The sequence below is a fragment of the Burkholderia puraquae genome, assembly GCF_002099195.1.
In the GTDB taxonomy this organism is placed as follows: Bacteria; Pseudomonadota; Gammaproteobacteria; order Burkholderiales; family Burkholderiaceae; genus Burkholderia; species Burkholderia puraquae.
Window position 1 is genome coordinate 1 of the sequence record NZ_NBYX01000006.1, and the last position, 56351, is coordinate 56351.

Annotated in this window: 51 protein-coding genes; 31 read left to right on the plus strand and 20 right to left on the minus strand. The window is 67.6% G+C overall.

Features of this window, described 5'->3' with window-relative positions; genetic code table 11:
- From B7G54_RS13650 to B7G54_RS13680, 7 genes are all read left to right on the plus strand, one after another.
- The coding region (locus B7G54_RS13650; protein ID WP_133059165.1) for a serine hydroxymethyltransferase at positions 1-674 on the plus strand (674 nt) is incomplete at its 5' end.
- Between the two features lie 6 nt (positions 675-680).
- Positions 681-1160: a transcriptional regulator NrdR gene (gene nrdR, locus B7G54_RS13655; protein WP_006476792.1), complete on the plus strand. Its 480-nt coding sequence runs from the start codon at positions 681-683 to the stop codon at positions 1158-1160.
- Between the two features lie 152 nt (positions 1161-1312).
- Positions 1313-1876, plus strand: a complete 564-nt coding sequence (locus tag B7G54_RS13660) for a GspH/FimT family pseudopilin (protein WP_085039556.1) — start codon at positions 1313-1315, stop codon at positions 1874-1876.
- A 5-nt stretch (positions 1877-1881) separates the two neighbouring features.
- Positions 1882-2283, plus strand: coding sequence for a type IV pilus modification PilV family protein (locus tag B7G54_RS13665; RefSeq protein ID WP_244289332.1), 402 nt, complete (start codon positions 1882-1884; stop codon positions 2281-2283).
- The gene (locus B7G54_RS13670; RefSeq protein ID WP_085039558.1) at positions 2273-3106 is read left to right on the plus strand and encodes a PilW family protein; all 834 of its coding nucleotides are present in this window, start codon (positions 2273-2275) and stop codon (positions 3104-3106) included. Before B7G54_RS13665 ends, B7G54_RS13670 begins: the two co-directional genes overlap by 11 nt.
- A 140-nt stretch (positions 3107-3246) precedes the next feature.
- Entirely contained in the window at positions 3247-3771 is a 525-nt protein-coding gene (locus B7G54_RS13675) for a hypothetical protein (RefSeq protein ID WP_175130513.1), read from the plus strand.
- Positions 3768-4214 carry a type IV pilin protein gene (locus B7G54_RS13680; RefSeq protein ID WP_175130512.1) on the plus strand — a complete coding sequence of 149 codons (447 nt, stop codon included), beginning with the start codon at positions 3768-3770 and terminating at the stop codon, positions 4212-4214. Before B7G54_RS13675 ends, B7G54_RS13680 begins: the two co-directional genes overlap by 4 nt.
- Before the next feature lie 54 nt (positions 4215-4268).
- Here the strand turns inward: B7G54_RS13680 and B7G54_RS13685 are convergent, their stop codons facing one another.
- The 3 genes from B7G54_RS13685 to B7G54_RS13695 form a co-directional block, all read right to left on the minus strand.
- Positions 4269-4712, minus strand: a complete 444-nt coding sequence (locus tag B7G54_RS13685; RefSeq protein WP_085039559.1) for a DUF3318 domain-containing protein — start codon at positions 4710-4712, stop codon at positions 4269-4271.
- A gap of 43 nt (positions 4713-4755) precedes the next feature.
- Complete coding sequence (locus B7G54_RS13690) at positions 4756-5145, minus strand: phage holin family protein (RefSeq protein WP_021157159.1); 390 nt, start codon at positions 5143-5145, stop codon at positions 4756-4758.
- 123 nt (positions 5146-5268) lie between these two features.
- Positions 5269-5571: an ElaB/YgaM/YqjD family protein gene (locus tag B7G54_RS13695; protein WP_085039826.1), complete on the minus strand. Its 303-nt coding sequence runs from the start codon at positions 5569-5571 to the stop codon at positions 5269-5271.
- Between the two features lie 317 nt (positions 5572-5888).
- On the opposite strand from B7G54_RS13695, the gene B7G54_RS13700 reads away from it, so the two are divergent.
- Complete coding sequence (locus tag B7G54_RS13700; protein WP_085039560.1) at positions 5889-6527, plus strand: peroxiredoxin; 639 nt, start codon at positions 5889-5891, stop codon at positions 6525-6527.
- A gap of 151 nt (positions 6528-6678) precedes the next feature.
- Here the strand turns inward: B7G54_RS13700 and B7G54_RS13705 are convergent, their stop codons facing one another.
- Positions 6679-7866: an acyl-CoA dehydrogenase gene (locus B7G54_RS13705; RefSeq protein WP_085039561.1), complete on the minus strand. Its 1188-nt coding sequence runs from the start codon at positions 7864-7866 to the stop codon at positions 6679-6681.
- A 262-nt stretch (positions 7867-8128) separates the two neighbouring features.
- Here B7G54_RS13705 and B7G54_RS13710 point away from each other — a divergent pair, with 262 nt between their 5' ends.
- The gene (locus tag B7G54_RS13710) at positions 8129-8920 is read left to right on the plus strand and encodes an IclR family transcriptional regulator (protein ID WP_085039562.1); all 792 of its coding nucleotides are present in this window, start codon (positions 8129-8131) and stop codon (positions 8918-8920) included.
- Positions 8921-9056: 136 nt separating this feature from the next.
- On the plus strand, positions 9057-9467 hold the full coding sequence (locus tag B7G54_RS13715; protein ID WP_085039563.1) for a GFA family protein: 411 nt from the start codon (positions 9057-9059) through the stop codon (positions 9465-9467).
- A 199-nt stretch (positions 9468-9666) separates the two neighbouring features.
- On the opposite strand, the gene B7G54_RS13720 is transcribed toward B7G54_RS13715, so the two are convergent.
- Positions 9667-10470: an EAL domain-containing protein gene (locus B7G54_RS13720; RefSeq protein WP_085039564.1), complete on the minus strand. Its 804-nt coding sequence runs from the start codon at positions 10468-10470 to the stop codon at positions 9667-9669.
- Positions 10471-10834: 364 nt separating this feature from the next.
- Between B7G54_RS13720 and B7G54_RS13730 the strand changes: the two genes are divergently transcribed.
- From B7G54_RS13730 to fahA, 5 genes are read left to right on the plus strand one after another with little or no spacing between them, the layout of a single operon-like run.
- On the plus strand, positions 10835-12496 hold the full coding sequence (locus B7G54_RS13730) for an FAD-dependent oxidoreductase (RefSeq protein WP_085039565.1): 1662 nt from the start codon (positions 10835-10837) through the stop codon (positions 12494-12496).
- A 30-nt stretch (positions 12497-12526) separates the two neighbouring features.
- The gene (locus B7G54_RS13735) at positions 12527-12757 is read left to right on the plus strand and encodes a DUF2783 domain-containing protein (protein WP_085039566.1); all 231 of its coding nucleotides are present in this window, start codon (positions 12527-12529) and stop codon (positions 12755-12757) included.
- The gene (locus tag B7G54_RS13740; RefSeq protein WP_085039567.1) at positions 12754-14115 is read left to right on the plus strand and encodes an MFS transporter; all 1362 of its coding nucleotides are present in this window, start codon (positions 12754-12756) and stop codon (positions 14113-14115) included. The genes B7G54_RS13735 and B7G54_RS13740 overlap by 4 nt, the downstream gene beginning before the upstream one ends.
- 15 nt (positions 14116-14130) lie before the next feature.
- Entirely contained in the window at positions 14131-15465 is a 1335-nt protein-coding gene (gene hmgA, locus B7G54_RS13745) for a homogentisate 1,2-dioxygenase (RefSeq protein ID WP_085039568.1), read from the plus strand.
- Positions 15462-16766, plus strand: a complete 1305-nt coding sequence (gene fahA, locus B7G54_RS13750; RefSeq protein WP_085039569.1) for a fumarylacetoacetase — start codon at positions 15462-15464, stop codon at positions 16764-16766. The genes hmgA and fahA overlap by 4 nt, the downstream gene beginning before the upstream one ends.
- 157 nt (positions 16767-16923) lie before the next feature.
- Here fahA and B7G54_RS13755 read toward each other — a convergent pair whose 3' ends face one another.
- Positions 16924-18084 carry an MFS transporter gene (locus tag B7G54_RS13755; protein ID WP_085039570.1) on the minus strand — a complete coding sequence of 387 codons (1161 nt, stop codon included), beginning with the start codon at positions 18082-18084 and terminating at the stop codon, positions 16924-16926.
- Between the two features lie 100 nt (positions 18085-18184).
- Here B7G54_RS13755 and B7G54_RS13760 point away from each other — a divergent pair, with 100 nt between their 5' ends.
- Both B7G54_RS13760 and B7G54_RS39655 read left to right on the plus strand, forming a co-directional pair.
- Positions 18185-19075: an RNA-guided endonuclease InsQ/TnpB family protein gene (locus B7G54_RS13760; protein WP_244289333.1), complete on the plus strand. Its 891-nt coding sequence runs from the start codon at positions 18185-18187 to the stop codon at positions 19073-19075.
- The gene (locus tag B7G54_RS39655) at positions 19076-19318 is read left to right on the plus strand and encodes a transposase (protein ID WP_244289334.1); all 243 of its coding nucleotides are present in this window, start codon (positions 19076-19078) and stop codon (positions 19316-19318) included.
- Positions 19319-19486: 168 nt separating this feature from the next.
- On the opposite strand, the gene B7G54_RS13765 is transcribed toward B7G54_RS39655, so the two are convergent.
- The 4 genes from B7G54_RS13765 to B7G54_RS13780 form a co-directional block, all read right to left on the minus strand.
- Positions 19487-20656, minus strand: coding sequence for an MFS transporter (locus B7G54_RS13765; protein WP_085039571.1), 1170 nt, complete (start codon positions 20654-20656; stop codon positions 19487-19489).
- A gap of 239 nt (positions 20657-20895) precedes the next feature.
- Entirely contained in the window at positions 20896-21657 is a 762-nt protein-coding gene (gene bluB / locus B7G54_RS13770) for a 5,6-dimethylbenzimidazole synthase (protein ID WP_085039572.1), read from the minus strand.
- Positions 21658-21837: 180 nt separating this feature from the next.
- Positions 21838-22836 carry a 2-hydroxyacid dehydrogenase gene (locus B7G54_RS13775; RefSeq protein WP_085039573.1) on the minus strand — a complete coding sequence of 333 codons (999 nt, stop codon included), beginning with the start codon at positions 22834-22836 and terminating at the stop codon, positions 21838-21840.
- Positions 22837-22866: 30 nt separating this feature from the next.
- Positions 22867-23850, minus strand: coding sequence for a LysR family transcriptional regulator (locus B7G54_RS13780; protein WP_085039574.1), 984 nt, complete (start codon positions 23848-23850; stop codon positions 22867-22869).
- Positions 23851-24606: 756 nt separating this feature from the next.
- Between B7G54_RS13780 and B7G54_RS13785 the strand changes: the two genes are divergently transcribed.
- Positions 24607-25818 carry a pyridoxal-phosphate-dependent aminotransferase family protein gene (locus B7G54_RS13785; protein WP_085039575.1) on the plus strand — a complete coding sequence of 404 codons (1212 nt, stop codon included), beginning with the start codon at positions 24607-24609 and terminating at the stop codon, positions 25816-25818.
- A 27-nt stretch (positions 25819-25845) separates the two neighbouring features.
- Here B7G54_RS13785 and B7G54_RS13790 read toward each other — a convergent pair whose 3' ends face one another.
- Positions 25846-26781: a helix-turn-helix domain-containing protein gene (locus B7G54_RS13790; protein ID WP_069247267.1), complete on the minus strand. Its 936-nt coding sequence runs from the start codon at positions 26779-26781 to the stop codon at positions 25846-25848.
- Positions 26782-26917: 136 nt separating this feature from the next.
- Here B7G54_RS13790 and B7G54_RS13795 point away from each other — a divergent pair, with 136 nt between their 5' ends.
- From B7G54_RS13795 to B7G54_RS13805, 3 genes are all read left to right on the plus strand, one after another.
- Entirely contained in the window at positions 26918-27808 is an 891-nt protein-coding gene (locus B7G54_RS13795) for a DMT family transporter (protein ID WP_085039576.1), read from the plus strand.
- A gap of 270 nt (positions 27809-28078) precedes the next feature.
- Positions 28079-28969 carry a PAAR domain-containing protein gene (locus tag B7G54_RS13800; RefSeq protein WP_085039577.1) on the plus strand — a complete coding sequence of 297 codons (891 nt, stop codon included), beginning with the start codon at positions 28079-28081 and terminating at the stop codon, positions 28967-28969.
- A complete protein-coding gene (locus B7G54_RS13805; RefSeq protein WP_085039578.1) occupies positions 28966-29457 on the plus strand; it encodes a hypothetical protein in 492 nt (163 codons plus the stop codon). Before B7G54_RS13800 ends, B7G54_RS13805 begins: the two co-directional genes overlap by 4 nt.
- Positions 29458-29557: 100 nt before the next feature.
- On the opposite strand, the gene B7G54_RS13810 is transcribed toward B7G54_RS13805, so the two are convergent.
- Positions 29558-30772 (minus strand): MFS transporter, encoded by a 1215-nt coding sequence (locus tag B7G54_RS13810; protein ID WP_085039579.1) that lies wholly within the window; start codon positions 30770-30772, stop codon positions 29558-29560.
- A gap of 337 nt (positions 30773-31109) precedes the next feature.
- Between B7G54_RS13810 and xdhA the strand changes: the two genes are divergently transcribed.
- The 4 genes from xdhA to B7G54_RS13830 all read left to right on the plus strand — a co-directional run bounded on the left by xdhA (position 31110) and on the right by B7G54_RS13830 (position 36276).
- Positions 31110-32654 carry a xanthine dehydrogenase small subunit gene (gene xdhA / locus B7G54_RS13815; protein WP_085039580.1) on the plus strand — a complete coding sequence of 515 codons (1545 nt, stop codon included), beginning with the start codon at positions 31110-31112 and terminating at the stop codon, positions 32652-32654.
- An 18-nt stretch (positions 32655-32672) separates the two neighbouring features.
- The gene (gene xdhB, locus B7G54_RS13820) at positions 32673-35036 is read left to right on the plus strand and encodes a xanthine dehydrogenase molybdopterin binding subunit (RefSeq protein ID WP_085039581.1); all 2364 of its coding nucleotides are present in this window, start codon (positions 32673-32675) and stop codon (positions 35034-35036) included.
- Between the two features lie 132 nt (positions 35037-35168).
- Positions 35169-35786, plus strand: a complete 618-nt coding sequence (gene xdhC, locus B7G54_RS13825; protein WP_085039582.1) for a xanthine dehydrogenase accessory protein XdhC — start codon at positions 35169-35171, stop codon at positions 35784-35786.
- An 88-nt stretch (positions 35787-35874) separates the two neighbouring features.
- Complete coding sequence (locus B7G54_RS13830) at positions 35875-36276, plus strand: polyketide cyclase (protein WP_085039583.1); 402 nt, start codon at positions 35875-35877, stop codon at positions 36274-36276.
- Positions 36277-36304: 28 nt separating this feature from the next.
- On the opposite strand, the gene B7G54_RS13835 is transcribed toward B7G54_RS13830, so the two are convergent.
- The 3 genes from B7G54_RS13835 to B7G54_RS13845 form a co-directional block, all read right to left on the minus strand.
- The gene (locus B7G54_RS13835; RefSeq protein WP_085039584.1) at positions 36305-37252 is read right to left on the minus strand and encodes a LysR family transcriptional regulator; all 948 of its coding nucleotides are present in this window, start codon (positions 37250-37252) and stop codon (positions 36305-36307) included.
- A 68-nt stretch (positions 37253-37320) separates the two neighbouring features.
- A complete protein-coding gene (locus B7G54_RS13840; protein ID WP_085039585.1) occupies positions 37321-37959 on the minus strand; it encodes a 2-hydroxychromene-2-carboxylate isomerase in 639 nt (212 codons plus the stop codon).
- A gap of 94 nt (positions 37960-38053) precedes the next feature.
- Complete coding sequence (locus B7G54_RS13845) at positions 38054-39496, minus strand: TAXI family TRAP transporter solute-binding subunit (protein ID WP_085039586.1); 1443 nt, start codon at positions 39494-39496, stop codon at positions 38054-38056.
- A gap of 439 nt (positions 39497-39935) precedes the next feature.
- On the opposite strand from B7G54_RS13845, the gene B7G54_RS13850 reads away from it, so the two are divergent.
- The 3 genes from B7G54_RS13850 to B7G54_RS13865 all read left to right on the plus strand — a co-directional run bounded on the left by B7G54_RS13850 (position 39936) and on the right by B7G54_RS13865 (position 44977).
- Entirely contained in the window at positions 39936-40301 is a 366-nt protein-coding gene (locus B7G54_RS13850; protein WP_085039587.1) for a BON domain-containing protein, read from the plus strand.
- A gap of 136 nt (positions 40302-40437) precedes the next feature.
- Entirely contained in the window at positions 40438-42528 is a 2091-nt protein-coding gene (locus tag B7G54_RS13855; RefSeq protein WP_085039588.1) for a D-(-)-3-hydroxybutyrate oligomer hydrolase, read from the plus strand.
- Positions 42529-43141: 613 nt separating this feature from the next.
- Positions 43142-44977: a S10 family peptidase gene (locus B7G54_RS13865; RefSeq protein WP_085039589.1), complete on the plus strand. Its 1836-nt coding sequence runs from the start codon at positions 43142-43144 to the stop codon at positions 44975-44977.
- 151 nt (positions 44978-45128) lie between these two features.
- On the opposite strand, the gene B7G54_RS13870 is transcribed toward B7G54_RS13865, so the two are convergent.
- The 5 genes from B7G54_RS13870 to B7G54_RS13890 all read right to left on the minus strand — a co-directional run bounded on the left by B7G54_RS13870 (position 45129) and on the right by B7G54_RS13890 (position 50547).
- Positions 45129-45917, minus strand: a complete 789-nt coding sequence (locus B7G54_RS13870; protein WP_085039590.1) for a sulfite exporter TauE/SafE family protein — start codon at positions 45915-45917, stop codon at positions 45129-45131.
- Between the two features lie 317 nt (positions 45918-46234).
- Positions 46235-47674, minus strand: a complete 1440-nt coding sequence (locus tag B7G54_RS13875) for a DHA2 family efflux MFS transporter permease subunit (RefSeq protein WP_085039591.1) — start codon at positions 47672-47674, stop codon at positions 46235-46237.
- Positions 47675-47810: 136 nt separating this feature from the next.
- Positions 47811-48542, minus strand: a complete 732-nt coding sequence (locus tag B7G54_RS13880; RefSeq protein WP_085039592.1) for a DsbA family oxidoreductase — start codon at positions 48540-48542, stop codon at positions 47811-47813.
- 251 nt (positions 48543-48793) lie between these two features.
- Positions 48794-49588 carry a helix-turn-helix transcriptional regulator gene (locus B7G54_RS13885; protein ID WP_085039593.1) on the minus strand — a complete coding sequence of 265 codons (795 nt, stop codon included), beginning with the start codon at positions 49586-49588 and terminating at the stop codon, positions 48794-48796.
- Positions 49585-50547: an ornithine cyclodeaminase family protein gene (locus B7G54_RS13890; RefSeq protein WP_085039594.1), complete on the minus strand. Its 963-nt coding sequence runs from the start codon at positions 50545-50547 to the stop codon at positions 49585-49587. Before B7G54_RS13890 ends, B7G54_RS13885 begins: the two co-directional genes overlap by 4 nt.
- Positions 50548-50927: 380 nt before the next feature.
- Between B7G54_RS13890 and B7G54_RS13895 the strand changes: the two genes are divergently transcribed.
- From B7G54_RS13895 to B7G54_RS13910, 3 genes are all read left to right on the plus strand, one after another.
- The gene (locus B7G54_RS13895) at positions 50928-51707 is read left to right on the plus strand and encodes an ABC transporter substrate-binding protein (protein ID WP_085039595.1); all 780 of its coding nucleotides are present in this window, start codon (positions 50928-50930) and stop codon (positions 51705-51707) included.
- A 67-nt stretch (positions 51708-51774) separates the two neighbouring features.
- Positions 51775-53019, plus strand: a complete 1245-nt coding sequence (locus B7G54_RS13900; protein ID WP_085039596.1) for an NAD(P)/FAD-dependent oxidoreductase — start codon at positions 51775-51777, stop codon at positions 53017-53019.
- Positions 53020-53520: 501 nt separating this feature from the next.
- A complete protein-coding gene (locus B7G54_RS13910; RefSeq protein WP_085039597.1) occupies positions 53521-56154 on the plus strand; it encodes a beta strand repeat-containing protein in 2634 nt (877 codons plus the stop codon).
- Positions 56155-56351: the final 197 nt, after the last annotated feature.

Sequence of the window (56351 nt, forward strand, 5' to 3'; positions counted from 1 at the left end):
AGTCGGTGGGTGCGTACCTGATGGTGGACATGGCGCACTACGCGGGCCTGATCGCGGCAGGTGTGTACCCGAACCCGGTGCCGCACGCGGACTTCGTGACGACGACGACGCACAAGAGCCTGCGCGGCCCGCGCGGCGGCGTGATCCTGATGAAGTCGGAGTACGAGAAGCCGATCAATTCGGCGATCTTCCCGGGGATCCAGGGTGGCCCGCTGATGCACGTGATCGCGGCGAAGGCAGTGGCGTTCAAGGAAGCGCTGTCGCCGGAGTTCAAGGCGTACCAGGAGAAGGTGGTCGAGAACGCACGCGTGCTGGCTGAAACGCTGGTGAAGCGCGGGCTGCGGATCGTGTCGGGCCGCACGGAGAGCCACGTGATGCTGGTGGACCTGCGTGCCAAGCACATCACGGGCAAGGCAGCGGAAGCGGCGCTGGGCGCGGCACACATCACGGTGAACAAGAACGCGATCCCGAACGATCCGGAAAAGCCGTTCGTGACGAGCGGCGTGCGCCTGGGTTCGCCGGCGATGACGACGCGCGGCTTCGGTCCGGCGGAAGCGGAACAGGTGGGCAACCTGATCGCGGACGTGCTGGACAACCCGGAAGATGCCGCGACGATCGAGCGCGTGCGCGCACAGGTCGCCGAGCTGACCAAGCGCTTCCCGGTCTATCGCTGATCGACGATGCGCTGCCCGTTCTGCCGGCATGACGACACGCAGGTCGTGGACTCGCGCGTGTCCGAAGATGGCGCCGCGATCCGGCGGCGCCGTCGCTGCTCGGCTTGCGACAAGCGCTTCACGACGTACGAGCGGGTCGAGCTGTCCCTGCCGTTCGTCGTGAAGAAGGACGGCAGCCGCACGGAATTCGACCGTCGCAAGATCGTCGCCAGCATGCAACTCGCGCTGCGCAAGCGGCCGGTTGCTGCCGACGCGATCGACGCGGCGGTCGCCCGCATCGAGTATCAACTGCTCGCGACAGGCGAGCGCGAAGTGCGTAGCGAGAAACTCGGCGAACTCGTGATGAACGAGTTGCGCGGCCTCGATACGATCGCTTATGTCCGCTTCGCATCGGTGTATCGCCGGTTCGAGGACGTTTCCGAATTTGCCGACGTGATCGAAGAGTTCCGTCGCGCCTCTCCCGCCAAGACACCGCGTAAGCGCTGACGCGCTGCGTCCGTTCATCGTCTTCTCCGTTGGTCAGTTCGCGCCGATTGTGTCGGCCGCGATCGCATGTCGCCAGTCGGCCATTCGGCAAATGGCGTGCGCCCGCACGCGTCGCTACAGTCGTCGCATCACCTTGGCGAAGGACGACTGCGATGGCACTGCACGCTCACCCCCTGAAAAATGTGTTGCGACGCTCGGGCGGGTTCACGCTCGTCGAGCTGATGATTGCCATCTCGCTGGCGGCCGGGCTCGCGCTCTATGCGGCGCCCGCGTTCGACCAGTGGTGCATGCGCGAACGCGTGGAGGCACGCTCGCGCGCGTTGCTCGGGGCGCTGTCGTTTGCACGGACCGAGGCGACGCGTCTCGGCGTGCGTGTCACGCTGTGCCGGGCCGCGAGCGGCAGCACCTGTCTGCGTGCCGGTGAGCGGTGCGATCCGGCGGAATGGTCGTGCGACTGGATCGTCAGCGGGCAGGTCGACGGGCAGTCACGCGTGCTGCGGCGCTATCCGCGCGATGCCGAAGTGGCTGTCTCGGGGGCCGCGCACGATCTCGCATTTGTACCGCCGGCCGGCCAGGCAATCGGTGGCATCCGGCGTTTCGAATTGCGTCCGCGACGCGACATGCCAGGGAGGGACGACGCGCGCGCATCACGTTGCGTGCGGATTGCGGCAGGCGGCCGGGCGCGGGTGGTCGCCGGTCGCTGCGACGCGGCGTGAGCGCCATGCGCAACGCAATGCGAGGCACGTCGCTGATCGAAGCGATGCTGGCCATCGCGCTGCTCGCGACCGTGATGCTGGCTGTGGCGGGCAGCCAGCTTGCGATGGCGCGTGCGCAGCGCGCGACGATCTGGCGTGAACGCGCGCTGTGGCTGGCCGATGCGCGTATCGAGCGCTTGCACGTAGCCGCGGGGGCCGACGATGGTCTCGCGGCGCGGGCCGCGGCGTCGCTGCCCGGCGGCGCGATGACGCGCGGTGACGGGCCGGGTGGCGTCCGCTACGCGGTTGTCGGCTGGCGCGGCGGCAATGCGGTGACCGGGCCGCGATGCGAAGCGGCGGGCAGGTCGGCGCAGCCGCCGTCGTGCGTCCGGATTCCGTACCGGGAGGCTGACGCCGATGAACGCTGATCGCCGCATGCGTGCGCATACGCTGCTTGAAGTATTGATTGCGATGACCGTCGGACTGCTCGTGCTCGCGGCAGCCGGTGCGCTGTACCACGCGCAGCGCGTCGCACAGCGGCGCGCGGACGACGGGTTCCGGATGCGCGATGCGGCCGGCACCGCACTGATGCTGATCGGCCAGCAGATCCAGATGGCAGGATTCCGGCCGCTCGATGCGGAGCGTGTGCCGTCGTTGCCGCCTGTGTTCGGCTGTTCGATGGCGCGTGTGAGGGGGAATGGCGCGCAGGTACGGTGCGAGCCCGTGCGCGCTGCGTCGGACGCGTTGCTGATCCGGTATGTCGGCGATGGCGTGTCGACGTGGGCCACTGTTAGCGGCCAGGTGTCGGATTGCCTCGGGCAGGGTGTCGGCGTGTCCGGCGAACCTGCGCCGGTGGAGAACCGCTTCGATGTGCACACCAGTCCGTCGACGGGCGAGCCCGAACTGTATTGCGAAGGAAACGGCCGTCCGGGCACGCCGCAGCCTGTCGTGTCGGGAATCGATCAGTTGCGGGTGCGCTATCTTCGTCACGGCGGCACGCAGTTCGCCGATGCCGATGGAATACGGGGCGACGACTGGCGCGATGTCGTGGCCGTGCATGTCTGCGTGCGGGCGCGCGGCGAACCGGTGGGCGAGCCGGCGCGGCACGTCGACTGCGATGGCCGCACTGTCGTTGCGCGAGACGGCCGCGCGCGTCTGACGCTCGATCGCATCGTTGCGTTGAGGAATTCCGTGCGTGCATTCGGCGATACGTCGCGCGATGCAACGGATGAACGCGAGGCGCGGCGATGAACGGGGCGGGGCAGTACACGCGGGAGCAGTCGCGATGTGTCGCGGTGGGCAACACGCATGAGCGTATCGCGACACACGGCGACGAGCCGCGGCCGGCTGCAGGTGCGGAAGCCCGGCCACCGCGCCGGCGAGCGCCACACATGCGCTTGCGGTCGGCCAGCCGCGATTGGCGTCGCGACGCGGGCCTCGCATTGCCTGCGGTGATCGCGGTTGGCGCGGCGGTCGCGGCGCTGACCGGCACGTGGTTCGAAGCGGCACTGACGGAATCGCGCCGCACGCGGGCGTTGTCCGATCGGCTGGTCGCATTCCACGCGGCCGATGCCGCGCTTGCTGCGTGCACCGCGCGACTGCGCCGAGGCTCGGCGCCCTACGTGGGCGAAGTCGAGTCGCACGCGGAGCCCGACGCGTGGCGGCGCATGCCGGCGCTGGCGGCCGCCGAAGCGTTCGCGCCGTTCGCCGGATGGCCGATGGCTGCGCAACCGCCGCGATGCCTGATCGAAGCCTGGCGCGGGGCAGGGCCGGCCGGCGCCCGCGCTTACGTCGTCACCGCGCGCGGCGTCGGTGCGCATGCATCGAGCGCCGTCTGGTTGCAGCATCAGGTCGCGATCCGCGACGGACACATCATCGCCTTGCACTGGCGTCGCGTCGCGACGGTGCTTCGATGAACGGTCGCACGTCCGTGTACCGCTCGGCGGGATTCACGCTGATCGAGCTGATGATCGTGCTCGCGATCGTCGCGGTGCTGGCCGGATGGGGCATCCCGTCGTATCGCGAGCATGTCGTGCGCGTTCATCGCGCGTCGGCGGTCGCCGCGCTGTACCGGGCGGCCCACTATCTCGAAACACTGGACGGTGTACCGCCTTCGGCATTGCCGACGGCGCTTACGCAAGCGCCGCCGGACGGGCGCGCGGTCTATCGATTGGCGCTCAGGCGGCCGGACGGCGACGGTTCGCCGGTGAACTATGAACTGGATGCAACGCCGCTCGACACGGGCCCGATGCACGACGATGCATGCGGCACGTTCACGCTGCGCTCGGACGGGACGAAGGGCAATGTGCGCAGTGACGGCGCCGACGCTCAGGTCGCGGCGTGCTGGGGCGTGCGTTGAGTTCGGCGGGAAGGCGCGCCACGGCGCATGGCCGTGCGCGCAGGATGCCGGCGATCAGTCGTCGTGCGTGTCGAGCCCGCGCTCGTCGCGGGACTGCTTCCAGATCCGGTAGACCTCCCATGCAGCGAAACCGAGGGTGCCCCACTTCAGCGCGGGCCCCGCGCTCGCGCGCAGCAGCGAGCGAACGGGTTTTGCGAGCACGAGCGATGCGAGCGAACTCAGCATCGGATACTGGTTGACGAGCTGGCCGAGGCTCGCGTTCAAGTTCTTGGCAGACTGGCTGAACTTGTTGCTGGACAGGCCGGGGATGAACACCTTGAGCCAGCTGAAGCGCGTGACGGCTTGGCGCATTTCGCCGGCGGCTTCCGCGAGTTCGAGCCGCTCGACTTCGGATCGCAGGATCAGCAGTTCCTTGCGGAGCGCGCGATGCTGCGACGCGCTCCAGTTCGATCGCGACGAATGGGAGCGGGGTGAATTGCCCGTGATGTTCTGGCTCATGGCGCGTCGGCGAAGTAGGTGGGAGGGGTGAGCGCGACTGCGTTCACGGCTTGCCGCGGAACAGTTCGCGGTCTTTCTCGAGTTCGGCGAGCGTCGCTTCGAATACGGTTGGCGCATCGCGCAGGCCCGAGCGGGCCTTCAATGCGCATGCGATCCCGCCTGCGGCATACAGCGCGGTGATCGCCGCGAGCGACTGCCAGCGGTAGGTATCCCAGAACGCGATCGCGACGAGCACGGTCAGGCTGATGAGTGCCATCGTCGCGAGCATCATTGCGGCGAGCCCGAGGAACAGCACGCCCATCAGGCGCTCCTTCTCCTCGGCGAGCTCGATGCCGACCAGTTCGAGGCGCGTTTGCAGAAGTCCGATCGCGGAGCCGACGAGGCGGCGCAGCGGTCCTTGGCCGGACGGCTGCGAGGTGGTGTCTGTCGTCATGGGTGAGGTGCGTGCGCGTGCAGTGTACAGCTAGGACAAAGCCGGCCGGCGGAAACCGCCGGCAGGCTTCGACGCCCGCAGGCCGCGTGACGCGGCCAACGGGACGAAACGGCGCAGATCGCGTTACTTGCGGTTGATCAGCAGGCCGATCAGCACACCGACGCCGGCGGCGACGCCGATCGACGTCCACGGATGCTCGTGCACGTAATCGTCGGTCGCACGTGCGGCCTTCTTGCCTTTCTCGACCACCACGACCTGGACGTCGGCTGCCTTTTCCTTGGCCTGCTTCAGGTGCGACATGGCTTTCTCGCGCAGCTCGGCCGCACGGTCGCCCGTGCTGCTCGCGGCTTGCTTGAGCAGGTCTTCGGCGTCCGAGAGAACGGTTTTGATATCCGACATCAGTTTCTCCTTGTTGATTTCCGACATTGCAACTCCCTTCATGCTGTCATGCTGCAGGTTCACATCGTAGCGAAACGCCTGCCTGCTGGCGAGCCGGGAAGACACACGACGGTGGGCAAGACCGCATGGTAAACGACTTGTAATCATCAACAGAGCGGCAAATGGGGTGAAAAGTTTCCCGTTTGGCCACCTGTCCGGCACCGACACCGGGCAAAAATGACAAAAAAGAATGAATATCAAACGGAATAATCGTTCGCACGCTCCATTGCTTCCCGTAAGCTGACAGACTTTCCCGCGCCGACCCGGGCGCGGTTTCAACCAGCACCGTTCGAGGAGGGAACATCATGAGTCTGCGTCTTGGCGACATCGCACCGGATTTCGAGCAGGAATCGAGCCTGGGCCCGATCAAGTTTCACGAGTGGCTGGGTGACGGCTGGGGTGTCCTGTTCTCGCACCCGGCCGACTACACGCCGGTGTGCACGACCGAGCTGGGGTTGACCTCGAAGCTGAAGGGCGAATTCGAGAAGCGCAACGTGAAGGTGATCGCGCTGTCGGTCGACGGTGTCGAATCGCACAAGGGCTGGATCAACGACATCAACGACACGCAGTCGACGGTCGTCGGTTTTCCGATCATCGCCGACGCCGACCGCAAGGTGTCGCAGCTGTACGACATGATCCACCCGAACGCGAACGAAACGCTGACGGTGCGTTCGCTGTTCGTGATCGACCCGAACAAGAAGGTGCGGCTCACCATCACGTATCCGGCCAGCACGGGGCGCAACTTCGACGAAGTGCTGCGCGTGATCGACTCGCTGCAGCTGACCGACAACTACAAGGTTGCGACGCCCGGCAACTGGAAGGATGGCGACGACGTCGTGATCGTGCCGTCGCTGCAGGATCCGGAAGAGCTGAAGAAGCGTTTCCCGAAGGGCTTCAACGCAGTGCGTCCGTATCTGCGCCTCACGCCGCAGCCGAACAAGTAAGCATCGGCTGAGCGTGAACGCGATACCGGGCTGGCGGCCCGGCGCGCAGATCCGGTGAAAAACGGCCCGCCCGGCAGTCACGCCGGTCGGGCCATTTTTTTTGCGCGTGCGCGGGCGCGGCCTGGCGGCCGAGCGCGCCGCATCCGGGCGATCAGAAGAACGCCTGGATGCCCGTTTGCGCGCGGCCGAGGATCAGCGCGTGGATGTCGTGCGTGCCTTCGTACGTGTTGACCACTTCGAGATTCACGAGGTGCCGAGCGACGCCGAATTCGTCGGAGATCCCGTTGCCGCCGAGCATGTCGCGCGCGAGCCGTGCGATGTCGAGCGCCTTGCCGCACGAGTTGCGCTTCATGATCGACGTGATCTCGACGGCCGCCGTGCCTTCGTCCTTCATCCGGCCGAGGCGCAGCACGCCTTGCAGGCCGAGCGTGATTTCGGTCTGCATGTCGGCGAGCTTCTTCTGGATCAGCTGGTTTGCGGCGAGCGGCCGGCCGAACTGCTGGCGGTCGAGTACGTACTGGCGGGCGGTGTGCCAGCAGGACTCGGCGGCGCCGAGCGCGCCCCACGCGATCCCGTAGCGGGCCGAATTCAGGCACGTGAACGGGCCGCGCAGGCCGCTCACGTTCGGCATCAGGTTCTCTTCGGGGACGAACACCTCGTCGAGGACGATCTCGCCGGTGATCGAGGCGCGCAGCCCGACCTTGCCGTGAATCGCGGGTGCCGACAGGCCTTTCCAGCCTTTCTCGAGGATGAAGCCGCGGATCGCGTCCTTGCCGTTTTCTTCCAGCTTCGCCCACACGACGAACACGTCGGCGATCGGCGAGTTCGTGATCCACATCTTCGCGCCGGACAGCGAGTAGCCGCCGGGCACCTTCTTCGCGCGGGTGACCATGCTGCCTGGGTCGGAGCCGTGGTTCGGCTCGGTCAGCCCGAAGCAGCCGATCCATTCGCCGGTTGCGAGCTTCGGCAGGTATTTCTGCTTCTGCGCGTCGGAGCCGAATTCGTAGATCGGGACCATCACGAGCGACGACTGCACGGACATCATGGACCGGTAGCCCGAGTCGACGCGCTCGACTTCGCGCGCGATCAGCCCGTAGCTCACGTAATTGAGACCGGGGCCGCCGTATTCTTCGGGAATCGTCGGGCCGAGCAGGCCGACTTCGCCCATTTCGCGGAAGATTTCGGCGTCGGTGCGCTCGTGGCGGAATGCCTCGGTCACGCGCGGCGCGAGCTTGTCCTGCGCGTAAGCTTGCGCGGCGTCGCGCACCATCCGCTCTTCTTCGGTCAGTTGCTGGTTGAGCAGCAGCGGATCGTCCCAATGAAAAGTTGCAGCACTCATCGTCTCATCTCCTGTCGACCCGAGTTAGCGCTTCAGCGCTTACTCGGGTCCCATGCTTCGCGGTCGACCCGAGTTGGTACTTCAGCGCTTACTCGGGTCCCATGCTTTGCGGTCGACCCGAGTTGGCGCTTCGGCGCTTACCCGGGCCCCATGCTTCGCGGTCGGTCCCTGATTCAGCCGGGTTTCATGCCTGAGAGTTTGCTTGACTGAAGTTCCGCTGTGCGGAACAATGTTTTGCAAATCGAACCCAGTGTAGCACCAGATGACACTTTCAACCATCGACGAAACCACGATCGACGAACGCAAGTTCGTCGTCGCGCTCGCGCGCGGGCTCGACCTGCTGCGCGCGTTCCGGCCCGGCGAGACGATGCTCGGCAACCGCGACTTCGCCGAGCGCACGGGGCTGCCTAAGGCAACCGTGAACCGGCTCGCCTACACGCTGACCGTGCTCGGCTACCTGCGCTATGACGAGACGCTCGGAAAGTATGCACTCGACGCCGGCGTGCTGTCGCTCGGCTACGCGCTGCTGTCGGGCTCGGGGACGATCGACCTCGCGCGGCCGCACATGCAGGCGCTCGCGCGCGACATCGGCGCGGCCGTGTCGCTCGGCTGCCGCGACGGGCTCGACATGATCTATCTGGAGACGATCCGCAGCGAGACCGCGCTGACGCTCGGGCTTGCGCCTGGCTCGCGGCTGTCGATGCTGACGAGTTCGATGGGACGCGCGTACCTGGCCGTGCAGCCGGAGGACGTGCGCCGCGCGCTCCTTGCGGAGCTACATCGAGCGGCCGGCGGCGCGGCCGACGCCGATGCGCTCGTCGCCGCTGCGCAGCACGCGGTGGCCGAGTTCTCGTCAGGTGGCTGTTGCTATTCGTTTCGGGCGTGGCACATGGACGTCAACGCGGCGGCCGTCCCGTTTCGCGAGCCGCGCGAGGGGCGCTGGCTGATCCTGAGCTGCAGCGGCCCCGCATCGTCGATGGACGAGGACGTGTTCCGTACGCAAGTCGGGCCGAAGCTGAAGGCGCTCGCGCAGCGGCTCGGACAGACGGCCTGAGCAGGGCGGCGCGCGGCACGGGTTCGGTCGCCGGAACGGGCGGTACCGGACGAGGGCGGCACCGCCGCCCTTGGTTGTGCCGCGGGCGAACCGGGCGCATGATCGTTCGCCAGCTTGTCGACGGAGAGGGTTTGCCATGTCTCACGCAGAACCGATGGAAGGCGGATGCGCATGTGGCGCGATCCGGTACCGGATCGCCCATGTTCCGGCCGACGCCGGTTTTTGCCACTGCCGGCTCTGCCAGCGCACGACCGGCGCCGCGGTCGTCGCATCGGCATCGGTGCCGATCGACGCGTTCGAATACCTGCAAGGTGAGCCGACGATCTATGCGTCGAGCACGTGGGGCGAGCGGCGCTTCTGCGGCCGGTGTGGCGCGCAGCTCGAATACCGGCTCAGCGACGCACCCGGGACGGTCGAGATCAATTACGCGACGCTCGACGAGCCGTCGCGGCTGCGCCCGGCCTGGCATGTCTGGTACGGGGATCGCTTCCCGGGCATCGAGATCGACGACGATTTGCCCAAGTACGACGATGGCGGACGAACGTAGGCGATAGGCAAGCTTCGGCACCGAAGCACCGAAGACGGGCGACGCATGATCCAGCGAAGTCGGTTCATCCACGCGGGCGGCAACACGCTGGTGGACGCCGGGCGGCGGGTCAAGCCGGGCGGCCCGATCCCCTGTCAATCACCCGATGTCCCGCATCCGGCGCGCCACTCCTCGCGCGTGCTGTGTCCACCTCATCCACTCAGGCCGTCACGACCTTCGCAAACACGGGCCCCTGCATGAACCGCACGTCGTGCTGGCGCAGCAGCTCGCACTGCGTCTCGTCGACGACGCCGTCGAAGATCAGCGGAATCCGCACGCGCTGCGCATACGCGACGAGCGCCTTGACCATCCCGTCGCGCAACGCGATGCCCGCATCCATCTTGATGTAGTCGGGGCGCGCCATCTCCGATTCGACCGCGAGGATACGGCCCGGGTCGGGCAGCTTGTCCGCGACCTTGAAGCCGTGATGCTGGTAGCTGCGCGTCAGGTAGCCGAGAAAGGTCTTGTGTGCGACCGCGACCGCCGGCAGCTCGATCACGATCCGCTCGGCCGGCAGCCCGAAGCGCTGCAGCACCGACGAGAAATGCTTGCCGTGGTCGTACTTCACGCTCTTCAGCAGCCGTTCGTGCACGCGCAGGAACAGCAGCCCGTGGCGCTGCGCGCCGAAGAAGTTGATCGCGTGCAGCGCGCGCGACAGGCGGTCGATCGCGACGAGCGTCTGGTCGTCGACGGCCGAGTCGACCGGGTCGTGCGGCGCACCCGTGACGACGGTGACGGCCTGGAAGCCGAGCTCGTCGCCATAGCGCTCGATTGTGTCGGCGAACGACGTCGACTGCGGTGCGCCCGGCATCGTCACGTCGTAGATCGGTTCGTAGGCGCTGCCGAGCGAGCGCTCGGGCAGGTTCGCGCTTGCGGTGCCGCCATCGGCGAGCGCGAGGTGATCCCGCAGATACGGCAGTTGCCCGGCACGGGCGACCAGCTCGGGAATGGTGGGCGGAATCATCGGCGTAAGAAGGAAAAACGGCGGCCGAACGGGCCGCCTCGTATCTTGATATTAGCAGCGCCGGCCAAGCTCGGCTTGGCGTTTCGCTCATATGGTTATCCCGTCCTGGAGACTTCGCCTAGGGTTTACGTTGATTTCACTATTCGTAATTGGTTTTACTATTCGTAAATCCAAGATTTGTCGCCGATCAAGAAATGCGGCATGCGGGCGCCGCGAAACGGCGCCGTTCACGAATCAACAGGAAGCAAGGAGCGAGACGTGGCGGTTGACAGGAATTGCACGCGGGACGGCGGTGCGGTGCGCCGGCAGGCGTCGGGCGGGATGGCGGGCGTGCCGGCGAGCGCCCGGCAGGGTTGAGGAGCGGATGGCGACCATGAGCATCGATTACCAGACGCTGAAGTTCGAATACCGGCCGCGCGCGCATGACGCGGCCGTTCACCCGGTGATCGTCGTCGGCGCGGGCCCGGTGGGCCTGTCGGCCGCGATCGACCTCGCGCAGCAGGGCGTGCCCGTTGTGCTGCTCGACGATGACGACACGCTGTCGACCGGCTCGCGCGCGATCTGCTTCGCGAAACGCACGCTCGAGATCTTCGACCGGCTCGGCTGCGGCGAGCGCTTCGTCGACAAGGGCGTGAGCTGGCACGTCGGCAAGGTGTTCCTGCAGGACGAGCAGCTCTACGCGTTCGACCTGTTGCCCGAGGAAGGGCATGCGCGCCCGGCGTTCATCAACCTGCAGCAATACTACGTCGAAGGCTATCTGGCCGACCGCGCGTTCGAACTGCCGAACATCGACATCCGCTGGAAGCACAAGGTGACGGGCATCGACCAGTCGGCCGAACACGCGGTGGTGACGATCGAGACGCCGGAAGGCATCGCGACGCTGCGCGCGCAGTACGTGATCGCGGCCGATGGCTCGCGCAGCCCGATGCGCGCGATGATGGGCCTCGAAAGCCACGGCCGCACGTTCAAGGATCGCTTCCTGATCGCCGACGTGAAGATGAAGGCGGAGTTTCCGACCGAGCGCTGGTTCTGGTTCGACCCGCCGTTCCACCCCAATCAGTCGGTGCTGCTGCATCGCCAGCCCGACAACGTGTGGCGCATCGACTTCCAGCTCGGCTGGGATGCCGACCCGGTCGCCGAGAAGCAGCCGGAGCGCGTGATCCCGCGCGTGCGCGCGCTGCTCGGGCCGGACGTCGAGTTCGAGCTCGAGTGGGTGAGCGTCTATACGTTCCGCTGCCAGCGGATGGATACCTTCCGTCACGGCCGCGTGCTGTTCGCGGGCGATTCCGCGCACGGCGTGTCGCCGTTCGGCGCGCGCGGCGCGAACAGCGGCGTGCAGGACGCCGACAACCTCGCATGGAAGCTGAAGCTCGTGCTCGACGGCCGTTCGGCCGACAGCCTGCTCGATACGTATGCGAGCGAGCGCGAGTTCGCGGCCGACGAGAACATCCGCAACTCGACGCGCTCGACTGACTTCATCACGCCGAAGAGCCCGGTGTCGCGCGTGTTTCGCGACGCGACGCTGAAGCTTGCGCGCGACTGCGAGTTCGCGCGCAAGCTCGTGAACAGCGGCCGTCTGTCGGTGCCGGCGGTGCTGGCCGATTCGCCGCTGAACACGCCGGACCGCAACGGCGATGCCTTCGCCGGCGCGATGCGGCCGGGCGCGGCGGCGGCCGATGCGCCGGTGCGTGCGCAAGGCGCGTCGGGCTGGCTGCTGCAGCATCTGGGCGGCGGCTTCACCGGCGTGCTGTTCGGGCTGCCGGGCGATGCGGCCGCGCTTGCGCAGGCGCTCGACGGCCTCGCGCTGCCGGTGCGGCCCGTGCTTGTCGTGCCGGCCGGCCATGCGCAGCCGGTCACGGGTGTCGACGTCGTGGAGGATGTCGACGGTTTCGCCGCGCAACGCTACGACGCGAAGCCCGGCACGTTCTACCTGCTACGCCCCGACCAGCATGTCTGCGCCCGCACGCGCACGCTCGACCGTCAGGCGCTTGCCGACGCACTGGCGCGCGCGACCTGCGCACGCTGAGCACACGATAACGATACCGGAGACTCCGTCATGCCCTCACTCGACACCCGCCCGCGCCTGGCTGACCCGGACGCGTTCTACGAAGCGCTGATCGACATGCATCGCGACCTGTCCGACGCCGACAGCCAGCTCGTCAACGCGAAGCTGATCCTGCTGCTCGCGAACCAGATCGGCGACGCCGACGTGCTGCGCGAAGCGATGGCACTCGCGCGGCAGGGCGTGACGCCGCCCGTGCATCCGGCCGCCGAGGTGACGCAATGAGCGCGGCGCCGGCCGACGCACGCGTGCTCGAAGTCGAGCGCGTGATCGACGAGACCCATTGCCCGGGCTTTCACTGGATGCTGCTGGTGCTGTGCGGGCTGTGCCTCGTGATCGACGGTTTCGATGCGCAGGCGATGGGCTACGTCGCACCGAGCGTGATCGCCGAATGGGGCGTGCCGAAGCAGGCACTCGGCCCGGTGTTCAGCGCGAGCCTGTTCGGGATGTTGCTCGGCGCGCTCGGGCTGTCGGTGCTGGCCGACCGGATCGGGCGGCGCCCGGTGCTGATCGGCTCGACGCTGTTCTTCGCGGTGACGATGCTCGCGACGCCGTTCGCGGGATCGATCCCGGTGTTGATGGCGCTGCGCTTCGTCACGGGCCTCGGCCTCGGCTGCATCATGCCGAACGCGATGGCCCTGGTCGGCGAGTTCAGCCCGGCCGCGCATCGCGTGAAGCGGATGATGATCGTGTCGTGCGGCTTCACGCTCGGCGCGGCGCTTGGCGGCTTCATCAGCGCCGCGCTGATTCCGGCGCTCGGCTGGCGGTCGGTGTTCTTCGTCGGCGGCGCGGTGCCGCTCGTGCTGACGATCGCGATGGTCGCGCGGCTGCCCGAATCGCTGCAGTTCCTCGTGCTGAAAGGGCGCATCGCGCAGGCGCGCGACTGGCTTGCGCGCTTCGCGCCGCAGGCCGGCATCGATGCGAACACGCGGCTCGTCGTGCGCGAGCGCGCTGCAACCGGCGCGCCGGTTGCCGAGCTGTTCAGCCACGGCCGCCTGCCGGTCACGCTGCTGCTGTGGGCGATCAGCTTCATGAACCTGATCGATCTGTACTTCCTGTCGAACTGGCTGCCGACCGTGATGCGCGACGCGGGCTATTCGCCGGGCACGGCCGTGATCGTCGGCACGGTGCTGCAGACGGGCGGCGTGATCGGCACGCTGTCACTCGGCTGGTTCATCGAACGCTACGGCTTCGTGCGCGTGCTGTTCGCGTGCTTCGCGTGCGCGGCCGTGTCGGTGGGGCTGATCGGCTCGGTCGCGCATGCGCTGCCGTGGCTGCTGGTGGTGGTGTTCGCGGGCGGGTTCTGCGTGGTCGGCGGGCAGCCGGCCGTGAACGCGCTCGCGGGCCAGTATTACCCGACGTCGCTGCGCTCCACGGGCATCGGCTGGAGCCTCGGCATCGGCCGGATCGGCTCGGTGCTCGGGCCGCTCGTCGGCGGACAACTGATTGCGCTCAACTGGTCGAACGGCGCGCTGTTCCACGCGGCCGCGGTGCCCGTGCTGTGCTCGGCGCTGTTCGTTCTCGGCCTGGCGGGCGTGACGCGGCGCAACGGCGTGCAGGCGCCGAACGCCGCCATGAATTGAGGGAGAAAGGAAACGATGACGCTTGACCTGTCGAAACCGGCGAGAGCCGGCTACCTGAGCGGTTTCGCGAACGAATTCGCGACCGAGGCACTGCCCGGCGCACTGCCGCACGGTCGCAACTCGCCGCAGCGCGCGCCGTACGGGCTGTATGCGGAGCAGCTGTCGGGCACGGCGTTTACCGCGCCGCGCGGCCACAACCGCCGCTCGTGGCTGTACCGCATTCGTCCGGCGGCCGTGCACCGGCCGTTCGAGCCGTACGCGGGCCCGCAGCGCCTCGTGTCGGAATTCGGCGATTCGGCCGACGTGCCGCCGACGCCGCCGAACCAGCTGCGCTGGGATCCGCTGCCGATGCCGGCCGATCCGACCGATTTCGTCGACGGGCTGGTGACGATGGCCGGCAACGGCTCGGCCGCCGCGATGAACGGCTGCGCGATCCACCTGTACGCGGCGAACCGTTCGATGCAGGACCGCTTCTTCTACAGCGCGGACGGCGAACTGCTGATCGTGCCGCAGCAGGGGCGGCTGTTCATCGCGACCGAATTCGGGCGGGTCGACGTCGCGCCGTTCGAGATCGCGGTGATCCCGCGCGGCGTGCGCTTTACCGTCACGCTTCCGGATGGCGACGCGCGTGGCTACATCTGCGAAAACTTCGGCGCGCAACTGCGCCTGCCGGATCTCGGCCCGATCGGCTCGAACGGCCTCGCGAACCCGCGCGACTTCCTGACCCCGCAGGCAGAGTATGAAGACCGCGAAGGCGCGTTCGAACTGATCGCGAAGCTGAACGGCCGCCTGTGGCGTGCGGACATCGGTCATTCGCCGCTCGACGTCGTCGCATGGCACGGCAACTACGCGCCGTACAAGTACGACCTGCGCCTGTTCAACACGATCGGCTCGATCAGCTACGACCATCCCGATCCGTCGATCTTCCTGGTGTTGCAGTCGCAGAGCGACACGCCGGGCGTCGACACGATCGACTTCGTGATCTTCCCGCCGCGCTGGCTCGCGGCCGAGGACACGTTCCGCCCGCCCTGGTTCCACCGCAACGTCGCGAGCGAGTTCATGGGGCTCGTGCACGGCGCATACGACGCGAAGGCCGAAGGCTTCGTGCCGGGCGGTGCGAGCCTGCACAACTGCATGTCGGGGCACGGGCCCGACGCGGATACGTTCGAGAAGGCGTCCGCGAGCGACACGACGAAGCCGCACAAGGTCGACGCGACGATGGCGTTCATGTTCGAAACCCGCACGCTGATCCGGCCGACGCGCTACGCGCTCGACACCGCACAGCTGCAGGCGGACTACTTCGAATGCTGGCAAGGCATCAAGAAACATTTCAATCCGGAGCAACGATGAGCGATACCCAAGACTGGCGCGCGACGCTCGACCCGGCCCGCAAGAGCTGGGTCGAGACGGCGAACGATCCCGCCTGCGATTTCCCGATCCAGAACCTGCCGTTCGGGATCTTCAGCGATGCGAAGCAAGCGTCGCGCCGTGCGGGCGTGGCGCTCGGCGACCAGATCGTCGACCTCGCGGCGCTCGCGCGCGCGGGCCTCGTGACGCTGCCGGCCGGCGCCGACGTGTTCGCCGCACCGACGCTCAACGCGTTCATCGCGCTCGGCCGCGACGCATGGCGCAGCGTGCGCGTACAGCTGTCGGACCTGTTCTCGCGTGATCACGCGCGGCTGCGCGACGATGCTCCGCTGCGCGCGCAGGTGCTCGTCGCGCAGCGCGACGCGACGCTGCATCTGCCGGTCGGGATTCCCGGCTACACCGATTTCTATTCGTCGAAGGAACACGCGACCAACGTCGGTTCGATGTTCCGTGATCCGAAGAATGCACTGCTGCCGAACTGGTCGGAGATGCCGATCGGCTACAACGGCCGTGCGTCGTCGGTGGTCGTGAGCGGCACGCCGGTGCGGCGCCCGAACGGCCAGCTGAAGCTGCCGGACCAGGAGCGCCCGGTGTTCGGCGCATGCCGCAAGCTCGACATCGAACTGGAGACGGGCTTTATCGTCGGCAAGGGCAACGCACTCGGCGAGCCGATCGCGTGCGAGGACGCGGAAGCGCATATCTTCGGGATGGTGCTGCTGAACGACTGGAGCGCGCGCGACATCCAGCAGTGGGAATACGTGCCGCTCGGCCCGTTCAACGCAAAGACCTTCGCGACGACGGTCTCGCCGTGGATCGTCACGCTCGACGCGCTCGAACCGTTCCGCACCGCGCAGCCGGAGCAGTCGCCGCAGCCGCTCGCGTATCTGCAGCACGCGGGCAAGCATGCGTTCGACATCGCGCTCGAAGTGACGCTGCGCGCGGAAGGCGCGGCCGAAGCAACGTCGATCAGCCGCACGAACTTCAGGCACATGTACTGGACGATGGCGCAGCAGCTCGCGCATCACACGGTCGCGGGCTGCAACACGCGGGTCGGCGACCTGATGGGTTCGGGCACGATCAGCGGGCCGACGAAGGATTCGTTCGGCAGCCTGCTCGAACTGACGTGGAACGGCAAGGAGCCGGTTGCGTTGAACGGTGGTGGCAGCCGCGCGTTCATCGAGGACGGCGACGAGCTGACGCTCGCCGGATGGTGCCAGGGCGACGGCTATCGCGTCGGCTTCGGCGCGTGTGTCGGCAAGATCCTGCCGGCGTTGAAGGCGTAACGCGCGATGTAGCGTGGCCATGAGCACGACGGCTCGCATGGCGCGGGCCGTCGTCGTTTTCGCCGTATGACCGGCGTATCCGTGGCCGGGCGGCGCATGTTCGCGCCGTCGTCGTTGGGGCGGCGCGCTGCGGGTTGCTCGCGCGCCGGGGCCAGGGTCAGACTGCGCGTTGCAACGCGGTGCGGCGCTCCCACAGCGCGGCCGCGACGAACGCCGCGACGCAGGCGACCAGCACGCCGACCAGCGCGTTGCTGCCCAGTTGCTCCATCAACGCACCGGCGACCAGCGGGCCGCCGAAGCTCGCGGCGCTCCACGACGCCGATACGAGCGAGCTCGCGGTGACGAGCGCCGCACCGCGGAAGCGTTCGCCGCATGCGACGAGCGACAGCGTGTAGATGCTGCCGGCCGCCGCGCCGAGCACGAACAGCAGCGGCCAGCACAGCCACGGATTCGCGATGACGAACGGCAGCAGCGGCAGGCCGGCGAGCACGATCCAGCCTGCGCTGAGATGCACGCGCTCGCGGCCGAGCTTGTCCGCGAGCCAGCCGATCGGGAACTGCATCGCGGTATCGCCGAACAGCATGATCGACGCGAGCAGCACGGCCGTCGCGCTCGCGACGCCGTGATCCATCGCGTAGAGCGGCAGCAGCGACAGCGCGAGCGTATCGAACAGCGCGAAGAACCCGGTGCCGATGATCAGCGCGGGCATGCGCGGCAGCACGTCGAGCCAGCGGCCGTGCGCTTCGTGATGCGCGTCGTCGCCGGCGAGGGGGGCGCGCCGGATCGTCGCGAGCGTCGGCAGCGCGAGCAGGAACAGCGCGCCGCACAGCGCGAAGCGGATGCTCGTCGCACCGGCGATCTGGCTCACGAGCACGGGGCCGGCCATCTGGAACAGCGTGAAATTGGTCGCGTAGATCGCGACGACGCGGCCGCGCGTCGAATCGTCGGCGAGCTGGTTGACCCACGCCTCGCCGATCGTGAACAGCAGCATCAGCGCGGCGCCGCACAGCACGCGCAGCACGCCCCACAGGATCAGGTTCGACGTGAACTGCATCAGCGCGGTGGCTGCCGCGAGCAGCACGACCGACACGACGATCGCGCGGCGCGAGCCGATATGCCGCGCGAGCGCGGTGACGAACGGGACGATCGCGAGGCCGCCGAGCGCCTGCGCGGCCGTCAGCATGCCGACGACGTTGGTGCCGTGTCCGGCTTCGGTCAGCGCGAGCGCGGTGAGCGGCAACGTGGCGCCGGTCCCGAGGCCGACGACCGCGACGCTCAGGATCAGCGCGAGGAAATCGCGATTGAGAATGGCTTTCATCGCATTTGCTCTAAAAACAAGTCCTTTTGGGGGAAAGTGAAAGGAAGGCAGCCGAATGGCTGAGTTGAGGCATGCCCGAGCATGTGACAGGGTGTAAGGCATGGACATCAAACGTGCCTACCGATTCCGGTTCTACCCGACACCCGAGCAAGCCGCGATGCTTGCCCGGACGTTCGGATGTACTCGCTTTACGTATAACTGCATGTTGCGAATGCGAACCGATTCGTGGCATCAGGATCAGGTGCATGTCGGCTATCACGAAACCTCCGCTGCGCTCACGGAGCTGAAGAAAACTCCGGAACATGCGTGGCTGAACGAGGTGAGTTCAGTTCCGCTCCGGCAAGCGCTGCGCCATTTGCAGACGGCATTTGCGAACTTCTTCGCCAAGCGGGCGAAGTATCCGAACGTCCGGCGGAAAGACGACACACAATCGGCCGAGTACACGGCGAGCGCGTTCAAGTGGGACGGCAGCTCGCTGAAGCTCGCGAAGATGAAAGCACCGCTCGCGATCCGCTGGTCGCGCACAATCCCAAAAGGGGTGAGGGTAACAACCGTCACGGTGTCGAAAGACACAGCAGGTCGATACCACATCTCAATGCTTTGCGATGACGCAGTTTCCGGAAAATCGGCGTCGACTGGCAAGGTCGGTGTCGACTTTGGGTTGACAGATTTTGTCGTTCTTTCGACGGGCGAGAAGATCACTGCTCCGAACGTATTTCGCAAAAACGAAGCCAAACTCGCCAAGCTGCAGCGGCGGTTGGCGAGAAAGCAAAAGGGCTCCGCCAATCGCCGAAAGGCAAGGCTCAAAGTCGCACGCATGCACGCCCGGATAGCAGATTGCCGCAGGGATTTTCTGCACAAGCTTTCGACCCGGCTGATCAACGAAAACCAAGTGATCGCCATCGAAAGTCTTGCTATCCGCCACATGCAGAAGAGCCGAAGGCGCGCGAAATCGATTGCCGACGCAGGCTGGTCGGAATTCGTGCGGTAGTTGACGTACAAAGCCGAGTGGTATGGCCGCAAGCTGATTGGCATTGATCGCTGGTATCCCTCCAGTAAACGGTGTTCCGCTTGTGGATATATCGTCAGCAGCATGCCGTTGACGGTGCGCGCGTGGACGTGTCCGAAATGCGAGTCGCGCCACGACCGCGATATCAATGCAGCACGTAACGTTCTGGCCGCCGGACTGGTGGTGTCAGCCCATAGAGAAAGCGTAAAACCCATGTCTCTGTGAGGCGATGTCGGGTGGCATTCGATGAAGTGGGAATGTCCTGCCTTTGGGGAGGATGAACAGTCAACGGCCGGGATGCTACACCGCGGCCCCTGAAAGGTCCATGAAGGCCATCAGGATCGAGTGGGGTTGTGTCCGCAACGATTGCAGCAGGGTTGCAGCAGGGTTGCGTCACACATACTCGGTCGGCACGGCCACCGGGCGGCGTTCGAGCGACGCCGACCACAGCGTGAGCGCGAGCGCCGCGACGGCCATCGCGACGCCGACCCACGGCAGGTTCACGAGCGACACGCCGGAGCCGATCGCCATCCCGCCGAGCCATGCACCGGTCGCGTTGCCGAGGTTGAATGCGCCCTGGTTCAGCGTCGACGCGAGGTTCGGCGCGTCGCTTGCGCGGTCGACGATCAGGATCTGCAGCGGCGGCACGATCGCGAACGCGAGGATGCCCCACACGAAGATCGTCGCAAGCGCGGCGAACGGCAGGTGCATCGTGCCGGCGAACAGCGCGAGGATCACGCCGATCAGCGCGAGCGTCGCGATCAGCGACGGCATCCGGCGCCAGTCGGCGAGCTTGCCGCCAAGCGTGCCGCCGACCGTCAGCCCGAGGCCGAACAGCAGCAGCACGTAGGTGACCTGGCGCGGCGAGAAGCCCGTCACATCCTCGAGGATCGGCGTGATGTACGTGAACACGCTGAACAGGCTTGCCGATGCGAGCACGCTGATGCCGAGCACCATCAGCACCTGCGGGTGCTTCAGCACGCTGAATTCGCGCGTGATGCTGGTGTCGGGCATCGCGAGGTTCTTCGGCAGGCAGACGGCGAGCGCGGCGGCCGCGGCGATGCCGATGCCAGTGACGGCCCAGAACGTCGCGCGCCAGCCGAACGCCTGGCCGAGCGCGGTGCCGAGCGGCACGCCGAGCACGTTCGCGAGGGTGAGGCCGGTGAACATCAGCGCGATCGCCTGCGCGCGGCGGTTCGGCGCGACGAGGTTGCTCGCGACCACCGAGCCGATCCCGAAGAACGCGCCGTGGCAGAACGCGGTGACGACGCGCGCGGCCATCAGCACCGCATAGCCCGGCGCGATCGCGCAGAACAGGTTGCCCGCGATGAACAGCCCGATCAGGCCCATCAGTGCGCGCTTGCGCGGCATCTTCGCGGTCACGATCGCGAGGATCGGCGCGCCGATCGTCACGCCGAGCGCATAGCCCGACACGAGCATGCCGGCGGCCGGGATCGACACGCCGAGGTCGCGTGCGACATTGGGCAGCAGCCCCATGATCACGAACTCGGTGGTACCGATTCCAAATGCGGCGACGGCGAGGGCGAAAAGAGGTAAGGGCATCGCGGTTGGCTCGGGAAAAGCCGCCGCTCAGGCTGGCGCAGGATGCGCGAAACGGGCGGACGGTAAGGCGAACGACAGCCGCGATTCTACTTCAGTGAAAACCCCTATGTTTGGGGCCAAAATGGTTGTTGCCGGCGTGCGACGGGGTAGTGCGCGTGAAGCTCACAGTGTGGGATTCGAACGGGGTTCGCAGCGATGAATGTGCCGGGGCCGGAACGAGGGAGGCGGCGGGGTGCTCGTCAGGCGATGCGCTGGGGCGACCCGTCACCGCTTGTGGGCGATGCGCTTGCCGTATCGGTGCCGGTGTTCGTTGCCGCGTTAGCGTCCGCGGGCGACGAAGGCGAGCCTGCGGCATCGAGCGCGGCCGGCTCGTCCCAGCCATTGTCGAACAGGCACGCTTCGATCGGCATCCGCGCAGCCCAGCGCGCCTGCTCGAGCATCGGCTTCGCATAGAACGCGTCGACATGCCCGATGCACAGCACGGCGATCGGCTTCGCGCCGTCGGGCATCCGCAGCAGCGCGCGCAGCGCATCGACGTCGAACAGCGATACCCAGCCCATCCCGAGCCCTTCGGCGCGGGCCGCGAGCCACATGTTCTGGATCGCGCACGCGGCGGACGCGAGATCCATTTCCGGCAGCGTGCGGCGGCCGAACACGTGGCGCTCGCGGCCGTCGGCGAGCGCCACGACCAGCAGCTCGCCGCACTCGCGCACGCCTTCGACCTTCAGCCGCATGAATTCGTCCTGGCGTTCGCCGAGTGCGTCGGCGGTCGCGCAGCGCTCGGCCTCGACCAGCGCGTGGATCGCGGTGCGCAACTCGGGATCGGTGATGCGGATGAAGCGCCACGGCTGCATGAATCCGACGCTCGGCGCGTGATGCGCCGCGCGCAGCAGGCGCGCGAGCACGGCCGGATCGACAGGCGCCGGCGTGAAGTGGCGCATGTCGCGCCGTTCGAAAATGGCGCGGTAGACGGCGGCGATGTCGGAGTCGTCGAAACGCATGAGCAGGAGGGGGCGGGGTAACGTCGGCGCAACGATAGCAGACGGCGCGCCGGAATCGTTACATCGATCGAAACAAAGCGCGAAATTGTTGAATAAAAAGATCGCGTTTGCAGCGATGGACAAAAGCAAACGATTGCGGCGGCACCTGCAACCGTGAAACGAGCCGATTTCGTCGATTTCTCAGCGATTCGCCGTCACGACGTTCTGCGGCGTGCCTGCATGCCACGCCTCGATGTTCAGCAGTGTGGTGTGCGCGATCTCGGCGAGCGCCTCGCGCGTGAAGAATGCCTGGTGCGACGTGACGATTACGTTCGGGAACGTCAGCAGGCGCGCGAGCACGTCGTCCTGCAGCGGCAGGTCGGAGTGATCCTCGAAGAAGAGCCCGCTTTCCTCTTCGTACACGTCGAGCCCGAGATGGCCGAGCTGGCCGCTCTTGAGCGCATCGACCAGCGCCTGCGCATCGACGAGGCCGCCGCGCCCGGTATTGATCAGCATCGCGCCGTGCTTCATCCGCGCGAGCGTCCGTTCGTTGATCAGGTGGTGCGTCGACGGCAGCAGCGGGCAGTGCAGGCTGACGATGTCGGCGTGGTGCAGCAGCTCGTCGAGCTCGACATAGCGTGCGCCGTACGCGATCAGTTCGTCGTTGTACGGCGGCACGGAGTGCGCGAGCACATGCATCCCGAAGCCCATCATGATCTTCGCGAACACGCTGCCGATGATGCCGGTGCCGATCACGCCGACGGTCTTGCCGTGCAGGTCGAAGCCGAGCAGGCCGTTCAGCGAGAAGTCGCCTTCGCGGGTGCGCGCGACGGCACGCGGCAGGCGGCGGTTGAGCGCGAGGATCAGCGCGACCGCGTGCTCGGCAACCGCGTGCGGCGAATAGGCGGGCACGCGCACGACCGTGATGCCGAGCCGCTCGGCCGCCGCCAGGTCGACATGGTTGAAGCCCGCCGAGCGCAGGGCGACCAGACGCGTGCCGCCGTCCGCCAGCCGCTCGAGCACGGCCGCGTCGACGGTGTCGTTGACGAACGGGCAGACGACGTCATAGCCGTGCGCGAGGATCGCGGTTTCCGCGTCGAGGTGCGACGGCTGGAAGTGCAGCCGATAGCCGAACTGCCGGTTCGCGGCAGCAAACGAATCGTCGTCGTACTGCCGGCTGCTGAACAGGATCACGCGCACGCTGCACCTCCAAAGGCTGACGCGCGCAGTTTACTGCAGGCCCGTGACGATGTCGGAGCGGTCGGGCCCGCGCGACGGCCGCAGGAAGCCGTAGTCGGTCCGTTCGCGGGCCGGCTGCGCACTGAAGTGGTCGAGCGCGTGCTCGACGAAGCTGCGCGTCCGGGCCGGCACGTACTGGCGGTTCGGGTAGACGAGCGACAACTGCGTGTCGGGATCGTCGATCCGGTAGCCGGCCATCAGCCGCACGAGCGTGCCGCTGGCGAGCGCGTTGGCGACGCACGGCTCGGGCAGCACCGCGATCCCGGCGCCGGCCACGGCGGCCGCATGGACCAGCGCGAGCTGGTTGACCGTGCAGGCCGGGCGCACCGTGACGGAATGCGCGACGCCGTCGTGGCCGACCAGTTGCCACGCGGGCGCATGCTGGTGCGGCGCGAGCGTGACCCAGTCGTGGCCAGGCAGGTCGTCGGGCACGCGCGGCTCGCCGCGTCGCTCGAGATAGGCCGGCGCCGCGCACGCGACGAACGGGTTCGGTGCGAGCGCGTGGCCGATCAGCGTCGGGTTGCCGTCGAGCCGGTTGCCCGTGACGATGCCGACGTCGTACCCCGAATCGAGCACGTCGAGCGGCCCCTCGGCGACGGTCAGCTGCACGCGCAACTCGGGGTAGCGGTGCCGGAAGCTGCTGACGAGCGGCGTCAGCGCGAGCGGCGACAGCAGGCCCGACACGACGACGCGCAGCGTGCCGGCCGGTTCGCGCACGGCATGCGCGACGGACGATTCGAGGTGGTCGAATTCCTCGAGCAGCGCACGGCACCCGTCGAGGTAGCGCACGCCGGCCTCGGTGAGCGACAGGTTGCGCGTGGTGCGGTGGATCAGCCGTGTGTTCAGGTGGCCCTCGAGCATCGCGATCGAACGCGTGACGAGTGCATTGGACACGCCGAGATGGTGCGCCGCGCGCCGGAAGCTCTGCTGCTCGGCGACGCAGACGAATACACGCATGGTCTGAATCTGGTTCATGGCTTGCGTATTTCTGGCCCGGTTGATTGATTATGGTTGTGGTTTTTCGCCGCGCAACCCCAAAAGCGCATCGCGCGGCACCCAGTTCTTACTCGTATCGAAAAATCGTTTTTTTCGATTCCGCAGACGATTGTTCAATACAGAAGCGATATCCGTCAACCTGAGAAAAGGGGCGGGTTGCGGAAAATCTAAATCGGGAGTAACGCGTTAAACGGTACGCTGTCTCGCATGCCCGCCGTTCAAAGGCGGCAGGGTATTCGAATAAGTATGCCGAGCATGAATATTTGTCATGTTAATCAATAAGTTGCAAACTGTTCTGGCGGTTTTTTACCGGTATTGAGCGGAAGCGTTCCCCAATACATGCTGAAATAATAGATGTTTTTCGCCGGTGCGATAGTTTTGCATATCGGATTCCGTGCGGAGATTTTCATGGCGGATCCGGTCTATTTCGTTCGATACAGAAGTCGCGCTGAACCGGCGTCGTTGGCGAATCGCGGTGTTATTGGCGGAGAAAATCGTGCGCTTGACGCACCAATGGAACCGTTTCACAACCTGGCTGGCAATCCTTTTTCAATCCGGATGACCGGCCTGCAGCCGGCGCACGGCTGGGTGGCCCGGTGCGGCGACCGGGCCACCGTTGCACTGTCCGGCCGCGCGTGCCTCTTGCGCGAGGCGGCGGAACGCGGAATGATCGATCAGTTCGCCATGCTGCGCGGCGGGCGTCCGTGCACTTCCTTTCCTCACCTTTTACCAGCCATGTCCATCGATTACTCGCCGATTCCCTGTCCCGTCGTCGTGCCGCTCGACGCGATCCTGCCCGAAGAACCGCTGCTGATGATGGGGGCCGGCCCGGTTCCGATCCCGGCCGCCGTCGCGAAGGCGAACACGATCGTGATCAACCACCTCGGCGCGACGATGGCGAAGATCATCGAGCAGGTGAAGGAGATGGCGCGTTATGTATTCCAGACCCGCACGAAGTGGGTGCTCGGCGTCGCAGGCCCCGGTTCGGCCGCGATGGAAATGGCGATCTCGAACCTCGCGTGGCGCGGTACGCGCGTGCTGTCGATCCGCAATGGTTTCTTCAGCGCGCGGATGGCCGAGATGGCCACGCGCGTCGGTGCCGACGTCGCGACGCTCGAAGTGGCCGACCGTGCGGTCGCAAGCCTCGACGAGATCGCGGACGCGATCGCGCGCGAGCGGCCCGAGATCGTCACGATCGTGCAGGGCGAGACGTCGAACACCGTGTGGAACCGCGACCTGCGCGACATCGCGGCGCTCGCGAAGGCAGCCGGCGCGCTGGTCGTGGTCGACGCGGTGTGCACGCTGTCGACGATGCCGCTCGAGATGGACGCGTGGGGCATCGACGCGGTGATCACCGGCGGCCAGAAGGGGCTATCGTCGATCCCGGGCGTGTCGCTGATCGCGTTCTCCGACGCCGCATGGGAGCGCATGAAGCAGCGCTCCGAGCCGAACACGCACTGGTGCCTCGACATGGCGCTCGCGGAAAATTTCTGGCACAACGCGGGCTATCACTACACGGCGCCCGTGTCGGGCGTGCTCGCGCTGCACGAAGCGCTGCGCCTCGTGTGCGCGGAGACGCTCGAAAGCCGCTTCGCGCGCCACCTGCGCTGCTCGCTCGCGCTGCAGGCGGGCGTCGAGTCGATGGGGCTCAAGCTCTATGCGCCGAAGGACTGCCGGCTGAATTCGGTGGTCGGGATCGAGACGCCGGAAGGGCTTACGCCGGGGATGGTCTGCGGCCACATCTCGAAGCAGTACCAGGTCGAGATTTCGGGCTCGTTCGGGTTGCCGATCGTGCGGATCGGGCAGATGGGCGAGCAGTGCCGCGAACACAACCTGTTCCGCACGCTGCATGCGTTCGGCCGCACGATGGTCGACCTGAAGGTGCCGGTCGACCTGCCGGCCGGCGTCGCGGCGCTCGAACAGGAACTGTCGCGGCGCGGCGCGTAAGCGGGAAAGCGAGGGAAGGGGCCGCGCTCAGCGGCCCTGCATCGCGCGCCGGTACGTATTCGGCGTCGTGCCGTGCGCGTCGCGGAAGCGATGGCTGAAGTGGCCGGCGTTCGCATAGCCGCAGTCGGCCGCGATCTGCGCGAGCGGCAGCGCCGTCGTGCGCAGCAGCTCGCGCGCCCGCGCCAGCCGTTGCTCGGCCACCCACGCGTGCGGCGCCCGGCCGAACGACAGCCGGAACATCCGCGAGAAGTGGTATTCGGACAGCGCGGCGACGTCGGCGAGTTCGCCGAGCGTCAGCGGTTGGGTCAGGTACGTGTCGATGTAGTCGCGCACGCGGCGGCGTACGGCCGGCGCGAGCCCGCCGCGGAACGACGTGTCGGTGCGGGTCGTGCTCTGCCCGCGCAGCAGCAGGCTCAGCACTTCGTGCGCGGTCTCGTTCACGCGCAGCCGTTCGTCGGCATCGTCCCAGCCGTCCAGCGCGAGCGAGCGCAGCAGCGCGGCGACGCGCGCATCCTCGAAGTAAGTGCGGTCGGCGAGCTTCAGCTCGCGCGGCTCGCGGTCGAGTTCGCGGATCGCGCGCTGCGTGAAGTGCTCGGGCAGGAAATACAGGTGGATGAAGTGCATCTCGCCGCGCACCCACCAGCGCGATTCATGGTCGCCCGGCAGCGCGCACAGCAGGCTCGGCGCGCCGTAGCGTGGCACGCGCTGGCGCTCGGTCCGGTAACCGCCGTCGAGGTAGCACGACAGCGTGTGGTGGCCCGGCTGCTCGTAGACCGTCTCGCTTTCGTCGGTGATCCGCGTCCATTCGGCGATCGCGAGATGGTCGCCGAGCCACGCGAAGCGCTCGAGCGTCGCGTTCGCGTCGGCGAGCGTGCGGCAGACCGACTGCAGGCCGAACGGCAGATCGCCGCCGGCCAGGGCGGCGGGGTGGTCGACGGGGGGCGCGGAAAGGGAGAGGCTCATGATGGGCCGAGTATAAGCGGGGGCGCGGCGCCGCGTGCGGCGGCCCGAAAAAGACCGCAATTCCGGACAATCGGCGCGCGCCGCCCGGCGGCATAGTCGGGATCCCGTTTCACCCGTTTTCTGGATCGTTGCCGCCATGAACCTGTCGCTTTATTTCGTCACCGTGCTGATCTGGGGCACCACCTGGATCGCGATCAAGTGGCAGCTCGGCGCCGTGCCGCCGCCCGTATCGATCGCATGGCGCTTCTGGCTCGCAGCCGCCGTGCTGTTCGCGCTGCTGCGCGTGATGCGCCGGCCGGTGCGCCCGCCGCGTGAAGCGTGGCGCTTTCTCCTGGCACAGGGCTTCGCGCTGTTCTGCCTGAACTTCCTGTGCTTCTATTACGCGGAGCAGGTCGTGCCGAGCGGCCTCGTCGCGGTGATCTTCTCGACCGCGCCGCTGTTGAACTCGATCAACGGCCGGCTGTTCATGGGCCGTCCGCTGCGGCCGTCGGCGATCGCCGGTGCGCTGCTCGGGCTGGCCGGCATCGCGTGCCTGTTCTGGCAGCAGATGGCCGGCCATCTCGACGATCACGCGACCTGGACCGGGCTCGCGATCGCATTCGCGGGCACGATGTGCTTCTCGGCCGGCAACCTGCTGTCGAGCCGGATGCAGTCGATGGGGCTGCACCCGCTCGTGACCAACGGCTGGGCGATGCTGATCGGTGCAACGATCCTGACCGTCGGCAGCGCGGTGGCCGGATTGCCGTTCACGCTCGACACGAGCCCGCGCTATCTCGGCGCACTCGTCTACCTGGCCGTGCCCGGCTCGGTGATCGGCTTTACCGCCTATCTGACCCTCGTCGGCCGGATCGGGCCGGAGCGTGCCGCGTACTGCACGGTGCTGTTCCCGATCGTCGCGCTGGCTGTGTCGACGGTGTTCGAGGGCTACCAGTGGTCGCCGCTCGCGGTGGTCGGGTTGCTGCTGGTGGTGGCCGGCAACCTGGTCGCGTTCGACCTGACGCGGCGGTTGTTTCTCCGGACGGCGTGACCCGGGGGGGCTGAGTGCCGAGCATCCGCGAGCAGCTGCCCGGCGTTCCATCCGGAAGGAGACGCCCGGGTGGGGAAAGTGTTCCATCACGTATTCAAGCTACCGCACCGATCCACCGGCGTAATTTTGAACTCAGTTGATTCCGTCAGTAAAACAGAACAATTCACATTTGTTATAGCCAACAGATCATATTCGTCCGATTGATCCACGTTTCTTATCTGGAATAGCGTCTCCAGGCAGCCATTTCATTTACTGAGACAGGGAAGCCGGATGAAAAACGAACGTCAAGCACCGACCCATCTTTTCGCCACCGTTGGCGCACTCACGGAACGCGGCGGACGCGTCATCACAGCAACCAGCGGCCGGACCTTGGCTGGATTGGAAGTCGCCTGTGTTGGCGATGTAGTGACCTATGACGACGGCAGCGAGGCCGCGATCATCGACGGCGCGGGAAACAACCATAGCGGGGGCAAGCCGTTCGCGTTGGTCGGCAGCCGGCTGAGCAACGGTGACCGCATTCCCGAAACGCTGCGCAGTTCGTGGGGCATTCACGTACGCGATGGGCAGAGCATTGCGGGCCTGTTCGATCCGATCTATGTGCCGCCATCTGCGCCGCCTACCTACAGACTGGCCCGCGATGCGGCGATTTCGTTGATACAACAACGTATCGCGGGCGTGACGACGTGGAACGTAGCGGAGCAGGCGCGTGCCCGTCTCTACTTCGGCCGTGCCGACGACGACATCCGGACAACCCTGGAAATCGGGCTTCCGAAGCTGCTCAACGCGATGCAAGAGCTTGTTCCTGAGAAAATTGTTCGATGGGATGACACCATGAACAAGCGGCTCACCTGTGGCGTTGTACCCGACAGCGGCAGCAATACGGCTGCAGTATGCAAGCCAGACTCCGAAAAACGAATCATTGCCATCTATTCGAAGTTCTGTAAGATTTCAAACGGCGACTTGTGGACGGCAGCGAAGGTCAAAACACTCATCCATGAATGCACGCACTATATCGACACTTTCAATTCCGACGATATTGCGTATTCCGATGCGGAATCCGGATTGAGAATTTTTGCAATGAGCAATCCCGATAGCGCGATCCGAAATGTGGATAGTATTACGGGATACGTTGCTACCTTCGATAGGAAGGTCATGGAATGAAGGCCCACATCAAAGATATCATCCGGAGCGCATCGGCCATGCTCGCGTTATTCGCATACGTTGGCATCACTCCCTCACACGCATGTACGATAGGGGAATCGGTCCGAATCCCGTTGCCGCTCAACAGCATCGACGTTTCTAATGCCGACAGGCTAAGAATTGCCGACGCAGTAATCGAGGCAAAAAAATGGCCGGGCGTTGAAATTCAGGCCGTCGTAATATCCGGCGCTTATACGAAAGAGCGGAGCGGCGAACTGATTAAAGATAAGCGTGCCATGGGGGCGGTCGCATATCTAAAGCAACTAGGAATCAAGAATGAAAACATCATTGTCGAAAAGAAGACATTCACTAATGACATGGTGCGGAAGCGCGACGGAACGCTAGACTTGTATCAGATTGATATCGAACTGGCTCCCCTTTGCCGAGGCGGATGTCAAAGGCTTTGTGACGACCCTCGGGTAACGCCTCGAAGCAGGGCGATTCAGTGAGGTCTTTGACCGCCCGCAAAAGCGGGCGTCATTGTCTTGCGGGCGATGGTTCGCGAACGCATTCCGAACAGCGTTCGCCGATCATTGTCTTCTTTTGTCTTTAGGCCGCCGCGCCGCTCCCCGCCACTCGCGCCTGCCGCTGGTACAGCATCATCGACAGCGCGACGCCCGCGGCAGCCGCCACCGCCGCGAACAGGAACACCTGCGGATAACCGAACGCGCCCGCGACGTAGCCGGCGAGCGGGCCCGTGATGCCGAGCGACAGGTCGAGGAACACCGAGTACGCGGACAGCGCCGCGCCGCGGCTCGCGGGCGGCACGAGCGCGACGGCCTCGACGCCGAGCGCCGGGAAGATCAGCGCGAAGCCGAAGCCCGTCAGCGCGGCGCCGACGAGCGCGACGTGCGGCACGGGCGCGAGCCACAGCAGCACGAGGCCCGAGCATTCGAACGCGAACGACACGATCGCGACGCGGAAGCCGCCGTAGGTCTTGATCGTGTTCGCGAACAGCAGGCGCGCACCGATGAACAGCGTGCCGAACACAGTCAGCGACAGCGCGGCGTTCGGCCAGTGGCGCGCCGCGTAGTACAGCGTGACGAAGGTCGCGATCGAGCCGAAGCCGGCCGAGCCGAGCGCGAGGCCGAGGCCGTGCGGCAGCACGCGCGTGAACACGCTCGCGTACGACATCCGTTCGCCGTGCACGAGCGGCACGGAAGCGATCAGACGCGCGAGGTAGAAGCCGGTCGCGGCCAGCGCGATCACGATCACGCCGATCAGCGCGGGATTCAGCGTGTGCGCGATCGCGACGCCGACCGGCGCGCCGAGCGCGAGCGCGCCGTAGGTCGCGATGCCGTTCCACGAAATCACCTTCGCGTTGTGCGTGACGCCGACCCGCCCGATGCCCCACAGGATCGCGCCGGTGCCGCACAGGCTCTCGCCGACGCCGAGCACGAGCCGGCTCGCGACCAGCAGCACGAGGCTCGCGACCGGCCAGTGCGCGAGCAGCAGCGCGACGAGCAGCAGCACACCCGACACGCCGCAACCGACCAGCCCGCGCAGCACCGTCTGCTTCGGGCCGAGCGTATCGGCCAGGCGCCCGGCGAGCGGCCGCGACGCGAGCGTCGCGAAATACTGGACGCTGATCGCGCCGCCCGCGACGATCGCGGAAAAGCCGAGGTCGTCATGGACGAAGCCCGGCAGCACCGCGAGCGGCAGGCCGATGGTCAGGTAGCAGATGAACGTGAAGCAGACGACGGACACGATTTGCAGCGTGACCGCGAACCCGCTGCGCGGCGGTATGGCGGAATCGGTTGACATGGGGTCGGAACGAATGAACGAAACGGACGGAAGACGGCGAAAAAGGGAATCGGGATTTTCCCATGGAACCGGTTTTCACGCAGGTACCATTTAGTTAATCGCGACCTGTTTTCAAGGATGACGGACGGTAGCCGGGGCGTTGCGAAGGGGCCGGGAGCGCCATGTGGAAAGGCCATCGGGCGGCCCCGGCGCTCATATCGCGGCAGTTATATGCGCCCCATGCGTGATGGGCTATGGGTTGCGGAATTTGATGGTGATAGCGTGCAAACTGTCAGAAAAACGTCGGTCGAGCGCACTGCGCAGGCCGCCTTGCCCCCATTTGAAGAATCATCGAGACATGAGTGAGCCGATCCGCTTCTACCATCGTCACGCGATCCGCGAAGTCAGCGGCGCGGACGTTACCCGCACCGTGCTGCAATACCTGCGCGAGGACGCGCATTGCACCGGCACCAAGGAAGGCTGCGCGGAAGGCGACTGCGGCGCGTGCACGGTCGTCGTCGGCGAATTGACCGACGCCGGCGCGGTCGAGTTCAAGGCCGTCAACGCATGCATCCAGTTCCTGCCGACACTGGACGGCAAGGCGCTGCTGACGGTCGAGGATCTGCGCCAGCCGGACGGCACGCTGCATCCGGTGCAGCAGGCGATGGTCGACTGCCACGGTTCGCAATGCGGGTTCTGCACGCCCGGCTTCGTGATGTCGATGTGGGCGCTGTACGAGAAGCACGGCCACGAAGGCTGCGGCAGCGCGTGCGCGAAGGCGAAGGATGTGCCGACGCGTACGGAGATCGCCGATGCGCTGACGGGCAACCTGTGCCGCTGCACCGGCTATCGCCCGATCGTCGATGCGGCGGTGCAGATGTTCGACGCACCGGCGCCGTCGGCGCCGGTCGACACGGCCGCGCTGGCCCGTACGCTCGCGTCGCTCAAGCGCGACGAGACGTTCGACTACACGACGATCAGCGGCGCGCGCTTCGCGGCGCCGCGCACGCTCGACGCACTGGCCGCGCTGAAGGCCGAGCGGCCCGACGCGCGCATCCTCGCGGGCAGTACCGACATCGGCTTGTGGGTCACGAAGCAGATGCGCCGGCTCGACGACCTGATCTACGTCGGCCAGATCGCCGAGCTGCAGAACATCGCGCACGGCGACGACTGGATCGAGATCGGCGCGGGCGTGACGGTCGAGAAGGGGTATGCGGCACTCGCCGGCACCTATCCGGAGCTGACCGAGATGTGGAAGCGCTTCGCATCGCTGCCGATCCGCAACGCGGGCACGATCGGCGGCAACGTCGCGAACGGCTCGCCGATCGGCGATTCGATGCCGGGCCTGATCGCGCTCGGCGCGCGCGTGGTGCTGCGCGGCGGCGACACGGTGCGCGAGCTGCCGCTCGAGGCGCTCTACACGGGCTACCAGCAGAAGGACATGGCGCCGCACGAATTCGTCGTCGGCCTGAAGGTGCCGACCCGCACCGGTGCGCGCGAGAAGCTGCAGTTCCGCACGTACAAGCTGTCGAAGCGGTTCGACTCCGACATCTCGGCCGTGTGCGCGGCGTTCGCGTTCATCGCGGACGGCGACACGATCCGCGAGCCGCGCATCGCGTTCGGCGGGATGGCCGCGACACCGAAGCGCGCGACCCACACGGAAGCCGTGCTCGACGGCGCGCAGTGGCACGAAGCCACCGCGCAGGCCGCGATGCAGGCGCTCGAGCGCGACTACCAGCCGCTGTCGGACATGCGCGCGACGAGCACGTACCGCCTCGATACCGCGAAGAACCTGATGCTTCGATTCTGGCTGGAGACGCGCCCGCACGACCCGCTGCCGCCGCAAGCCCTGAATGTGCGTGAAGTGGCCGCCGAAGCCGGCGCCGGCGCGGCGCGCGTCTGAAGACGGAGAACACCGGACATGAACCAGCAAGCAGAACCGTTCCTGAGCACCCTCGACCCGCAGGCCGACGCCGCGCAAGTCCACGTGTCGCGCGCGCACGAATCCGCGCACCTGCACGTCAGCGGGCGTGCCACCTACACCGACGACATCCCGATCGTCGCGGGCACGCTGCACGCGGCGCTCGGTTTGTCGGCGAAGCCGCACGCGAAGATCGTGTCGATGAACTTCGACGCGGTGCGCGCGACACCGGGCGTGGTCGCCGTGTTCACGGCCGACGACATCCCGGGCGTCAACGATTGCGGCCCGATCATCCACGACGACCCGGTGCTCGCGAAGGGCATCGTGCAGTTCGTCGGTCAGCCGATGTTCATCGTCGTCGCGACGTCGCACGAAACCGCGCGGCTCGCCGCGCGCCGCGCCCAGGTCGACTACGAGGAGCTGCCGGCGATCCTCACCGCGCAGGAAGCGCGCGCGGCCGAAACCTACGTGATCCCGCCGCTGAAGCTCGCGCGCGGCGACGCGGCCGCGCGGCTCGCCGTCGCGCCGCACCGCGAGTCGGGCGAAATGCTGCTCGGCGGCCAGGAGCAGTTCTACCTCGAAGGGCAGATCGCGTACGCGGTGCCGAAGGACGACGACGGGATGCACGTGTACTGCTCGACGCAGCACCCGAGCGAGATGCAGCACCTCGTCGCGCACGTGCTTGGCGTCGCGTCGCACAACGTGCTCGTCGAATGCCGCCGGATGGGCGGCGGCTTCGGCGGCAAGGAATCGCAGTCGGGCCTGTTCGCGTGCTGCGCGGCGCTCGCCGCGTGGAAGCTGCTGTGCCCGGTGAAGCTGCGTCCGGACCGCGACGACGACATGATGATCACCGGCAAGCGGCACGACTTCCATTACCGCTTCGACGTCGGCTACGACGACGACGGCCGCATCGACGGCGTGGCGCTCGAGATGACCTCGCGCTGCGGCTTCTCGGCCGACCTGTCGGGCCCGGTGATGACGCGCGCGGTGTGCCACTTCGACAACGCGTACTGGCTGGGCGACGTCGCCATCGCCGGCTACTGCGGCAAGACCAACACGCAGTCGAACACCGCGTTCCGCGGCTTCGGCGGCCCGCAGGGCGCGTTCGCGATCGAGACCATCCTCGACGACATCGCTCGCTCGCTCGGCCGCGATCCGCTCGACGTGCGCTACGCGAACCTGTACGGCAAGACCGAACGCAACGTGACGCCTTACGGGCAGACGGTCGAGGACAACGTGCTGCACGAACTGCTCGGCGAACTCGAGGCGACGAGCGACTACCGCGCGCGGCGCGCGGGCGTGCGCGAGTTCAACGCCCGCAACACGGTGCTGAAGAAGGGCATCGCGCTCACGCCGGTGAAGTTCGGCATCGCGTTCAACGTCACGCACTTCAACCAGGCCGGCGCGCTGGTGCACATCTATACCGACGGCTCGGTGCTCGTGAACCACGGCGGCACGGAGATGGGGCAGGGGCTCAACACGAAGGTCGCGCAGGTCGTCGCACACGAACTGGGCATCCGCTTCGGCCGGGTCCGCGTGACGGCGACCGACACCAGCAAGGTCGCGAACACGTCCGCGACGGCCGCGTCGACGGGCTCGGACCTGAACGGCAAGGCCGCTCAGGATGCGGCGCGCCAGCTGCGCGAGCGGCTCGCGGTGTTCGCGGCCAAGCAGTTCGGCGACGGCAAGGTCGATGCGGCCGACGTGAAGTTCGGCAACGACTTCGTGTGGGTCGGCGGCGCGAGCGTGCCGTTCGGCGAGGTGATCGCGAAGGCCTATCTGGCGCGCGTGCAGCTGTGGTCCGACGGCTTCTATGCGACGCCGAAGCTGTACTGGGATCAGTCGAAGCTGCAGGGCCGGCCGTTCTACTACTACTCGTACGGCGCGGCCGTGTCGGAAGTCGTGATCGATACGCTGACGGGCGAGATGCGCACGCTGCGCGTCGATGCGCTGCACGACGTGGGCGCGTCGCTGAACCCGGCGCTCGACATCGGCCAGGTCGAAGGCGCGTTCATCCAGGGGATGGGCTGGCTGACGACCGAGGAGCTGTGGTGGAACAAGGGCGGCAAGCTGATGACGCATGCGCCGTCCACGTACAAGATCCCGACCGTGAACGACACGCCGCCGGAATTCAACGTGCAGCTGTTCAAGAACCGCAACGTCGAGGACAGCATCCACCGTTCGAAGGCCGTCGGCGAGCCGCCGCTGCTGCTGCCGTTCTCGGTGTTCTTCGCGGTGCGCGATGCGGTGGCCGCGGTCGGCGACTACAAGGTGAACCCGCCGCTCGACGCGCCGGCGACCGGCGAGTCGATCCTGCGCGCGGTCAGCGCGGTGCGTGCGGCGCGCGCCGGTCAGGCAGTCTGAGATGAAACGACCCCCACGCGCTCTTCGTTTGCTGTCGACCGGAGTTGGCGCTTCAGCGCTTGCTCCGGTCCCATGCACGACGCCCCCCGCGGGGGCGGTCAGCCTCCTAGGGGCGGCCCGGCGGAGACTGACATGAACGGCCCTGCACGCTCGCTTCGCACCGCGTCGACCCCGGCGTTCGCGCCGGGCACCGGCCAGCGCAACCGCGCGACCGGCACGCCGGCGCCGATGCACATCGTGCTGTTCGGCGCCGGGCACGTCGGTCACGCGCTCGTCACGCTGCTCGGCGCGCTGCCGTGCGTCGTGCAGTGGGTCGACACGCGCGACGAGCTGTTCCCGGACGAATGTCCGCTGAACGTGCAGCCGGAGCCGACCGACACGCCGGAGGCCGTCGTCGACGCGGCGCCGCCCGGCGCGTATTTCCTCGTGATGACGCACAACCACGCGCTCGACTTCTCGCTCGCCGCGCAGATCATGCGGCGGCGCGACTACGCGTACTTCGGGATGATCGGCTCGCGCACCAAGCGTGTGAAATTCGAGCGCCGGCTCGCCGCGCGCGGCGTCGATCCGGCGCGGCTCGTGGAGATGGTGTGCCCGATCGGCGTCGCGGGCATCGTCGACAAGGCGCCGGGCGCGATCGCGGTGGCCGTATGCGCGGAGCTGCTGCAGGCGCGCTCGGGCATGCCGGTGGCCGACGCGAAGGCCGCCGCAGCGGGGCGTGCGCGCGACGACGTGTCCTGCGCGCGGTAGCGCCGCGCGGCCAGCGCAGGGCCGCACGTTTTTGCATACACTGCACGACGACGCGCGGCATCGGGCCGCGCCTTACCGTGCACGTGCCATGTCCGATCACCAGGTTTATCTCGACACGCTCGATGCGAGCCTCGTCGCCATCGAGCGCTGGCTGTCCGGCGTCGATACCGCGCCCGCGGCACTCGACGCGCTGCTCGCCGCGTTTTCCGCCGATTTCACGATGATCCTGACCGACGGCCGCGTAGTCGATCACGACGGTACGCGCGCGCTGTTCGAGAAGCTCGCCGGCGCAAAGCCGGGGCTGCGCATCACGCTGTCGGGCACCCGCGTGCTCGCGGCCGATGCGTCGCATGCGACGCTGACCTATCTCGAAGCGCAGCACGCGGCCTCGGGCGAGCTGCCTGCGCGTCGCGCGACTGCCGTGTTCGAACGCGACGCGGCGGGCGTCGTGCGCTGGATCCATCTGCAGGAAACCTTCTGCACGGCCTGAGCGGCCGTGCCGCGTTTTGTGCAGTGACTCAGCGCTTGCGGCCCCGGGCGGCCGTCAGCTCGTCGGACACGCTCTGCATCAGCGCACACAGCCACGCGATGTCGGTCGGCCGGTCGGGCTGCGGATGGGTGAGCAGGTAGCTCTTGATGCGCGGGAACGGCACGGGCGGCGCGACGACGACGAGCGGCAGCAACTGCGCATAGTGCGTCGCGAAGCGGCGTGTCGTCGTGAAGATCAGGTCCGACTGCAGCAGCACCTGCGGCACGATCCCGAAGTACGGTAGCGTCGTCACGATGCGCCGCGTGAGGCGCGCGCGGGCAAGGCCGATCTCGATCGCATTGCGCTTGTCGCCGGTGTACGGCGTCGGCGCGACGTGCGCGGCCGACGCGTACGCTTCGCGCGTGAGCGGCGCGCGCGCGAGCGGGTGCGCATCGCGCATCAGGCACACGATCGTGTCGGAGAACAGGTCCTGGCGCGCGAACTGCGGGTCGGGCTTCGGCCAGTTGCCGATCACGAGATCGAGCGCGCCCGATTCGAGCGCGCCCGCGTGGTCGAGCGCGGGATTCAGCGAATCGATTTCCAGATGGGCATGCGGCGCCGCGTCGCGAAAGCGCTCGATCAGCGTCGGCATGAAGAAATCGTTCAGGTAGTCGGGCGCGGCGACGCGGAACGTGCGCCGTGCGGACGACGGGTCGAAGTCGCCGTGCGGCGTCGCGATGAAGTCGACCTCGCGCAGCGCGCGCGACGCGGCTTCGAGCAGCGACGCGCCGTATTCGGTCGGCACCATCCCGGATTTGCCGCGCACGAGGATCGGGTCGTTCAGCGTCTCGCGCAGCTTGCGCAGCGCGGTGCTGATCGCGGGCTGGGTCTGGTTCAGCCGCAGCGCGGCCTGCGTGACGCTGCGCTCGAGCAGCAGCGTGCGCAACACGCGCACGAGCCAGATATCGAGCGAGGCGGTACGGTCGTCGTCTTCCATCGGTTGGGGGGATTCGGGCGAAGCGTAACCTTACCGCAGCCGCGCGTTGGCGGGCGTGATACCGGCGATCACACACGCCCCTTCGGCAGCATGCTGATCCGCTTGACCTCGCGCGATTCGAGCCAGTTCGGCGTGCGCGCGCAATACAGCACCATCGGCAGCGCGTCCTCGCCCCAGAACAGCTGCTGGTTCATCCAGAACGTCGGCACGCCGAACACGCCGAGCGCGATCGCGTCGTCGGTGTTGCGGCGCAACTGCGCACTCGTCTCCTCGAATTCGATCAGTTCGTCGCCGTGCCCGACGCCGACGCGTTCGCACAGCGCGGCGAACCCGTCCGGCGTCGACGGATCGTTGCCGTCGTGCCAGATGAAGCGGAACATTTCCAGCACGGTCGCGATGTCGGCGCGCAGCGCGATCGCGAGGCGCAACACCTTGTCGGAATCGAACGGATGTGCGGGCGGCATCTTGAAGCGGATGCCGAGCTGCTCGGCGCGAAACAGTGCGTGACGGTACGTGAACACGCGCTTGGCCGGCACGTCGGCGCTCGAGCGTTGCCCCCAATGGCGCTGCAGGTCGGGCAGCGACACCGCGACGGGCTCGAACGGCACGTCCGGCCATTTGTCGAGCTGTTCGAGCAACAGGTAGGAGAACGGCGACACGAAGTCGAAGAACCAGGCGGGCTGGGCAGTGTCGAGGCCGGTTGTCATGGCGATCTCCAGTGGGTGGGGCGTGCGGCGCCTGGCGGCGGCCTCCATGTTACGCGGCGGCGCGCGCATGCGGCAATGATCGCGGATCGTCTGCTCACGCGGAACCGGGAGTCGCCCGAGGGGGCGTGCCGGCCGGCGGCGCGGCCTCGGCACGTGCCTGCGGCGGGCCGCCGGCGCCCGGCGGGCTGGCCGGCGTGTCCTGGTCGTGCGCGGTAAGCCGTTCGCGCACGAAGCCGATGTGCTCGCGCAGCACGTAGAACTGCCCGGCATAGGCCAGCGGCATCTTCATGCGGTTCACGGCTTCCTCGATGTCGTCGAGTTCGTCGAGCAGCTGCACGCGCTCCTCGGCCGTGTGCTCGCCGAGCGCGCTGCGCTCGAGCGCGATCAGCGCGCCGTACCAGCGGTAGATGCGCGAGCGCACGCGCCAGCCGTACAGCGACGGCACGAGCCGCAGCCCGGGGATCAGCACGACGATCAGCGGCACGACCACGACGAGCAGCCGGTCGACGAGGCTCGCGACCCAGAACGGCAGCCGCCGGTACAGGAAGGTCTTGCCCGATTTGTAGTAGCGCGCGGCGTCGTCGGAGAGCGGGAAGCCGCGCGTGACGGGCGACGGGAATTCGCCCGCGTGCTGCAGGATCGTCGCGTGGCCGTGCACCTCGCGCGCGGCCTCGATCAGCAGGTCGGACAGCGCGGGGTGCAGCGAGTCGCGCGCGACGAGTTCGATGGTCGGCGCGACCGTATGGATGTCGGCGGGCGGCAGGTTCTGGCCGAGATCGTAGACGCCCATCGGCAGCGTGATCGCGGTCAGGTACGGAAAGCGCCGCGCGTACGCCTCGGCCTGCGTGAACGAATACACGTGCACGCCCGGCGCGCGGAACAGCTTCGCCATCACCGGGATCTGCGTCGAGTCGCCGGACAGGAACGCCGCGTCGATCTTGCCGTCGAGCAGCGCGGTCGCCGCATCCTCGCCGGCGGTCGGCAGCAGCTCGGTCGAGCCGCCCGGCACGATGCCGTTCATCTTCAGCAACGCAAGGCTCAGTTCGCGCGCGCCGCTGCCTTCCGCGCCGAGTGCGAGCCGCTTGCCCTTGAAGTCGGACAGGCGCGCGACGACCGGGCCGCGGTACATGATCGCGAGCGGCACGTAGCCGATGCTGCCGAGCGATACGAGGTGTTCGTCGCGCTCCTTCGGGCCGATGCCGCTCTGCACGAAGCCGACGTCGACCGGTGCGTTCGGGTTCGACAGCCGCGCGAGGTTCTGGGCGGACCCTTCGGACGACTGGACGTCGAGCGTGACGCCGTTCTTCGCGAGGATCGTCTTGTATTTCTGCGCGGCGTTCCAGTACGTGCTGCCGGGCGGCCCGGACGAGATCACGAGCGTGGACGGCGGTGCCGGCTGGATCAGCTTGACCGCGAACCAGACGGCCGCGACGGCGAGCAGCACGGTGGGGCCGATCGACAGCGCGAGGTCGCGCCACGACACCGCGACGAAGCGGGCGAGGATGCGGCGAGGCGGGCGAGGGCTGGCTGGCTTCATGGGGGTGGCGGACGACGCTGGCGTGACGTATCGGTGACGGTCGGACGGTTGTCATGGACGATGCCGATGCTCGCGGCGATGGTACCCGGTTTCGCCGTGCATGCGCGAGTGGGGCGGCCCGGCGCGGCACCGCGGCGACAGTGGCGGGCGGCCCCGCGTCAAAAGCTTTGCGCTTCCGCGGGCGCTGGATTACATTGTGCGACGCAGCCGCGCCCGATTCGCGCGCGACCCGGCACGCAATGAGACCGGGCGCGTCCGGCCGGCGGCTGTCCGGCCCGGCCGGCCCGCTTGTCGCGTGCGCCGGCCGCCAGCCCGTCTCGCCTCTCTCGTATCGCCGTGGAAAACACCGGCTGTCCCGCCCGTTCGCGCGCGGGCCGGCTGTTTTTGGGGGTATCCGGCCGTACTGTGCGCGGCCGTTCCGGAGTGATAAGGAGATAGCATGAAGTCGATCGTGTTGAGAGCGTTGGGCGTTGCCGCCGTGGCAGCCTGTCTGTCGGGCAGCGTGTATGCGCAGTCGAGCGATGCAGCGGCAACGGAAGCGCCGGCGGCCGCGACCAGCGCGCCGAAGGCCGCCGCGAAAACCGCGAAGAAGGCGAACCGCAAGCTTGGCTACGCGGTGCGCAAGGCGATTTCGAAGGAAACGGGCGTGAACGTGTCGAACCTCGTCGTGCGATCGAAGGGCGGCGCGATTACGCTGGAAGGCACGATGCCGGCCCAGGACCAGATCGACAAGGCCGAAGAAGCGGCCAAGGGCGTGAAGGGCGTGACGTCGGTCACGAACAAGCTGACGGTTCAGCAGCAGTAATGCCGGGCGGCGGCGCGCAAGCGCCGCGTGCACCCGTTTTCAGGCGGGCCCCGGCGTACCGGGGCCCGTTTGCGCTTGAGCGGCCGCAAGCTGCACGAAGCGGCAGCGGACCGATAACGATATCGAGAGGGCGGCGATGACGAAGCTCGGGTGGGGCAGGCGGATGGTTTTCGGCGCGGCGCTGGCCGCGGTCACGATACTCGGCGCCTGCAACGGCGACGATTCGGCCGAGCGCAACCGGTTGCCCGGCTTCGTGTCCGGCAGCGTGCGCACGACGGCCTATGACGGCGCGAGCGACGACCTGCTGACGGCCGGCCTCGGCAAGACGGGCCTTGGCTCGGCGACCGCCCCCGGCTTCGCGAATGCCGCCCGGCCAACGAGCGCCGAGCTGCGCCGCCTCGCGATCTGGTCGAACTACCGCGCGATCGTCGACATGAGCGCGAACGGCGGCTACGGCCGCTTCTGGGGGCCGAACGTCGACCTCGACGGCAACGACACGCTCGGCGAAGGCAAGATCCCGGGCACCGAATATCTCGCGTATTCCGACGATGGCAGCGGCAGCAAGAACGTCACGCTGCTCGTGCAGGTGCCGGCCAGCTTCAATCCCGCGCAGCCGTGCATCGTCACCGCGACGTCGTCGGGCTCGCGCGGCGTGTACGGCGCGATTTCCGCGGCCGGCGAATGGGCGCTCAAGCGCGGCTGCGCGGTTGCCTACAACGACAAGGGCGGCGGCAACGGCGCGCACGAACTCGGTTCCGATACCGTCACGCTGATCGACGGCACGCTCGCCAACGCGGTGCTGGCCGGCACCGCGAGCCTGTTCACCGCGAACGTCACCAGCGGCGATCTCGCCGCGTTCAATTCCCGCTTCCCGAACCGCTATGCGTTCAAGCATGCGCATTCGCAGCAGAATCCCGAGCAGGACTGGGGGCGCGTGACGCTGCAGTCGGTCGAGTTCGCGTACTGGGCGCTCAACGAGCAGTTCGGACCGCCGATCGACGGCTCGCATCACGGCGTGCGCTATCGCGCGGGCGACATCACGACGATCGCCGCGTCGGTCAGCAACGGCGGCGGCGCGTCGCTCGCGGCGGCCGAGCAGGACAGCCGAGGCTGGATCACCGCGGTCGTGGTCGGCGAGCCGCAGATCAACGTGCGGATGGCGCCGAATGCGGTCGTGCGCTCGGGCGGCCAGCCCGTGCCGTCGTTCGGCCGGCCGCTGGCCGACTACGCGACGCTCGCGAACCTGCTGGAGCCGTGCGCGGCTGCATCGACGTCGCTCGCCGACGCGCCGTACCTGAGCGCGCTGCCGCTGGCGACCACGCAGTCGATCCGTACGCAGCGCTGTGCGACGCTCGCCGCGGCCGGGCTCGTGTCGGGTGCCGATACGCAAAGCCAGGCCGCCGACGCGCTCGCGCAGCTCCACGCGGCCGGCTACCTCGCCGATTCCGACCTGCTGCAGGCACCGATGTGGGATTCGCAGGCGATTCCGGCGATCGCGGTCACGTATGCGAACGCCTACACGCGCTCGCGCGTCACCGACAACCTGTGCAATTTCAGCTTTGCGACGACGAACCCGGCGACGGGCGCCGTCGCCGCGCCCGCCACGTCGCCGATGCCGGCTGTGTTCGGCGTCGGCAATGGTGTGCCGCCGACGGCCGGCATCGGCCTCGTGTTCAACACGGGCGCGGGCGTCGACCACCGGCTCGCGACGCCCGATGCGAGCTTCGCGGGCGCGCTGTGCCTGCGCCAGCTCTGGACGAACGGGATGCTCGGGATGCCCGCGAACGTCGACGCGGTGCGCGTGAACGCGAACCTGCAGGGCAAGCCGGCGATCATCGTGCAGGGCCGCAGCGATGCGCTCGTGCCCGTGAACCACGCATCGCGCGCGTACGTCGCGCAGAACGGCATCAGCGAACGCGGGCGCAGCCAGCTCGTGTTCTACGAGGTGACGAACGGCCAGCACTTCGACGCGTTCCTGCCGGTGCCGGGCTTCGACACGCGTTTCGTGCCGGTTCATTACTACAACCTGCAGGCGCTGAACCTGATGTGGCGGCACCTGAAGAACGGCGCGCCGCTGCCGCCGTCGCAGGTGATCCGCACGGTGCCGCGCGGCGGCACGCCGGGTGCCGCGCCCGCGCTGACGAGCGCGAACCTGCCGCCGATCTCGGCCGCGCCGGGCGCGAATGCGATCACGACCGGCGCCGGCACGATCGACGTGCCGCTCTGACGGCGCCGGCCGCGCCGCCCTCTCGAAGCCGGACAGCCGTCCGGCTTTTTCTTTTGGGTGGCGTGGAATCGGTCCCGTACCGCCTTTTATCCGAATGGCGAACGCCGTAACAAATTGTTACTTTACGACGGTAAATCAGGATCCTAATATGCGCCGGTATTTTCACTTAATTTAATAAATTCCAGATACGAGATATTCCTTTCCGTTTAGTTAATCGATCCTTTCGATTTTATTAAATCGGCGCGAGTCGCGGTTGGTCGCAATTTTGCGATTAATCGGCATCTCGCCGAGAGGGACTGTTCGTCTGTTCGAAACGAGGCGCCCTTGTCGGGCGGGCCTTGAGGGGCATGTTTTTGCCGTCGATTTTGTGCGTGTGCAAATGCATGGAATGAATTCGTGTTGCTGCGGATTATTGAATTGTCGTTCGCAATGGAATTGATTCCATTGTGCGGTCGCAAAAAATATGGGTGGGGTAAATCATGCCGGTCGGTATTCGCCGATTCGGTAAAAAACTCGGAATGCGTCGCATAACGAATGCATTCCCGGTGCGGAGCGCCGGCGCAAATGATCCTTTGCGACCGGCGGTATTTATCGTTCTGTTCGAGAGGCAATAATGACGACACGGAAGTCCTTGAAAGACGGTTTCGCGCTATTCGGAACGACTTTGAGCGTGCCGCTCGCCGCAGCAGCGGCCGCGGCGCTGCTCGTCACGGGGTGCGGCGGCGACGACGGGCCGAGCCCGGCTGCATCGGCTGCCGCCGCGGCTGCAACGTCCAGCGGCAGCACGCAGGCCAATACCAGCGCAACGGCCGCCGCCGCGGCCGACCAGCCCTACGTCGACACCGACGTGTACGGCACCGGGCCGAACGACGCGGTCACGGATTCGACCGAAGGCGCCGCGGTCGTGCACCGCCAGGTCACGATCGGCGGCAAGACGATCAAGTACACGGCCACCACGGGCCACCTGACGACGATCGATCCGGTCACGTCGGCGCCGAACGCGAAGATGTTCTACGTCGCGTACACGCAGGACAATCCGGATCCGTCGAAGCCGCGCCCGGTCACGTTCTTCTACAACGGCGGCCCCGGCTCGTCGTCGGTCTACCTGCTGCTCGGCTCGTACGGGCCGAAGCGCCTGCAGTCGTCGTTCCCGAACTTCACGCCGCCCGCGCCGTACAAGCTGCTCGACAACCCGGACAGCCTGCTCGACCGCACCGACCTCGTGTTCATCAACCCGGTCGGCACCGGTTACTCGGCGGCGATCGCCCCGGCGAAGAACAAAGACTTCTGGGGCACCGACCAGGACGCCCGCTCGATCGACCGCTTCATCCAGCGCTACCTGACCAAGTACTCGCGCTGGAATTCGCCGAAGTTCCTGTACGGCGAGTCGTACGGCACCGCGCGCAGCGCGGTCGTGTCGTGGGTGCTGCATGAGGACGGCATCGACCTGAACGGGATCACGCTGCAGTCGTCGATCCTCGACTACGCGAACGCGCTGTCCGCGCCGGGCACGTTCCCGACGCTCGCGGCCGATGCGTTCTACTGGAAGAAGACGACGCTCAACCCGACGCCGACCGATCTCGACGCATACATGGTGCAGGCCCGCAACTATGCGGACAACACGCTCGCGCCGCTGGCGCAGAAGCCGAACCCGCAGGACGGCGGCTTCGTGAACGTGCGGCTGAACCTGAACCTGCAGACCGCGCAGCAGATGGGCGCGTACATCGGCACGGATCCGACGTCGCTGATCCAGACGTTCGGCAACCCGGCTGCGCTCGGCAACGTGCCGTCGTCGGACGACAACCCGCCGTACACGTTCTTCCTGACGCTCGTGCCGGGCACGCAGATCGGCCAGTACGACGGTCGCGCGAACTTCACGGGCAAGGGCATCGCGCCGTACATCCTGCCGAACTCGGGCAGCAACGATCCGTCGATCACGAACGTCGGCGGCGCGTACACGGTGCTGTGGAACAGCTACATCAACACCGACCTCAAGTACACGTCGACGTCGTCGTTCGTGGACCTGAACGACCAGGTCTTCAACAACTGGGACTTCAGCCACACGGATCCGACCGGCGCGAACAAGGGCGGCGGCAATACGCTGTACACGGCCGGCGACCTGGCGTCGACGATGAGCGTGAACCCGGACCTGAAGGTGCTGTCGGCAAACGGCTATTTCGACGCCGTCACGCCGTTCCACCAGACGGAGCTGACGCTCGCGCAGATGCCGCTCGACCCGACGCTCAAGGCGCAGAACCTGACGATCAAGAACTACCCGTCGGGCCACATGATCTACCTGAACGACGCGTCGCGGACCGCGCTGAAGGGCGATCTCGCCAACTTCTACGACGGCATCCTCGCGAACCGTACCGCACTGCAGCGCGTGCTGAAGCTGCAGGCACGCACGCAGCAGCTCAAGCAGCAGAAGCTGCAGCAGCAGGGGCAGTAAGCGGGGTGGGCGGCTTGCGCCGCCCCGGACGGACGACAGCCCGATCGGCGCAGGCCGGTCGGGCTGTTTTTCATTGGCGGCGGGCGACGGGCCGGCGCGTCATGCGCCGGAGGAGAGGGGGCGTAACCGGAGGAAGGGGCGGCCGCGCCGCTTACGCGAGCACGAGCCGCACGCCGACCGCGACGAGCGTCGCGGCGAGCAGGTTGCGCAGCAGCCGTTCGGGCGCGCGCGCCGACAGCAGGCTGCCGAGCACGATGCCGGGCAGCGAGCCGAGCAGCAGCGACAGCAGCATCGACCAGTCGACCGAGCCGAGCAGCCAATGGCCCATGCCCGCGACGAGCGTGAGCGGCACCGCGTGCGCGATGTCCGAGCCGACGATGCGGGTCGTCGCGAGCATCGGATACAGCAGCAGGAGCACGGTCACGCCGATCGCGCCGGCGCCGACCGACGTCATCGACACGAGCACGCCGAGCACGGCGCCTGTCAGCACGGTCGACCACAGCGTGCGCGCGGGGCTCGGTGCGAGCGGGTTGCGCGCGGCGAACGCGGTGAGCTGCGGCCGGAAGATCAGCGCGAGCGACGTGAGCAGCAGGGCGACGCCGAGCACGAGCTGGATCATCCGCGCGGTGCCCGGCGTATTCATCCCGTGCGTATGCAGCCACCACAGCGTGACGGCCGCGGCCGGGACGCTGCCGGCCGCGAGCCGGCCCGTGATGCGCCAGTCGATCGAACCCTTCAGGCCGTGGACGAGCGTGCCGGTGGCCTTGGTCGCGGCCGCATACAGCAGATCGGTGCCGACCGCCGTCGCGGGGTGGACGCCGAACAGCAGCACGAGGATCGGCGTCATCAACGAACCACCGCCGACGCCCGTCAGGCCGACGAGGATGCCAACGAACAGGCCGGACAACGAGTACAGCAGATCGATATGGGGAAGCGACATCGGAAGCAGGCGGTTGTGCGGCGACGGCTATGCGGCGTTCGGCGGCGGCGCGTGGGTCAAAGTCCGCCATTGTCGCAAATGTGGCGCGTCGTTGTACGACTGCGTTAAAAATCGGTCGCGAAAACCCGCGTGGCAGGCAACCCCGGCGGAGGTAAAACGGGCGTTTGAGCGGGGTGGCGTGCGTTGGCCGGCTCCAACGCGGCGATCGGGCCGACCTGCCCGGTGGAGCGGGAGCGTGTGCCGGGCCCGGCGCGCGTAAAAAGGGCGCGATGGTGCGCGCCCCCGGTTCGACGGCGGCGCCGGACGCCGCCGGCCGGTCAGTGCATCGCGGGGCCGACGCCTTCGACGGCGTCCTGCCGCCGGATGCGCAGCGCGAGGCCGATCAGCGCGGCGGCGGCAGCGAACGCCGCACCGAACGCGAAGGCCGCATGGTAGCCGCCGTTCAGTGCGTCGAGCGGCGCGGCGTTCGCTGCCGCGAGCGCGTCGGTGCGGGCGGCCGCGAGGCTCGCGAGCACGGCGAGGCCGAGCGCGCCGCCCATCATGAACGCGGTGTTGACGATCCCCGACGCGAGCCCGGAATCGGCCGGATCGACGTCGCTCATCGCGGCGAGCAGCATCGGGTTGAATGCGACGCCCGCGCCGATGCCGAGCAGCGTCATGCCGGGCAGCACGTGCCAGACGAAGCCGCCCTCGACCGGCGCGCGCGAGAACAGCGCGAGGCCGCAGGCGGCGATCAGCAGGCCGGCCGCGATCGGGCCGCGGATTCCGAAGCGCATCACGATGCGCGCGGACAGCCCGAGCGAGAACGCGGCCATGATCAGGTTCGCGGGCAGGAACGCGAGACCGACCTGCAGCGGCCCGTAGCCGAGCACGCGCTGCATGTACAGCGCGGACAGGAAGAACCACGCGAACATCGCGGCTGCCCACAGCACGCCGATCACGTTCGCGAGCGCGACGTTGCGCGCAGCGAACAGCGTGAGCGGCATCAGCGGGTGCGCGGCGCGCGCCTCGATCGCGATGAACAGCGCGAGCAACGCGATGGCCGCGCCGATCAGCGCGACGGTCTGCGTCGACAGCCAGCCGGCTTCGTTGCCGCCGACGATCCCGTAGACGGCCAGCATCAGCGACGCGGTTACGGTGATCGCGCCCGCGACGTCGAGCCGCGCGGTGCCGGCCGGCGCGCGCAGGCGCGGCAGCAGCGCAACGCACATCGCATAGACGGCGATGCCGATCGGCAGGTTGACGAGGAAGATCCAGTGCCACGACAGCGAACTCGTCAGCAGCCCGCCGAGCAGCACGCCGATGCTGCCGCCGCCCGCGCAGACGAAGCCGTACACGCCCATCGCGCGGGCGCGTTCGCCGGGCTCGGTGAAGAGGTTCATGATCAGCGACAGCGACACGGCCGATACGATTGCGCCGCCGAGCCCCTGCACTGCGCGCGCGGCGATCAGCATCGTCTGCGATTGCGCGAGGCCGCATGCGAGCGACGCGAGCGTGAAGACGACGAGACCGGCGAGGAACATGCGCCGCTGCCCGTACAGGTCGCCGAGCCGGCCGCCGAGCAGCAGGCAGCCGCCGAACGTCAGCAGGTAAGCGTTGACGACCCATACGAGGGCCGTCTCGGTGAAATGGAGGTCGGTGCTGATCGACGGCAGCGCAACGTTCACGATCGTGCTGTCGAGCACGATCATCAGCACGCCGAGGCAGAGAACGATCAGCGCGTACCAGCGCTTCTCGCCGTGGATCCCGTGGGTCATGGGCCTGCAGCCTTCTGATAGTTATTTGAAAGGATGCATTGTAGACCCCACCCGCGCGGGCTTCCTGCCGGTTTGTGGCAGCAGCGATGCGTAGTCGCGCGTCCGGGCGGGACGCGCGCGATGGATGCGACGGGCGTTACGAGCGCGCCGGCAGTTCGCAGCCGTCGGGGCCGCATGCGGCCGCGTCGCTGCCGTCGAGTTCGACGATGCCGTCGCGCCATGCCTGGTCGAGCGCCTGCGCGAACGCGTCGGCCGGTTGTGCGCCCGACAATGCGTAGCGGCCGCCGAACACGAACAGCGGCACGCCACTTCCGCCGATCTGCGCGGCGCGGGCGGCGTCGGCTTCGACTTCGTCGCGGTACAAGTCGCTGCGCAGCACGGCTTCGACGGCCGAGCGCTCGAGCCCCGCGTCGACCGCGAGTTCGGCCAGCTCGGCATGATCGAACAGCGAGCCGTGCTCGCAGAAGTACGCGCGGTACAGCCGCTCGGTGAGCGTGTGCGCGCGGCCCGTCGCTTCCGCGAGCTTCACGAGCCGGTGGCCGTCGAGCGTGTCGCCGACGAGCGTGCCGGGCAGGTCGTAGCGCAGCCCGACGCTCGCGGCCGCATCGGTCACCTGGCGCAGCATCTGGTCGACCTGGGCGGGCGACATCCGGTACTTGCCGGCGAGCATCGCCTCGACCGGCTCGACGGGCTGGCCGGGCATCAGCCGGTACGCGCGCAGCGCGACGTCGACACGGTCGGCGTGCGCGAACGCGGCGAGCGCCTCGTCGAAGCGGCGCTTGCCGATCCAGCACCACGGGCAGATCAGGTCGGACCAGATTTCGACGGTCAGGGTCGGGCGGGCAGTCGGGGCGGGAGCGGTCGTCATGGGCGGTTCCGGGCAGCAAAAAGTGTAACCGGGACTATATCATTTTGTGCTTCGACGCTTCATCTTGGCTGGGCGCCGTGTGAAACGGGCGCCCGGCGTATCACGAAGCATAGACACGGAAGCGGCGTCCCGTTAGCGATTGCCGATCCGGGCCGGCGCCGCGCGTCCGGCGTCCCGGCGTCCCGGCGAACCAGCGAACCAGCGAACCAGCGAACCAGCGAACCAGCGAACCAGTCCGCGGCGCGTTTCATTTACGCGTCGCCCTGCGTTTCCTTCAGGTGCTTGAGGTGCTTGTAGACCGTCGCGCGGCCCATCCCGAGCACGTTCGCGACGTAATTCGCCGCGCTCTTGCCGCGAAACGCGCCCTCCGCGTAAAGCGCTTCGACGAGCTCGCGCCGGTGCTCGCGCGTGAGCCCGTTCAGCCCGACCTGCCGCTCGCGCAGCCAGCCGTGCAGGAACGTGTTGATGCGCTCCTGCCAGTCGTCGCGGAACAGCTCGTCCGGCTGCGCGACGACGCCCGCGCCCTTGATGAACAGGTCGAGCGTTGCGCGCACCTCGTCGAACACCGCGATGTTGAAGTTGATGCACATCATTCCGGCCGGGCGGCCTTCGTCGCCGAACAGCACGTTGCTCACGCAGCGCATCCGCCGGCCGTCCCAGTTCAGCTTTTCGTACGGGCCGATCACGCGCTCGCGTGCGGAATGATCGATTTCCTCGAGCGCGGAATCGTCACCGACCTCGCGCTTCGACAGGTTGTTCGCGAGATACAGCACGGTCTGGTCGTGCAGGTCGTGGATCACGACCTCCGCGTACGGGAAGAACAGCGCGGCGATACCGTCGGCGATCGGCGCATAGCGGGTGAGCAGCAGGTCTTTGACGGGGGATTTCTTCTTGCGCATCGGTGTCGCCATCTCGGGTGGGCGGGGGCCGGGCGGCGCATCGGGCAGGCGCGCCGGCACACCGTTGGCCGGCATGCCCGTGCGCCCGCGCGCGGCCGCGGCGGCGGTTGCGCCATTGTATCGGCCCCGCGCTCGCGTGCCGCTCATGCGCGCGTCAGGTGCGTGTGCAGCGCGTGCGCGATCGCGATGTCCTCGAGCCCGAGGCCGATCGAGCGGAAGAATGCGTGACGGGCGTACGACGGCGCCGGGCAGGTGCCGGCGACGAGCGCAGGCAGGTCGCCGGCGATCCGCGCGGCTTCCCAGCCGTGCTCGGCCGCCGCGATCTGCATCTCGCCGGCGCTCGCGGGCGTCGTGTGCCGGTGGTCGCAGTACACGTCCATGTCGGGCAGCCACGCGGGCGGTATCTCGTGTGCGCGCGCGACGTTCGTGCTGATCGACGTGACGAGCGCGGGGCGCGTGAGCATCCCGTCGCCGAGGACGGGCGTGCCCGACGACGTGCACAGCATCACGACGTCCGCGTCGCGCACGCAGGCTGCGACGCTTGCCGCGGCGCGTGCGCGTGGATCGAGCTGCGCGAGCGTCGCCTGCTGCGCCGCGTCGCCGGCGAGCGCGGGCGAATACACGCGGATCGTCTCCCAGTCGCGCAGTCCCGCCGTGTGCCGCAAGTGCGCGAGGCCGACCGCGCCCGCGCCGACGATGGCGAGATGGCGTGCGTCGCGCGGCGCGAGGCAGTCGACCGCGAGCGCGGTCGTGCCGGCCGTGCGCTCGACGGTCAGCAGCCCGGCGTCGCACCACATCAGCGGCTGGCCGGTGCGCATCGACATCAGCGCGGTCCAGGCGGTGACGATGGGCTTGCCGCCCGTCACGACATACGGCGACAGCTTCGCGCCGAACACCTGCGCGTCGGCGAGCGCGCCGAGATACGTGATGAAGTCGCCGGCCTGGTCGGGAAACAGCGTGAGCGTTTGCGGCGGCTGCACCGCGCGCGCCGCAGCGAGCGACGCGAACATGCGGCGCAGCGTGCCGAGCACGTCGAGCGACGGCAGGGCCGCGCGCACCGCGGCTTCGTCGACGGTCAGCGGCAGGGTCGGGGCGGTTTGCGTCATGGGGGCATCTCCGGTCGGGGCCGGACAGGACTGTCTTGATCGACGGTGTCCGGCAGTGTTCGTGATGGACGAAAAGTCTAATATAGACAAACAAAATATGGCGAATTTTTCTTTTCGCGACTTTGTGTTGTCGCTCGGTTTGGAAAAAACACCGGGAAATCAAGGGCATTCAGCGTGATGGGTGAATTTTCGGCGCCGTGTACCGGGGGCGCGATTCTCGTATCCCCTATAGTCTATAGTGGACTTTAAGTCTATATTTCGCATGCAGGACACGACGCGTCGCCGTGAGGCGGCCGCCTGTTTCGAATGGCGATCCGGCGCCCGGCCGAGGCCGTCGTGTACCGATCTTCATCGCCTCAATCCAGCACGGAAGGACCGTCATGAACTGGAAGCTCTCCCTTTGCGCCGCTGCGGCGCTTGCCTGCGCGGCCGTCACGGCCCAGGCGGAACAGACCACGTTGCGCTTCGGGATCGAAGCCGCCTATCCGCCGTTCGAGAGCAAGACGCCGGCCGGCCAGTTGCAGGGTTTCGACGTCGACATCGGCAACGCGGTGTGCGCGAAGCTGAACATGAAATGCGTATGGGTCGAGAATTCGTTCGACGGCCTGATCCCGGCGCTGCAGGCGCGCAAGTTCGACGCGATCAACTCGGCGATGAACATCACCTCGAAGCGCCGGCAGAGCATCGACTTCACGCCGGCGATCTACGTGGTGCCGATCGTGATGATCGCCAGGCACGGCTCGCCGCTGCGGCCTGACGTCGCGAGCCTGCGCGGCAAGCACGTCGGCGTGCTGCAGGGTTCGTCGCAGGAGGATTTCCTGAAGGCGCACTGGGCCAATGCGGGCGTGGCCGTCGTGTCGTACCAGGATCAGGACCAGATCTACGCCGATCTCGTCGCGGGTCGTCTCGACGCGGCCGTGCAGGAAGCGCAGACCGCGCAGGACGGGTTCCTCGACAAGCCGGCCGGCCGCGACTACCAGATCGTCGGCGAGCCGCTGAAGGATCCGGCGACGCTCGGCGAAGGCACGGGTTTCGGGGTGCGCAAGAATGACAAGGCGCTGCAGGCGAAGATCGTCGGCGCGCTCGATGCGCTGAAGCATGACGGCACGCTCAGCGCGCTGTCGCAGAAGTACTTCAAGCGCGACATCGTCGCGAAGTAACCACGGCCGCGCGCCGGCCGCCGGGCCGGCGCGTGTCGCATCGAATCTCGACGCAGTACGGGGAACCATGGATTTCGACGTCATCGTTCTGGGGGCCGGCATCGTCGGCGTGTCGTCGGCGCTGCATCTGCAGGATCGCGGGCTGCGCGTCGCCCTCGTCGACCGGCGCGCGCCCGGCGAGGAAACGAGCCACGGCAATGCGGGCCTGATCGAGCGCTCGTCGGTCGTGCCGTACGCGTTTCCGCGCCGGCTCGGCACGCTGCTGCGCTATGCGCGCAACCGCTCGGTCGATCTCTATTGGGATTACCGCGCGCTGCCCGCGTATGCGGGCTGGCTTGCGCGCTTCTGGCGCGAATCGTCGCCGCAGCGGCTCGCGGCCGCCGCGCGCGACCTGCTGCCGCTCGTTGCGGCGAGTGTGGTCGAGCACGACGCGCTGCTCGCGCGCACGGATGCGCAGCCGCTCGTGCACGACGGCGGCTGGATCGAAGCGTTCCGTTCGCCCGCGCTGTTCGACGTGGAAGCGCGCGCGCAGCAGCGCGTGGCCGATGCGCACGGGCTGCGGATGACCGTGCTCGACGCACGTGCGTTGCGCGCGCGCGAGCCCGGAGTCAGCGACGCGTTCTGCGGCGCATTTCACTGGCAGGACCCGAAGACCGTGTCGAGCCCGGGCGGGCTGACCAAGGCCTACGCGCGGCTGTTCGAGCGCGACGGCGGCACGTTCGTGCTCGGCGATGCGAAGACGCTCGTGCAGATGGATGACGGCTGGCAGGTCGGTACCGAACACGGGCCGATCTCGGCGCGCTCGGCCGTGGTTGCGCTCGGGCCATGGTCCGACCACGTCTTCGAGCCGCTCGGCTACCGGATTCCGCTGCGCGCGAAGCGCGGCTACCACATGCACTACCGGCCGACGCGCGCGACGTTGAACGTGCCCGTGTGCGATACCGAGGAAGGTTTCGTCGTCGCGCCGATGGAAGGCGGCCGCCTGAGGCTCACGACCGGCGTCGAGATCGCGCTGCGAGGCGCACCGCCAACCGGCGTGCAGCTCATGCGCGCCGAGCCGCTGGCGCGCGACGCGTTCGGCATCGGCGAGCGGCTCGATCCCGAGCCGTGGCTCGGGATGCGGCCGTGCACGCCCGACATGCGCCCGGTGATCGGGCCCGCGCCGCGCCATCGCCACCTGTGGTTCGCGTTCGGCCATTGCCACCACGGGCTCACGCTCGGCCCCGCGACCGGGCGCCTGCTCGCCGAAATGATGACGGGCGCGCCGACCTACATCGATCCCCATCCGTACCGGCCCGCGCGCTTTGGCTGATCCGGCGGCGCGCACGGCCTCGTGCGCGCCGTGCCGGTTGTGAGGCCGCCTTCACAATATTTCATTCTGCTATCCGAATTATCGGAAGCCGCGCAATCGGAAATGATCTGCGTAATCAGCAAGAAAGATAATCGCGAAATAAAGAAAATCAGAAAATCAGCGATTCATCAATGCATTTTCATATTGATGAAATACGTAATGGACAGCCGGTCGTGACGGCGTAGCGCACCGTCGCGGCAGGGCGTTCCGGTGTTACGTGGAATGTACCGGAACACGTTACCACGGGGCTCGCAAACGTTACGTTACATCCGTGTTCCACCGGCCTTTTTCATCAGATGATTGCGGTGCCGGAGCCGTGCATTTCGGCTGAAATAGATTAAAAAAGCGTTATTGCCCGTCAATAGACAGATGAATTAGTCCGGTTCTTGGAATTGGCACGCTTCATGCAATCCGTCCCCATGCTTTATCAATGTCGTGCCAACCGAGATGGGGAAAATAAAGATGGGACAAAATCTTAAGTTGACGGGTGTGGCGTTGTCGGTCGCGACGGTGTTCGGGGGGCTGGCTTCGGGTTCAGCGATGGCGGGGGCACTCGATTCGCTGCCGATCCCGCAGGTGATCGTCAACCCGCCGACGAACAGCGTGTCGGTCGGGCTGGTCGCGACCGGGACGTCGCCGCTGGGCTCGGTCACCGTGACGGCGGGCGGGTCGGGCGCGATCCAGACGTCGCTGGGCGATCCCGGCCAGGTACTGTCGGGCGCCGTGGGGGCGGTGACGGGCGCACTGGGCGGCGGCACGGTGCAGCCGCTCGCGCCGGTACAGGGTGTGGTGAATCAGGTGACGGGTGCGCTGAGCGGCGGTAATCCGGCGGGTGCGCTGACCGGTGCACTGAATACGGCGACGGGTGCGTTGAGCAATGCGGTTGGCACGGTAACGGGGGCACTGGGCAATGTCGGTGGCGGGTCGAATCCGCTGGCGCCGGTTCAAGGCGTCGTCAATCAGGTCACGGGTGCACTCGGTGGCGGCAACCCGGCAGGCGCGTTGACGGGGGCGCTCGGAACGGTGACGGGTGCGCTGGGCGGTCTCGGTGGCGGGTCGAATCCGCTTGCGCCGGTTCAAGGCGTCGTCAATCAGGTCACGGGCGCGCTCGGTGGCGGCAACCCGGCTGGTGCGTTGACGGGGGCGCTCGGAACGGTGACGGGCGCACTGGGCGGTATCGGCGGCGGGTCGAATCCGCTGGCGCCGGTGCAAGGCGTCGTGAACCAAGTGACCGGTGCGCTCGGCGGCGGCAACCCGGCTGGTGCACTGACCGGCGCACTGGGCACGGTGACGGGCGCACTGGGTAACGTCGGCGGCGGCTCGTATCCGCTGGGCGCGGTTCAAGGCGTCGTCAACCAAGTAACGACGGCGCTCAATAACGGCAACCCGGCGAGCGCGTTGACGGGGGCACTCGGTACGGTGGCGAGTGAACTGGGTGCTGGCAATCCGGCAGGCACGGTGACCGGTGCGATTGGCAATGTGACGGGGGCGCTGGGCGCATTGGGCGCTATTGGCGGCGGCGCGGATCCGCTGGCGCCGGTCCAGGGCGTCGTGAATCAGGTGACGGGTGCAGTGAGCGGCGGCAATCCGGCGGGTGCGCTGACTGGCGCACTGAACACGGCGACCGGGACGCTAAGCAACGCCCTCGGTACCGCAACGGGTGCGCTCGGCGGTGGCAACCCGGCAGGTGCATTGACGGGGGCGCTCGGCACGGTGACCGGTGCGCTGGGCAATGTCGGCGGTGGGTCGAACCCGCTGGCGCCGGTTCAAGGCGTCGTCAATCAAGTAACGGGTGCGCTCGGCGGTGGCAACCCGGCAGGTGCACTGACCGGCGCACTGGGCACGGTGACGGGCGCACTGGGCGGCATCGGCGGCGGGTCGAACCCGCTGGCGCCGATCCAGAGCGTCGTCGACCAGGTGACGGGTACGCTCGGCAGCGGCAACCCGGCAGGCGCACTGACCGGCGCACTGGGCACGGTGACGGGCGCACTGGGCGGCATCGGCGGCGGGTCGAACCCGCTGGCGCCGATCCAGAGCGTCGTCGACCAGGTGACGGGTACGCTCGGCAGCGGCAACCCGGCCGGCACGCTGAGCAACGCGGTCAACACGATCACGGGCACGCTCGGCAACGTCGGCGGCGCGGGGAGCCCGCTGGCGCCGGTGCAAGGCGTCGTTACGCAACTCGCGGGCACGCTCGGCAACGATCCGGCCGGTGGCCTGACAAACGCGCTGAACTCGGTGACGGGCGCGCTCAGCGGCGCGAACCCGCTGGCGCCGGTGCAAGGCGTCGTGAACCAGGTCGTCGGCACGCTGTCCGGCGCAGGTGGCGGCAGCCCGATCACGCCGATCACGAACCTCGTCAACGGCCTGCAGAACGCGCTGCCGACGGGCGGCAACGCAGCCGGCGCGCTGACCGGCGCACTCGGCTCGGTGACGGGCGCACTCGGCAACCTCGGCGGCTCGAACCCGCTGGCGCCGGTGCAGGGCGTCTTGAACCAGGTCGTCGGCACGCTCGGCAACAGCAATGCGGTCGGTACTGCCACGAACGCACTGGGTAACGCGGTCGGCTCCGTCGTGGGCGCACTCGGCAACCTCGGCGGCTCGAACCCGCTGGCACCGGTGCAGGGCGTCGTGAACCAGGTCGTCGGCACGTTGTCGGGCGCGGCGGGCAACAACCCGATCGCACCGATCACGAACCTCGTGAACGGCTTGACGGGCGGCAGCAACCCCGCGGGCGCACTGACCGGTGCGCTCGGTTCGGTGACGGGCGCACTCGCGAACGGTCCGGTCGCCCTCGGGCAGGCGGCTGGCGCACTGTCGGGCGCGGCCGGTTCGACGGCAGCGGCGGGCGGCAGCCTGCTCGGCTCGGGCGCGAACGCGGCCGGCGGCACGGCGGGTGCGGTCGGCTCGCTGCTGACGACGGGCGCCAACGCGACGGCGACGATCGTCAACGCGGTCGGCACGACGGTGGGCACGGCGCTCGGCTCCGCGCCGGGCCTGTCGGTCACGCCGCATTCGGGCAACAGCGCGCCGGGCAACCCGCTCGCGCCGGTGTCGTCGCTGCTCCAGTCGCTGACGGGAGCGCTGCCGAAGTAATCGGCCGGACCTGCACGGCGGCGCGGGATCGGCCGCCGTGCGCAACGGGTCGCGCAACGCGGCATGACAGCGATGTCATGCCGCGTTGTCTTTTGGGTGTCCCGCCCTGTTTCGTCGCATGAATGGCCGTCGATCGTCGCCGCGCGGCATGGAATAACCGGCCGCCGCCGTCCGTTTACATACCGAGCCACGGCACG

Bases quoted from the DNA above. Each gene is read 5' to 3' on its own strand.
- B7G54_RS13665 (WP_244289332.1), top strand. From the start codon at position 1,882: ATGCGCAACGCAATGCGAGGCACGTCGCTGATCGAAGCGATGCTGGCC.
- B7G54_RS13900 (WP_085039596.1), top strand. From the start codon at position 51,775: ATGGATTTCGACGTCATCGTTCTGGGGGCCGGCATCGTCGGCGTGTCG.
- B7G54_RS13875 (WP_085039591.1), bottom strand. From the start codon at position 47,674: ATGACCCACGGGATCCACGGCGAGAAGCGCTGGTACGCGCTGATCGTT.
- xdhC (WP_085039582.1), top strand. From the start codon at position 35,169: ATGAACGGCCCTGCACGCTCGCTTCGCACCGCGTCGACCCCGGCGTTC.
- B7G54_RS13755 (WP_085039570.1), bottom strand. From the start codon at position 18,084: ATGAAAGCCATTCTCAATCGCGATTTCCTCGCGCTGATCCTGAGCGTC.
- B7G54_RS13885 (WP_085039593.1), bottom strand. From the start codon at position 49,588: ATGAGCGGCACGCGAGCGCGGGGCCGATACAATGGCGCAACCGCCGCC.
- B7G54_RS13790 (WP_069247267.1), bottom strand. From the start codon at position 26,781: ATGAGCCTCTCCCTTTCCGCGCCCCCCGTCGACCACCCCGCCGCCCTG.
- B7G54_RS13720 (WP_085039564.1), bottom strand. From the start codon at position 10,470: ATGATTCCGCCCACCATTCCCGAGCTGGTCGCCCGTGCCGGGCAACTG.
- B7G54_RS13855 (WP_085039588.1), top strand. From the start codon at position 40,438: ATGACGAAGCTCGGGTGGGGCAGGCGGATGGTTTTCGGCGCGGCGCTG.
- xdhB (WP_085039581.1), top strand. From the start codon at position 32,673: ATGAACCAGCAAGCAGAACCGTTCCTGAGCACCCTCGACCCGCAGGCC.
- B7G54_RS13735 (WP_085039566.1), top strand. From the start codon at position 12,527: ATGCCCTCACTCGACACCCGCCCGCGCCTGGCTGACCCGGACGCGTTC.
- B7G54_RS13910 (WP_085039597.1), top strand. From the start codon at position 53,521: ATGGGACAAAATCTTAAGTTGACGGGTGTGGCGTTGTCGGTCGCGACG.
- B7G54_RS13805 (WP_085039578.1), top strand. From the start codon at position 28,966: ATGAAGGCCCACATCAAAGATATCATCCGGAGCGCATCGGCCATGCTC.
- B7G54_RS13780 (WP_085039574.1), bottom strand. From the start codon at position 23,850: ATGAACCAGATTCAGACCATGCGTGTATTCGTCTGCGTCGCCGAGCAG.
- B7G54_RS13675 (WP_175130513.1), top strand. From the start codon at position 3,247: ATGCGCTTGCGGTCGGCCAGCCGCGATTGGCGTCGCGACGCGGGCCTC.
- B7G54_RS13765 (WP_085039571.1), bottom strand. From the start codon at position 20,656: ATGCCCTTACCTCTTTTCGCCCTCGCCGTCGCCGCATTTGGAATCGGT.
- B7G54_RS13795 (WP_085039576.1), top strand. From the start codon at position 26,918: ATGAACCTGTCGCTTTATTTCGTCACCGTGCTGATCTGGGGCACCACC.
- B7G54_RS13840 (WP_085039585.1), bottom strand. From the start codon at position 37,959: ATGACAACCGGCCTCGACACTGCCCAGCCCGCCTGGTTCTTCGACTTC.
- bluB (WP_085039572.1), bottom strand. From the start codon at position 21,657: ATGCGTTTCGACGACTCCGACATCGCCGCCGTCTACCGCGCCATTTTC.
- B7G54_RS13670 (WP_085039558.1), top strand. From the start codon at position 2,273: ATGAACGCTGATCGCCGCATGCGTGCGCATACGCTGCTTGAAGTATTG.
- B7G54_RS13685 (WP_085039559.1), bottom strand. From the start codon at position 4,712: ATGAGCCAGAACATCACGGGCAATTCACCCCGCTCCCATTCGTCGCGA.
- B7G54_RS13785 (WP_085039575.1), top strand. From the start codon at position 24,607: ATGTCCATCGATTACTCGCCGATTCCCTGTCCCGTCGTCGTGCCGCTC.
- B7G54_RS13695 (WP_085039826.1), bottom strand. From the start codon at position 5,571: ATGTCGGAAATCAACAAGGAGAAACTGATGTCGGATATCAAAACCGTT.
- B7G54_RS13710 (WP_085039562.1), top strand. From the start codon at position 8,129: ATGACACTTTCAACCATCGACGAAACCACGATCGACGAACGCAAGTTC.
- xdhA (WP_085039580.1), top strand. From the start codon at position 31,110: ATGAGTGAGCCGATCCGCTTCTACCATCGTCACGCGATCCGCGAAGTC.
- B7G54_RS13895 (WP_085039595.1), top strand. From the start codon at position 50,928: ATGAACTGGAAGCTCTCCCTTTGCGCCGCTGCGGCGCTTGCCTGCGCG.
- B7G54_RS13690 (WP_021157159.1), bottom strand. From the start codon at position 5,145: ATGACGACAGACACCACCTCGCAGCCGTCCGGCCAAGGACCGCTGCGC.
- fahA (WP_085039569.1), top strand. From the start codon at position 15,462: ATGAGCGATACCCAAGACTGGCGCGCGACGCTCGACCCGGCCCGCAAG.
- B7G54_RS13660 (WP_085039556.1), top strand. From the start codon at position 1,313: ATGGCACTGCACGCTCACCCCCTGAAAAATGTGTTGCGACGCTCGGGC.
- B7G54_RS13890 (WP_085039594.1), bottom strand. From the start codon at position 50,547: ATGACGCAAACCGCCCCGACCCTGCCGCTGACCGTCGACGAAGCCGCG.
- B7G54_RS13870 (WP_085039590.1), bottom strand. From the start codon at position 45,917: ATGTCGCTTCCCCATATCGATCTGCTGTACTCGTTGTCCGGCCTGTTC.
- B7G54_RS13730 (WP_085039565.1), top strand. From the start codon at position 10,835: ATGGCGACCATGAGCATCGATTACCAGACGCTGAAGTTCGAATACCGG.
- B7G54_RS13740 (WP_085039567.1), top strand. From the start codon at position 12,754: ATGAGCGCGGCGCCGGCCGACGCACGCGTGCTCGAAGTCGAGCGCGTG.
- hmgA (WP_085039568.1), top strand. From the start codon at position 14,131: ATGACGCTTGACCTGTCGAAACCGGCGAGAGCCGGCTACCTGAGCGGT.
- B7G54_RS13760 (WP_244289333.1), top strand. From the start codon at position 18,185: ATGGACATCAAACGTGCCTACCGATTCCGGTTCTACCCGACACCCGAG.
- B7G54_RS13850 (WP_085039587.1), top strand. From the start codon at position 39,936: ATGAAGTCGATCGTGTTGAGAGCGTTGGGCGTTGCCGCCGTGGCAGCC.
- nrdR (WP_006476792.1), top strand. From the start codon at position 681: ATGCGCTGCCCGTTCTGCCGGCATGACGACACGCAGGTCGTGGACTCG.
- B7G54_RS13715 (WP_085039563.1), top strand. From the start codon at position 9,057: ATGTCTCACGCAGAACCGATGGAAGGCGGATGCGCATGTGGCGCGATC.
- B7G54_RS13845 (WP_085039586.1), bottom strand. From the start codon at position 39,496: ATGAAGCCAGCCAGCCCTCGCCCGCCTCGCCGCATCCTCGCCCGCTTC.
- B7G54_RS13810 (WP_085039579.1), bottom strand. From the start codon at position 30,772: ATGTCAACCGATTCCGCCATACCGCCGCGCAGCGGGTTCGCGGTCACG.
- B7G54_RS13700 (WP_085039560.1), top strand. From the start codon at position 5,889: ATGAGTCTGCGTCTTGGCGACATCGCACCGGATTTCGAGCAGGAATCG.
- B7G54_RS13830 (WP_085039583.1), top strand. From the start codon at position 35,875: ATGTCCGATCACCAGGTTTATCTCGACACGCTCGATGCGAGCCTCGTC.
- B7G54_RS13800 (WP_085039577.1), top strand. From the start codon at position 28,079: ATGAAAAACGAACGTCAAGCACCGACCCATCTTTTCGCCACCGTTGGC.
- B7G54_RS13880 (WP_085039592.1), bottom strand. From the start codon at position 48,542: ATGACGACCGCTCCCGCCCCGACTGCCCGCCCGACCCTGACCGTCGAA.
- B7G54_RS13705 (WP_085039561.1), bottom strand. From the start codon at position 7,866: ATGAGTGCTGCAACTTTTCATTGGGACGATCCGCTGCTGCTCAACCAG.
- B7G54_RS13865 (WP_085039589.1), top strand. From the start codon at position 43,142: ATGACGACACGGAAGTCCTTGAAAGACGGTTTCGCGCTATTCGGAACG.
- B7G54_RS13835 (WP_085039584.1), bottom strand. From the start codon at position 37,252: ATGGAAGACGACGACCGTACCGCCTCGCTCGATATCTGGCTCGTGCGC.
- B7G54_RS13680 (WP_175130512.1), top strand. From the start codon at position 3,768: ATGAACGGTCGCACGTCCGTGTACCGCTCGGCGGGATTCACGCTGATC.